The sequence below is a fragment of the Aquitalea pelogenes genome, from assembly GCF_041914625.1.
In the GTDB taxonomy this organism is placed as follows: Bacteria; Pseudomonadota; Gammaproteobacteria; order Burkholderiales; family Chromobacteriaceae; genus Aquitalea; species Aquitalea pelogenes.
This window is the reverse complement of the sequence record NZ_JAYSDA010000001.1, coordinates 177,838-230,985: the sequence shown is the minus strand read 5'-3', so window position 1 is coordinate 230,985 and position 53,148 is coordinate 177,838. Positions and strand designations below refer to the sequence as shown.

The 53,148-nt window shown below is 33.8% G+C and carries 75 protein-coding genes (1 of these 75 only partly in view); 11 read left to right on the top strand and 64 right to left on the bottom strand.

Annotation, left to right across the window (positions count from 1 at the left end; genetic code table 11):
• From ACE3SE_RS01145 to ACE3SE_RS01100, 10 genes are all read right to left on the bottom strand, one after another.
• Positions 1–2,067, bottom strand: partial view of a type IV secretory system conjugative DNA transfer family protein gene (locus tag ACE3SE_RS01145; protein WP_374553412.1) — the 5' portion only. It extends 405 nt beyond the left edge of the window; the window shows 2,067 of its 2,472 coding nt (coding positions 1–2,067); it begins with the start codon at positions 2,065–2,067; its stop codon lies off the left edge, out of view.
• A 43-nt stretch (positions 2,068–2,110) separates the two neighbouring features.
• Positions 2,111–2,356 (bottom strand): hypothetical protein, encoded by a 246-nt coding sequence (locus ACE3SE_RS01140; protein WP_374553410.1) that lies wholly within the window; start codon positions 2,354–2,356, stop codon positions 2,111–2,113.
• Positions 2,357–2,464: 108 nt separating this feature from the next.
• Entirely contained in the window at positions 2,465–2,866 is a 402-nt protein-coding gene (locus ACE3SE_RS01135; RefSeq protein WP_374553408.1) for a hypothetical protein, read from the bottom strand.
• On the bottom strand, positions 2,856–3,080 hold the full coding sequence (locus tag ACE3SE_RS01130; protein WP_374553407.1) for a hypothetical protein: 225 nt from the start codon (positions 3,078–3,080) through the stop codon (positions 2,856–2,858). Before ACE3SE_RS01130 ends, ACE3SE_RS01135 begins: the two co-directional genes overlap by 11 nt.
• A gap of 2 nt (positions 3,081–3,082) precedes the next feature.
• Positions 3,083–3,373 (bottom strand): hypothetical protein, encoded by a 291-nt coding sequence (locus tag ACE3SE_RS01125; RefSeq protein WP_374553405.1) that lies wholly within the window; start codon positions 3,371–3,373, stop codon positions 3,083–3,085.
• 476 nt (positions 3,374–3,849) lie between these two features.
• A complete protein-coding gene (locus ACE3SE_RS01120; RefSeq protein ID WP_374553403.1) occupies positions 3,850–4,176 on the bottom strand; it encodes a type II toxin-antitoxin system RelE/ParE family toxin in 327 nt (108 codons plus the stop codon).
• Complete coding sequence (locus ACE3SE_RS01115; protein ID WP_374553401.1) at positions 4,176–4,439, bottom strand: type II toxin-antitoxin system Phd/YefM family antitoxin; 264 nt, start codon at positions 4,437–4,439, stop codon at positions 4,176–4,178. The genes ACE3SE_RS01120 and ACE3SE_RS01115 overlap by 1 nt, the downstream gene beginning before the upstream one ends.
• A 298-nt stretch (positions 4,440–4,737) precedes the next feature.
• Complete coding sequence (locus tag ACE3SE_RS01110) at positions 4,738–5,082, bottom strand: hypothetical protein (protein WP_374553399.1); 345 nt, start codon at positions 5,080–5,082, stop codon at positions 4,738–4,740.
• 179 nt (positions 5,083–5,261) lie between these two features.
• Complete coding sequence (locus ACE3SE_RS01105; RefSeq protein WP_374553398.1) at positions 5,262–9,086, bottom strand: ATP-dependent DNA helicase; 3,825 nt, start codon at positions 9,084–9,086, stop codon at positions 5,262–5,264.
• A gap of 14 nt (positions 9,087–9,100) precedes the next feature.
• Positions 9,101–9,412, bottom strand: a complete 312-nt coding sequence (locus tag ACE3SE_RS01100) for a hypothetical protein (RefSeq protein ID WP_374553397.1) — start codon at positions 9,410–9,412, stop codon at positions 9,101–9,103.
• A gap of 353 nt (positions 9,413–9,765) precedes the next feature.
• Here ACE3SE_RS01100 and ACE3SE_RS01095 point away from each other — a divergent pair, with 353 nt between their 5' ends.
• Together ACE3SE_RS01095 and ACE3SE_RS01090 are read left to right on the top strand one after the other, a co-directional pair.
• Entirely contained in the window at positions 9,766–10,323 is a 558-nt protein-coding gene (locus tag ACE3SE_RS01095) for a hypothetical protein (protein ID WP_374553395.1), read from the top strand.
• 1 nt (position 10,324) lies between these two features.
• Positions 10,325–11,092: a hypothetical protein gene (locus ACE3SE_RS01090; RefSeq protein WP_374553393.1), complete on the top strand. Its 768-nt coding sequence runs from the start codon at positions 10,325–10,327 to the stop codon at positions 11,090–11,092.
• 25 nt (positions 11,093–11,117) lie between these two features.
• Here the strand turns inward: ACE3SE_RS01090 and ACE3SE_RS01085 are convergent, their stop codons facing one another.
• The 12 genes from ACE3SE_RS01085 to ACE3SE_RS01030 all read right to left on the bottom strand — a co-directional run bounded on the left by ACE3SE_RS01085 (position 11,118) and on the right by ACE3SE_RS01030 (position 16,253).
• Entirely contained in the window at positions 11,118–11,954 is an 837-nt protein-coding gene (locus ACE3SE_RS01085) for a nucleotide-binding protein (RefSeq protein ID WP_374553391.1), read from the bottom strand.
• Positions 11,947–12,126: a hypothetical protein gene (locus ACE3SE_RS01080; RefSeq protein WP_374553389.1), complete on the bottom strand. Its 180-nt coding sequence runs from the start codon at positions 12,124–12,126 to the stop codon at positions 11,947–11,949. The genes ACE3SE_RS01085 and ACE3SE_RS01080 overlap by 8 nt, the downstream gene beginning before the upstream one ends.
• A gap of 63 nt (positions 12,127–12,189) precedes the next feature.
• Positions 12,190–12,537: a hypothetical protein gene (locus ACE3SE_RS01075; RefSeq protein ID WP_374553387.1), complete on the bottom strand. Its 348-nt coding sequence runs from the start codon at positions 12,535–12,537 to the stop codon at positions 12,190–12,192.
• Between the two features lie 316 nt (positions 12,538–12,853).
• On the bottom strand, positions 12,854–13,081 hold the full coding sequence (locus ACE3SE_RS01070) for a hypothetical protein (RefSeq protein WP_374553385.1): 228 nt from the start codon (positions 13,079–13,081) through the stop codon (positions 12,854–12,856).
• Between the two features lie 14 nt (positions 13,082–13,095).
• Positions 13,096–13,377, bottom strand: coding sequence for a hypothetical protein (locus tag ACE3SE_RS01065; RefSeq protein ID WP_374553383.1), 282 nt, complete (start codon positions 13,375–13,377; stop codon positions 13,096–13,098).
• Complete coding sequence (locus ACE3SE_RS01060) at positions 13,370–13,699, bottom strand: hypothetical protein (RefSeq protein ID WP_374553382.1); 330 nt, start codon at positions 13,697–13,699, stop codon at positions 13,370–13,372. Before ACE3SE_RS01060 ends, ACE3SE_RS01065 begins: the two co-directional genes overlap by 8 nt.
• Positions 13,700–13,711: 12 nt before the next feature.
• Complete coding sequence (locus tag ACE3SE_RS01055; protein ID WP_374553380.1) at positions 13,712–13,999, bottom strand: hypothetical protein; 288 nt, start codon at positions 13,997–13,999, stop codon at positions 13,712–13,714.
• A gap of 130 nt (positions 14,000–14,129) precedes the next feature.
• Positions 14,130–14,444, bottom strand: coding sequence for a hypothetical protein (locus ACE3SE_RS01050; RefSeq protein WP_374553379.1), 315 nt, complete (start codon positions 14,442–14,444; stop codon positions 14,130–14,132).
• 58 nt (positions 14,445–14,502) lie between these two features.
• Positions 14,503–14,724 (bottom strand): hypothetical protein, encoded by a 222-nt coding sequence (locus ACE3SE_RS01045; RefSeq protein WP_374553377.1) that lies wholly within the window; start codon positions 14,722–14,724, stop codon positions 14,503–14,505.
• Between the two features lie 51 nt (positions 14,725–14,775).
• Entirely contained in the window at positions 14,776–15,030 is a 255-nt protein-coding gene (locus ACE3SE_RS01040; RefSeq protein WP_374553375.1) for a hypothetical protein, read from the bottom strand.
• A gap of 125 nt (positions 15,031–15,155) precedes the next feature.
• Positions 15,156–15,602, bottom strand: coding sequence for a hypothetical protein (locus ACE3SE_RS01035; protein ID WP_374553374.1), 447 nt, complete (start codon positions 15,600–15,602; stop codon positions 15,156–15,158).
• 264 nt (positions 15,603–15,866) lie between these two features.
• A complete protein-coding gene (locus ACE3SE_RS01030; protein WP_374553372.1) occupies positions 15,867–16,253 on the bottom strand; it encodes a hypothetical protein in 387 nt (128 codons plus the stop codon).
• A gap of 143 nt (positions 16,254–16,396) precedes the next feature.
• Here ACE3SE_RS01030 and ACE3SE_RS01025 point away from each other — a divergent pair, with 143 nt between their 5' ends.
• Positions 16,397–16,810: a hypothetical protein gene (locus tag ACE3SE_RS01025; RefSeq protein WP_374553371.1), complete on the top strand. Its 414-nt coding sequence runs from the start codon at positions 16,397–16,399 to the stop codon at positions 16,808–16,810.
• Between the two features lie 26 nt (positions 16,811–16,836).
• Here ACE3SE_RS01025 and ACE3SE_RS01020 read toward each other — a convergent pair whose 3' ends face one another.
• The 5 genes from ACE3SE_RS01020 to ACE3SE_RS01000 form a co-directional block, all read right to left on the bottom strand.
• Positions 16,837–17,385 carry a hypothetical protein gene (locus tag ACE3SE_RS01020; protein ID WP_374553369.1) on the bottom strand — a complete coding sequence of 183 codons (549 nt, stop codon included), beginning with the start codon at positions 17,383–17,385 and terminating at the stop codon, positions 16,837–16,839.
• A 9-nt stretch (positions 17,386–17,394) separates the two neighbouring features.
• Positions 17,395–17,910 (bottom strand): hypothetical protein, encoded by a 516-nt coding sequence (locus tag ACE3SE_RS01015; protein ID WP_374553367.1) that lies wholly within the window; start codon positions 17,908–17,910, stop codon positions 17,395–17,397.
• 9 nt (positions 17,911–17,919) lie between these two features.
• Positions 17,920–18,354: a hypothetical protein gene (locus tag ACE3SE_RS01010; RefSeq protein WP_374553366.1), complete on the bottom strand. Its 435-nt coding sequence runs from the start codon at positions 18,352–18,354 to the stop codon at positions 17,920–17,922.
• 118 nt (positions 18,355–18,472) lie between these two features.
• Complete coding sequence (locus ACE3SE_RS01005) at positions 18,473–18,697, bottom strand: hypothetical protein (RefSeq protein ID WP_374553365.1); 225 nt, start codon at positions 18,695–18,697, stop codon at positions 18,473–18,475.
• Positions 18,698–18,710: 13 nt separating this feature from the next.
• Positions 18,711–18,893 carry a hypothetical protein gene (locus ACE3SE_RS01000; RefSeq protein WP_374553363.1) on the bottom strand — a complete coding sequence of 61 codons (183 nt, stop codon included), beginning with the start codon at positions 18,891–18,893 and terminating at the stop codon, positions 18,711–18,713.
• Between the two features lie 794 nt (positions 18,894–19,687).
• Here ACE3SE_RS01000 and ACE3SE_RS00995 point away from each other — a divergent pair.
• The gene (locus tag ACE3SE_RS00995; protein WP_374553361.1) at positions 19,688–19,942 is read left to right on the top strand and encodes a hypothetical protein; all 255 of its coding nucleotides are present in this window, start codon (positions 19,688–19,690) and stop codon (positions 19,940–19,942) included.
• Positions 19,943–19,964: 22 nt separating this feature from the next.
• Here ACE3SE_RS00995 and ACE3SE_RS00990 read toward each other — a convergent pair whose 3' ends face one another.
• The 4 genes from ACE3SE_RS00990 to ACE3SE_RS00975 form a co-directional block, all read right to left on the bottom strand.
• Entirely contained in the window at positions 19,965–20,471 is a 507-nt protein-coding gene (locus ACE3SE_RS00990) for a hypothetical protein (RefSeq protein WP_374553359.1), read from the bottom strand.
• A gap of 2 nt (positions 20,472–20,473) precedes the next feature.
• Positions 20,474–21,082 carry a hypothetical protein gene (locus ACE3SE_RS00985; RefSeq protein ID WP_374553357.1) on the bottom strand — a complete coding sequence of 203 codons (609 nt, stop codon included), beginning with the start codon at positions 21,080–21,082 and terminating at the stop codon, positions 20,474–20,476.
• A 126-nt stretch (positions 21,083–21,208) separates the two neighbouring features.
• Positions 21,209–21,760 (bottom strand): hypothetical protein, encoded by a 552-nt coding sequence (locus ACE3SE_RS00980; protein ID WP_374553355.1) that lies wholly within the window; start codon positions 21,758–21,760, stop codon positions 21,209–21,211.
• Positions 21,761–21,873: 113 nt separating this feature from the next.
• Complete coding sequence (locus tag ACE3SE_RS00975; RefSeq protein WP_374553354.1) at positions 21,874–22,476, bottom strand: hypothetical protein; 603 nt, start codon at positions 22,474–22,476, stop codon at positions 21,874–21,876.
• 179 nt (positions 22,477–22,655) lie between these two features.
• Here ACE3SE_RS00975 and ACE3SE_RS00970 point away from each other — a divergent pair, with 179 nt between their 5' ends.
• Positions 22,656–23,078, top strand: coding sequence for an outer membrane lipoprotein (locus ACE3SE_RS00970; protein ID WP_374553352.1), 423 nt, complete (start codon positions 22,656–22,658; stop codon positions 23,076–23,078).
• Positions 23,079–23,161: 83 nt separating this feature from the next.
• Here ACE3SE_RS00970 and ACE3SE_RS00965 read toward each other — a convergent pair whose 3' ends face one another.
• From ACE3SE_RS00965 to ACE3SE_RS00955, 3 genes are all read right to left on the bottom strand, one after another.
• Entirely contained in the window at positions 23,162–24,391 is a 1,230-nt protein-coding gene (locus ACE3SE_RS00965) for a hypothetical protein (protein ID WP_374553351.1), read from the bottom strand.
• 84 nt (positions 24,392–24,475) lie between these two features.
• Positions 24,476–26,536 carry a hypothetical protein gene (locus ACE3SE_RS00960; RefSeq protein ID WP_374553349.1) on the bottom strand — a complete coding sequence of 687 codons (2,061 nt, stop codon included), beginning with the start codon at positions 26,534–26,536 and terminating at the stop codon, positions 24,476–24,478.
• 17 nt (positions 26,537–26,553) lie between these two features.
• A complete protein-coding gene (locus ACE3SE_RS00955) occupies positions 26,554–26,916 on the bottom strand; it encodes a zinc-ribbon domain-containing protein (protein WP_374553348.1) in 363 nt (120 codons plus the stop codon).
• Positions 26,917–27,285: 369 nt separating this feature from the next.
• Here ACE3SE_RS00955 and ACE3SE_RS00950 point away from each other — a divergent pair, with 369 nt between their 5' ends.
• Positions 27,286–27,843 (top strand): hypothetical protein, encoded by a 558-nt coding sequence (locus ACE3SE_RS00950; protein WP_374553346.1) that lies wholly within the window; start codon positions 27,286–27,288, stop codon positions 27,841–27,843.
• 43 nt (positions 27,844–27,886) lie between these two features.
• Here ACE3SE_RS00950 and ACE3SE_RS00945 read toward each other — a convergent pair whose 3' ends face one another.
• The 18 genes from ACE3SE_RS00945 to ACE3SE_RS00860 all read right to left on the bottom strand — a co-directional run bounded on the left by ACE3SE_RS00945 (position 27,887) and on the right by ACE3SE_RS00860 (position 35,917).
• Positions 27,887–28,207, bottom strand: coding sequence for a hypothetical protein (locus ACE3SE_RS00945; protein ID WP_374553344.1), 321 nt, complete (start codon positions 28,205–28,207; stop codon positions 27,887–27,889).
• A 489-nt stretch (positions 28,208–28,696) separates the two neighbouring features.
• Positions 28,697–29,053: a hypothetical protein gene (locus tag ACE3SE_RS00940; protein WP_374553342.1), complete on the bottom strand. Its 357-nt coding sequence runs from the start codon at positions 29,051–29,053 to the stop codon at positions 28,697–28,699.
• Positions 29,054–29,166: 113 nt separating this feature from the next.
• Complete coding sequence (locus ACE3SE_RS00935) at positions 29,167–30,918, bottom strand: DNA primase family protein (protein ID WP_374553341.1); 1,752 nt, start codon at positions 30,916–30,918, stop codon at positions 29,167–29,169.
• Positions 30,919–30,981: 63 nt separating this feature from the next.
• Entirely contained in the window at positions 30,982–31,170 is a 189-nt protein-coding gene (locus ACE3SE_RS00930; RefSeq protein WP_374553339.1) for a hypothetical protein, read from the bottom strand.
• A gap of 67 nt (positions 31,171–31,237) precedes the next feature.
• Positions 31,238–31,591 (bottom strand): hypothetical protein, encoded by a 354-nt coding sequence (locus ACE3SE_RS00925; RefSeq protein WP_374553337.1) that lies wholly within the window; start codon positions 31,589–31,591, stop codon positions 31,238–31,240.
• On the bottom strand, positions 31,588–32,424 hold the full coding sequence (locus ACE3SE_RS00920; protein ID WP_374553335.1) for an N-6 DNA methylase: 837 nt from the start codon (positions 32,422–32,424) through the stop codon (positions 31,588–31,590). The genes ACE3SE_RS00925 and ACE3SE_RS00920 overlap by 4 nt, the downstream gene beginning before the upstream one ends.
• The gene (locus tag ACE3SE_RS00915) at positions 32,421–32,630 is read right to left on the bottom strand and encodes a hypothetical protein (protein WP_374553333.1); all 210 of its coding nucleotides are present in this window, start codon (positions 32,628–32,630) and stop codon (positions 32,421–32,423) included. The genes ACE3SE_RS00920 and ACE3SE_RS00915 overlap by 4 nt, the downstream gene beginning before the upstream one ends.
• Positions 32,627–33,016 carry a hypothetical protein gene (locus ACE3SE_RS00910; protein ID WP_374553331.1) on the bottom strand — a complete coding sequence of 130 codons (390 nt, stop codon included), beginning with the start codon at positions 33,014–33,016 and terminating at the stop codon, positions 32,627–32,629. The genes ACE3SE_RS00915 and ACE3SE_RS00910 overlap by 4 nt, the downstream gene beginning before the upstream one ends.
• Before the next feature lie 11 nt (positions 33,017–33,027).
• A complete protein-coding gene (locus ACE3SE_RS00905) occupies positions 33,028–33,372 on the bottom strand; it encodes a hypothetical protein (RefSeq protein ID WP_374553329.1) in 345 nt (114 codons plus the stop codon).
• Complete coding sequence (locus tag ACE3SE_RS00900) at positions 33,359–33,613, bottom strand: hypothetical protein (RefSeq protein WP_374553327.1); 255 nt, start codon at positions 33,611–33,613, stop codon at positions 33,359–33,361. Before ACE3SE_RS00900 ends, ACE3SE_RS00905 begins: the two co-directional genes overlap by 14 nt.
• A gap of 14 nt (positions 33,614–33,627) precedes the next feature.
• A complete protein-coding gene (locus tag ACE3SE_RS00895) occupies positions 33,628–33,906 on the bottom strand; it encodes a hypothetical protein (protein ID WP_374553325.1) in 279 nt (92 codons plus the stop codon).
• A gap of 3 nt (positions 33,907–33,909) precedes the next feature.
• A complete protein-coding gene (locus ACE3SE_RS00890; RefSeq protein WP_374553324.1) occupies positions 33,910–34,098 on the bottom strand; it encodes a hypothetical protein in 189 nt (62 codons plus the stop codon).
• The gene (locus tag ACE3SE_RS00885; protein WP_374553323.1) at positions 34,095–34,286 is read right to left on the bottom strand and encodes a hypothetical protein; all 192 of its coding nucleotides are present in this window, start codon (positions 34,284–34,286) and stop codon (positions 34,095–34,097) included. Before ACE3SE_RS00885 ends, ACE3SE_RS00890 begins: the two co-directional genes overlap by 4 nt.
• Positions 34,286–34,510: a hypothetical protein gene (locus ACE3SE_RS00880; protein WP_374553321.1), complete on the bottom strand. Its 225-nt coding sequence runs from the start codon at positions 34,508–34,510 to the stop codon at positions 34,286–34,288. Before ACE3SE_RS00880 ends, ACE3SE_RS00885 begins: the two co-directional genes overlap by 1 nt.
• 9 nt (positions 34,511–34,519) lie before the next feature.
• Complete coding sequence (locus ACE3SE_RS00875) at positions 34,520–34,696, bottom strand: hypothetical protein (RefSeq protein WP_374553319.1); 177 nt, start codon at positions 34,694–34,696, stop codon at positions 34,520–34,522.
• A gap of 111 nt (positions 34,697–34,807) precedes the next feature.
• Positions 34,808–35,149, bottom strand: coding sequence for a hypothetical protein (locus ACE3SE_RS00870; protein WP_374553318.1), 342 nt, complete (start codon positions 35,147–35,149; stop codon positions 34,808–34,810).
• A gap of 2 nt (positions 35,150–35,151) precedes the next feature.
• Positions 35,152–35,376, bottom strand: coding sequence for a hypothetical protein (locus ACE3SE_RS00865; protein ID WP_374553316.1), 225 nt, complete (start codon positions 35,374–35,376; stop codon positions 35,152–35,154).
• A 13-nt stretch (positions 35,377–35,389) separates the two neighbouring features.
• Positions 35,390–35,917, bottom strand: coding sequence for a hypothetical protein (locus ACE3SE_RS00860; RefSeq protein ID WP_374553314.1), 528 nt, complete (start codon positions 35,915–35,917; stop codon positions 35,390–35,392).
• Positions 35,918–36,030: 113 nt separating this feature from the next.
• Here ACE3SE_RS00860 and ACE3SE_RS00855 point away from each other — a divergent pair, with 113 nt between their 5' ends.
• Both ACE3SE_RS00855 and ACE3SE_RS00850 read left to right on the top strand, forming a co-directional pair.
• Positions 36,031–36,909, top strand: coding sequence for a hypothetical protein (locus ACE3SE_RS00855; protein ID WP_374553312.1), 879 nt, complete (start codon positions 36,031–36,033; stop codon positions 36,907–36,909).
• Positions 36,910–37,129: 220 nt separating this feature from the next.
• On the top strand, positions 37,130–37,480 hold the full coding sequence (locus ACE3SE_RS00850) for a hypothetical protein (protein WP_374553311.1): 351 nt from the start codon (positions 37,130–37,132) through the stop codon (positions 37,478–37,480).
• Between the two features lie 65 nt (positions 37,481–37,545).
• On the opposite strand, the gene ACE3SE_RS00845 is transcribed toward ACE3SE_RS00850, so the two are convergent.
• From ACE3SE_RS00845 to ACE3SE_RS00830, 4 genes are all read right to left on the bottom strand, one after another.
• Complete coding sequence (locus ACE3SE_RS00845; RefSeq protein ID WP_374553310.1) at positions 37,546–38,046, bottom strand: hypothetical protein; 501 nt, start codon at positions 38,044–38,046, stop codon at positions 37,546–37,548.
• Between the two features lie 125 nt (positions 38,047–38,171).
• Positions 38,172–39,074, bottom strand: a complete 903-nt coding sequence (locus ACE3SE_RS00840) for a hypothetical protein (RefSeq protein ID WP_374553308.1) — start codon at positions 39,072–39,074, stop codon at positions 38,172–38,174.
• A complete protein-coding gene (locus ACE3SE_RS00835) occupies positions 39,071–39,271 on the bottom strand; it encodes a hypothetical protein (protein ID WP_374553306.1) in 201 nt (66 codons plus the stop codon). Before ACE3SE_RS00835 ends, ACE3SE_RS00840 begins: the two co-directional genes overlap by 4 nt.
• Positions 39,272–39,375: 104 nt before the next feature.
• Complete coding sequence (locus tag ACE3SE_RS00830) at positions 39,376–39,744, bottom strand: hypothetical protein (protein WP_374553305.1); 369 nt, start codon at positions 39,742–39,744, stop codon at positions 39,376–39,378.
• Between the two features lie 158 nt (positions 39,745–39,902).
• Between ACE3SE_RS00830 and ACE3SE_RS00825 the strand changes: the two genes are divergently transcribed.
• Positions 39,903–40,202 carry a hypothetical protein gene (locus ACE3SE_RS00825; protein ID WP_374553303.1) on the top strand — a complete coding sequence of 100 codons (300 nt, stop codon included), beginning with the start codon at positions 39,903–39,905 and terminating at the stop codon, positions 40,200–40,202.
• A gap of 33 nt (positions 40,203–40,235) precedes the next feature.
• Here the strand turns inward: ACE3SE_RS00825 and ACE3SE_RS00820 are convergent, their stop codons facing one another.
• Positions 40,236–40,532 carry a hypothetical protein gene (locus ACE3SE_RS00820; protein ID WP_374553301.1) on the bottom strand — a complete coding sequence of 99 codons (297 nt, stop codon included), beginning with the start codon at positions 40,530–40,532 and terminating at the stop codon, positions 40,236–40,238.
• A gap of 160 nt (positions 40,533–40,692) precedes the next feature.
• Between ACE3SE_RS00820 and ACE3SE_RS00815 the strand changes: the two genes are divergently transcribed.
• Complete coding sequence (locus ACE3SE_RS00815; RefSeq protein WP_374553299.1) at positions 40,693–41,088, top strand: hypothetical protein; 396 nt, start codon at positions 40,693–40,695, stop codon at positions 41,086–41,088.
• Positions 41,089–41,120: 32 nt separating this feature from the next.
• Here ACE3SE_RS00815 and ACE3SE_RS00810 read toward each other — a convergent pair whose 3' ends face one another.
• Positions 41,121–41,723 carry a hypothetical protein gene (locus ACE3SE_RS00810; protein WP_374553298.1) on the bottom strand — a complete coding sequence of 201 codons (603 nt, stop codon included), beginning with the start codon at positions 41,721–41,723 and terminating at the stop codon, positions 41,121–41,123.
• Positions 41,724–41,891: 168 nt separating this feature from the next.
• Between ACE3SE_RS00810 and ACE3SE_RS00805 the strand changes: the two genes are divergently transcribed.
• Positions 41,892–44,723, top strand: a complete 2,832-nt coding sequence (locus ACE3SE_RS00805) for a DotA/TraY family protein (protein ID WP_374553297.1) — start codon at positions 41,892–41,894, stop codon at positions 44,721–44,723.
• A 48-nt stretch (positions 44,724–44,771) separates the two neighbouring features.
• Here ACE3SE_RS00805 and ACE3SE_RS00800 read toward each other — a convergent pair whose 3' ends face one another.
• The 6 genes from ACE3SE_RS00800 to ACE3SE_RS00775 all read right to left on the bottom strand — a co-directional run bounded on the left by ACE3SE_RS00800 (position 44,772) and on the right by ACE3SE_RS00775 (position 52,658).
• On the bottom strand, positions 44,772–45,182 hold the full coding sequence (locus ACE3SE_RS00800; RefSeq protein WP_374553295.1) for a hypothetical protein: 411 nt from the start codon (positions 45,180–45,182) through the stop codon (positions 44,772–44,774).
• Between the two features lie 179 nt (positions 45,183–45,361).
• On the bottom strand, positions 45,362–45,775 hold the full coding sequence (locus ACE3SE_RS00795) for a hypothetical protein (protein WP_374553293.1): 414 nt from the start codon (positions 45,773–45,775) through the stop codon (positions 45,362–45,364).
• A gap of 269 nt (positions 45,776–46,044) precedes the next feature.
• Positions 46,045–47,247 carry a HEPN/Toprim-associated domain-containing protein gene (locus tag ACE3SE_RS00790; protein WP_374553291.1) on the bottom strand — a complete coding sequence of 401 codons (1,203 nt, stop codon included), beginning with the start codon at positions 47,245–47,247 and terminating at the stop codon, positions 46,045–46,047.
• An 18-nt stretch (positions 47,248–47,265) separates the two neighbouring features.
• The gene (locus ACE3SE_RS00785) at positions 47,266–49,881 is read right to left on the bottom strand and encodes a DEAD/DEAH box helicase family protein (RefSeq protein WP_374553290.1); all 2,616 of its coding nucleotides are present in this window, start codon (positions 49,879–49,881) and stop codon (positions 47,266–47,268) included.
• A 9-nt stretch (positions 49,882–49,890) separates the two neighbouring features.
• Positions 49,891–51,738, bottom strand: a complete 1,848-nt coding sequence (locus ACE3SE_RS00780) for a DNA methyltransferase (protein ID WP_374553288.1) — start codon at positions 51,736–51,738, stop codon at positions 49,891–49,893.
• Between the two features lie 146 nt (positions 51,739–51,884).
• Positions 51,885–52,658, bottom strand: coding sequence for a hypothetical protein (locus ACE3SE_RS00775; protein WP_374553286.1), 774 nt, complete (start codon positions 52,656–52,658; stop codon positions 51,885–51,887).
• Between the last annotated feature and the right edge of the window lie 490 nt (positions 52,659–53,148).

The following is a 53,148-nucleotide window of genomic DNA, read 5'->3' as shown; positions in this document are numbered from 1 at the left end:
TTGTTCAAGAATTTTCTTTTCTCTTGTAGCATTCATTTCTGCAAGCTTTAAAGCAATACGGCTCTTTTCATCATATTTGAATATATTTGAAGGTCTGATAAAGATTGGATGATTATCACTTCTTTCCTTTAATTCAGCCCAAGGTTTTTCAAGTATGAATGCATCAGGATGCCAAGATGGTTTGTAGAAATAACGAATACCAACCTTCTCATTTCTTTCCATCATTGCGGTGAGTTGTGCAGGGATAACGACCTTTTCAGTGTGTGTTTGCCAATTGCCTGACTTGTTGACTCCGTCTGCCTGGTAGCTGATGGACTCATGCCACTTATCTACATCTCTATCACCTAGACGGTCACATATGGTCTGAAGTGTTTCACCTGTCGCACCACAACAGACAAAGTTACATGTAGTACCAAGCCATCCATTCACATCTTCTTTTGTGTAGTGCTTCCACAATTGGTTGATGTCCTGAACTGCAATGTATCCTGCCCATCCTGAAGAACGGCCACGGTCAATCAATTTGTCAAAAATTGGCATGTTGTTCTGATTCACTAATTTTCCTGGTTGATGTGCTTCATCCATGATGAATGTTCCAACAGGTTTTTTTGCATCAGATAGTTTTCTTGGACTATCAATAAATGTAATTAAGTATGAAAGTATTAAACTAATAAATGGCTTAGAAATTGTTTCAACTTCAGCGTTTGGATAAAGAAAAAGAACTTTCACTTCATAATCAGGATCAGTCATGAAACGTTCCAATGATATTTTTCTAGCATTAGTATTTTTTGCAAGATATTTTGCTACACCATTAAACATTTCTGATTTAGCAAACATGTTTATCATGATACCTGCTGTTGTCACATTTTGTTCTAATGAACCATCTTCATTTAATTCACCAACTAATCTTCTTGCTTCTGGATAAACTTCAAAAATTGCATAAGCAATGTCTTTATTACTTGCAAGTAAAAGTTGAGCCATATCTACAAAACCTGCATCAGTTTTTCCATCTGGTCTTCTGAATGCTTCTTGTAGATAAACAATCAATCCTCTAGCTACTGCTTGTGCCGCATCAGTCCACATTGAGCCATTGCCAGATCCATCAGGTGGTATCAATCCTGAAACTACTGCTGAAAGCAATCCTGGGCCATCTATGTCATTGAAAATATCAGGAACACTAGACAACATGTCAGTGAAGTCAATCAAGGCATGTGCAGGATTGTTTGGGTCAAAGAATGCATTAGCAAATTCACGTTTAGGGTCAAGAATGACTGTTCTCATGCAATTTGCCATTGATGCTCTAATGTGAGATTCAAGCCACTGAGATTTACCTGAACCTGTAGTTCCAAAAATTAATGTATGTGTTCTTCTATCGTTTTCACCATAACTTAGATGGTGAGATATGCGAGCAAACTTTGCATATTCACCATGCTTTGATGATCTTCTTTCAATAGCTTCACCAAGAATTCTTTCTGCTTCCGCAAGTTGATGAACCTTTGCACCACGTCTATGAATAATCTGTTCAGGATTAACCTTTTGATTCATTCCTGCTTTAAAGCCCTTGTAGCTTGCCCACGGTGCAACAACAACACCAACAACCAAACTTATAATTGCTCTAATAACAACTGCATTACTATAGTTTGTTCCTGCTTGTGTTTTTAATTTATCAAGGTAAATCAAATAATTTGGTATTGTGTAATTGTATCTTTCAGGCATTGCCCAATGTAATGCAACATCAAACCAATTATATAAATGCTGAAAATAATTTCCAGTAATTCCACCCTCAATCCAGGGTATAGGTCTAGGAAAAATAGGAACATCAATCATCCATAATAATGCTGTAATTCCAAAGAAAGTTGCTATTCCCATTCCTGCTGTATAGTAAATAACATCATCTATATAGACTACAAGTTTTGAACCATCAGGTAATGGTGCTTTACTTGAACGTGTTCTATATAAAATTTGCTTTGGTTCTCCATTTTCTTGATTGATTTCAACACCTTTTTGGTTCTTACCAAGTATTGAATCAATGAACAAAGCTGTTTTAGTTAGCTTAAATTCTTTCGCCATAAATTCATCCTTTTATTATTGTTATTGTTTGGATGAACCATGATTAAATTAATTGTGTAGCAACAAAATAAACAACACCTAAAGCACCTGCTGCAACAACTCCACCAAAGTTATCAACTAATTTTCCAAATAATTTTGATAATTTGGATTTAACAGGAACAATGTGTTCAACTTCTTCATATCCATCTAACAATAAGCCATTGTTTTCTTCTAAATTTTTTATGTATGCTGCAAGTGCAACTGCTGCTTCTTCGTCTGTAACGATTTTTTTGATTTCTTGTGTGTTCATGATTTTCTCCATTTAGTTAGTTTATATAATAATGTTATGATATTGATTTATGTTGTCAATAATACTTTTTTTAATTAGATATCTTATACAAATAAAAAAAGTCACTTCTCAGTGACTTTTTATTTTCTTCCTCATGAACCTGCCCATGTTGTTTCTGTTTGCATTTCTTATTTTTTCAAATCTTCTTGGCTTCATTGCTAGGAATTTACTTTTCACATAATAAAATACTTCTGATTTGAAACACTTATTAAATCTACTGAATTCATCAACTGAATGAGTGTCAAACACAAAATTAAATATCACATCGCCTTCATCAAAAACTCTTACTGAATACAAGGGAAAGACTTCATCTATCACTCGTAAATCATCATCATTAAATACTTCTATTTTTTCTAAAGTTGCTTTTATCTTCAACAGTCTAGTTTTTTTATTGAAATACCTGATGTATTTTTTGAATGTATCTTCTTCTAACTCCGCCTTCATCTTTTCATATGGTGTATTAATCCTCATTCCCTTTCTCCTGGTCGTGAAAGATTTTTGCTAAGAATGCTGCCAACACGATTAAGCAACATCCTAAACCAATCATAAATTTGAATATAACCATCAAGAATCCAACAATAGACATCCCAACAACCAATTTGTGATTGAAATAATCTTCTTTTACTTTTTTAACTTCTTTAACACCAATAACTTCTACGGTCATTTCTTTTTTTCCCTGTTTCATTATTATTCTCCTATGTAAATAAAATCACCTTCAACTCTTGAATTGATGATTTGTCTGTTTTCTTCAAGTATTTTAAAAACATCTACTGCTAATCCATCCAAACTTGCTGCTGATTTAATAACAGTAAAATTCAATCTTGGAAAAATCTTTGCAAGTCCTGAAATGAAAAAATTATTGCTTGGCTCATACTTCATCAAGTTGTATGTGGTTTGAACTTCAGTGTTGATAACAACAATTGCATAGCCTGTTTTTTCCAAAAGTTTATTGTGTTTTTCAAAATCCAATTCTTTCATAAATCTTCCTTTTATTTAATTTTTGTATATATAAGTTATACGAAATTTTTATTAAAAACACAATAGGCAAAAAGATTTTGGATATCTTAAAAATGAAAAGAAAAATCTTTATCTAAACTTGTCTAGGGTGACTAGGGTTGTCAAGGGTGGAAAAAAGTTCACCCTTGACACTGGAAAGCCTTGTTAATTAAGACTTTATAAATAGTTGTCAAGGGTGACTAGGGTAAAAAGAGAAAAATAATGTGTACGAGAATTGTTTTTATATATTCTTTGTTTTTTGTGTTTAATACATATATGCACATTTATATATATAAAGTTGGTTAGTTCACCCTAGTCACCCTTGACACTTCTCTTTCAGGTCAAGTAAATCAATTGTTTCCGCTGTCAAGGGTGGAAAAAATTCACCCTAGACAACCCTAGACAGACAAGTTCACCCTAGACACTTTGAAATAAAAAAAGCTCCTTTCGGAGCTTTTTCATGATTTCAGTATTCTTTTTTCTAAATGTGTTCTGAAATCTTGCCTAGTGTGAATGAACATATGAACTATAACTTTTTCATCATCAAACTCATAAATTACTCTTGATTGTCTGACTAATGTTTTTCTGAATTCATTCAAACCTAGATTTTCAAGTTCTTCAATAAAACTTCCAATCTCAGGATTGTTGCCTATTTCTTGGATTGTGTTCTTGAATTCCTGATTTACTTCTTCCCAAACATTATCACCAAATTCTCTTTTTACATACTTTCTTATTTCTCTGAAATCTGCCTTGGCAATATCAAGGATAATAACTTTTCTTGTCATTATTCTTTATCCATTTCAGAGAAAAAAGCATCAGCTTCTTGATACTTACCTTCTTCAAATTCTTTTCTTCCAATGGAAATCAGCTTGAGAAGTGCCATTGTTTCTTGTTGCTTCTCATACTCATGGATGTCCATCACAACCATTTTTGCTTCACCATTCTGAGTGATGATTAACGGCTCAGGATTGGTTGCAAAGTCCTTGATGATTTCAGCAGCATTAGACTTCAGGTAAGAGATTGGCTTGATTTGTGCAGCTAGTGACATGGTGGACTCCTTTCGTAGCAACAGACTAAATATAGTCCAAATTTGTACTTGCGTCTACTGTTTTGCTCTCTTCCAGGTTGTTCTACCTGGTGCGGATTTGCTCAAAAAAGTAGCACACCTTCAGGAAGGCACTTTCTAGGCTCTACAGCAACACGGAACACTTTTTGTACCATTACCATGTCCGAGTGTGAGAACGTCGCTTGTAGGTGGGTTCTAGCGGGTCGTTTTTTGGTGGAAAACTCAATTTAATATGTTTTGAAATGCAAAATAGAAAAAAGCCCTAATGGGCTTAATTTCTTTATTTATCTTCATCAGGTTCATCATACATTCCATCACAATCAAGCATGATGTCTTCTTCTAGTGTGTTCATTAAACTGTATGACTCATAGAACTTCATCTTGCACCAACAAGACACATCTGCTGCTGTCTTCTGAAACTTCGCGTAGGTGCAGTTCAAACAAGCTAATCTCTGTGGTGGTTGTGGTTCATCTATTGGTATATTGTTGATGACTCTGCTTGTAGAAACCACTCTGATAACTTTACCTTCTTCATCCTTCAAGACTTCAGGTTTTTTCTTTTCTTCTTCGTTGGCTAATTCTTCAATTATTTGTGAATCATTTTTATTTTGTTTAATTTTTGGCATATTTTCTCCTTTAGTTTTAATTATTATATGAAAATATGATTTATAATCAATAGTTGTTATTGACTTTATTAAATAATTATCTTAATATCTAATTACTGTTCATGATTATTCCTATCATAATCTGTAGAAATACAGATAAAGAAAAAAGCCACTGAAAAGTGGCTTTTCTTTTTTCATCATCACATTGATAAACCATCGTCTTTTTGAATTTGTCTTTTCTTTTTAAGTTCTTCAAATGATTTTGGTTTTTCAACTTCAACTTTCTTGACTTGCTCAGTTGTTTTATTAACTTCAGCAACTTTCTGCACTTGTTGAGTTTTCTTATCATGTTTACCATGCAATTCTTGGTTAGCAACTTGTTTTTTGATTTCTTCAGGAACTTCAACATCAGTTGAAACTTTCTTGATTTTATCAGATAACATTGCTGCAATACCTGATTGTAAGAATGCACTGTTTTTCTCTAATCCTCTGCATTTTGCAGTTAAGTCTTCAGCTACTTCAATGGCTCTATTCAATGAGTCAAGTTCAGGATTTATTTCTTTGGTGACATATCTTTTATGCATATCAATCAAATCTTCTTTTCCATTCTCTCTCATGAATTCACTTTTTATTAGTGAGTAGTCACTTTGAACTCCAAATAGTTTGCACAGTAATTTATTTCTAGTAACAAGCACATTAAATATTTCCTGACAATTTATGCTTGAACTTTCTAAGTTGCCATACACTGAGTTGATAGACATGCCTTGCGATTTATTAATTGACATTGCATAACCTAATCTTGTATTTGTTAAATCATCAATGATTTTCTCTTTACCATTATCAAAAGAAACAACAAGAGAACCATTAACAATTCCTTTTACTGTGCCAATATCACCATTTGAATATTGTTCAATATTATTATTTGCTTCAAGAATAATTCTGTCACCAACATAAAATCTTTCTTTGTCGTTTTCTAAGTATTCACCTGAGATTTCACCACGGATCAATCTCTTGTCCTGGGCGATGTTGTTCAAGCGGTCAATGGTGCTGTTCAAGGAAGTAAGCATTACTTTTTCTTTGAATGAGTTCATATCATCAAGATATTCAGTAACCATTGCTTCATACTTTTCTGCTGAGGTTACAAACTTTTGGACTCGTCCTTCTGCCTCCATGATGTCAAGTCCACCTGTTCCTTGCTCATTAGATATGTGTGAACCTTCTCTCTTGATGGCATTCACTACTTCATCACCATCACGATATACATCAGCAAGTGCTGTTGCTCTTGCAACTTTCAAACCTACTTCATCATTTTTCTGTCTTCTGATTTCTGTTAAATATTTGATGTTAGGTTGAATTCTTTCATCCTTGGCAAATGCTTTTAATGTGTTACCTGCTGCAACTGAAGCAATTTGATTGTGATCGCCTAAAGCAACAATTTTTGCTCCGTTTAGATTGGTTAAAAGGTCATTCCAATGGCGAGTGCCAACCATAGAACTTTCATCTAAGAAAATAACATCATTTGGTGTAAGTTTTGTTTTTCCATCTTTAATATCAATAAGAAGCTTGTCTAAAGTGTATGCATGATTAACTGATGTTTCATCATTTAATGCACCTTTTACTTTACCCATTATTGCAACACCAAAGGTTCTATAACCGTAGGCATTGGCTATTTCAGTGGCTTTTGAAACTGCAAAAGTTTTACCGGCTCCAGGTACACCAATCGCAATTGTTGCTTGTTTTGGGTCAAAGATAGCTCTGATGAAATCAAGCTGTTCTGCTTCTGGTTTTCTTCCTTCAGGTGAGTTATCAAGGATTTTCTGTATCTCAAAGTCCATACGGTTATGAACTCTTGACTTCCAAACACTGTTAGATGCAGTAGCCATCATCTGAACATTTTCATATTCTTTCTTCATCAACTCAAATGTTGTGAATTTCTCTTGTCCTTTTTCATCTGCACCTGTTGAAACAATAAGACCTTTATCTTTCCATTCTTGAATTTTTTGTTTTGTTAAATTTTGAGCATTAACACCATGCCCAATACGTGAAAGTTCAATATCTAACTGAGCTTCAGAAAAGAATGGTGAAGTATTGGTTAATTTATTGATTAAAGTTTTGTCTGATTTATTGATGAAAAGAACACCAATTTTGTCATTCTTCATCTTCAATCCAAATTCTTTAGCAGTCTTATTTATCTCCAAATCCTTGAATGATTTAGCTTTCTTTTCTTTAGGTGCTTTAATCATTTCCCAAACATATTTTCTATGTTTATTTGATTCCAAATCCTTAATTTGAACTGAATAATCTTTGTTCAATTGGAATGCCTCAGATTGTTTGTCTTTAATTTGATTGCTTACTTCTTTTTTCTTTTCAATAATGGCTAATCTTTCAGCAACAATATCATCTCTATTTTGTTCACTTTTATTGCATTCCCATTTATTTTTAAGAACTTCTCTTTCTTCCCATCTAGTTTTTCCTGTTTGTTCATCTTTTATAGGAACTTTGACTATAACAGGCACTTTTCCAAGGTGAGTAAGTTCAATCTTTTCACCTGGTTGAGCCTTGCTTGTAGCGATTGCTTCATTAAGTGCTTTACTCCAAATGGTGTGTTCAGTGCCATAGTCATCTTTACAGGTAACAAAATATGAATTTCTGTTTTCACCTTCTTTTTTAACTTCACCTTCTTTTAATGGTAATTCACCTGAACCATGCTTAACTAAAATTCCCCATTTTGTATTTTCAGGAAGTTGTGATTTTAAGTTTTGAAGAATTTCTTTTTTCTCATCAATTTGAACATCAAGTGATTTGATTTCTAATTTTAATTTTTCAATATCAGCATCCAAAGCCTGTCTTTTTATTTCTACTTTTTGGAATAATGTAAGTTTTTCTTGAGAAATATGATCATCAATCATTTCTTTTGCTTTTGTGGATAGCTTGATTTTTTTCAATGACTCATCATCATAAGCAATTCTCCAATCTGCAATTTCTGCATTCTCATCACCTTCCATGATTGATTTACCTTTTTTGTCATAGGCTTCAATTGGATAGGTATCACCAAAAGCTTCTTGCCATTTCTGAACAAGACTACTTTTTCTCATCATGTCTAATTTTTTATGAAAATCTCTTTCTTTGATTTCAGGAATTTCAATAGCTTTAATTTCACCATTTGGCAATTTAACTAAATTTGGCACACATAAGTGAATGTGTGAAAATGGTAAATTTTGACGTGAGTCGTTGTGGTAAAACATGTAGTAACCTGTTTTGCCTTCATTTCCTGCATAGTCACTAAGATACTGCTTAAACATTTTTTCATATGCTTCTTTTGCACTATCCATCATGATTTGTTCTGCAACTTTTCTTTGTTCTTCAGTCATAAGTGCAATTGCAAAACTGAATGTATGGTCTTGAGTCAATACAAACTCAATACCTGTTTTTCTTTTTTGTTGAACCACTTCTTTTACATCTTCAGGTTTGAACTCAACCTTTTTGCCTGATTTACTAATGTAATAACCACGTCCTGCATCCTTCTTCGTGATGTTGATGTAGTAGTTCTGTTTATCAGCAACACACTGAACACCATCCCTTGTTTTGATGTCTGTTGGCTTGAAGGTTATCTTTTCATCATCATTCATGTAGTAGCCATTCTTGATGTCTTCCTGGGTGAGTTCGTGGAACTTGGCATCAGGATTTGGCACTGAATAGATGGTTCTGTTGACTGGTTTCACATGTGGCTTGGTTCTCTTGTCTATACCAAGTTCAAGGTTTGAAATGGTCACAAGATTGTCTTCTGATAAAGCTCCTGTTAAACCATACTCATCAAACAATTCTCCACCTGCATATGTGTATCTCTGTAATGCATTTTCAGGAACATAAAGTTCAGAGTCTGCATTTGCTTCAGCCATGATGTCAGCAGAGTTGTATTTTTGTGCTTGACTCATGCCGTTCTCTTTAATTTCTGCAAGTTGATCAAGAAGATATTTCTTGTTATCAAAACCTACCATCCAATATTTATTTATTATTCCTAACATATCTCTACCTCTTATTATCTTCTTGTTATTGCTTTTGTTAAAACATCAGTAAGTTTTTCTATTGCATCTGTTTGAGCATTTATTTTTTGCTCTTGTAGCTTGACTGTTTTAAAAAGACTATCAACAAGTAATCTATCTTGTTTTCTTTGCTCAGTCATGGCTTGAACTAAAACCTGCAACTCTTTAATTTTTTCCAATTCTCTTTCTGCAATCTTCAATTCACCATTCTTATTATTTCGTTTTAAATCTGCATGATGTTGATTAAATGTTTTTCCTGCTAACTTTGCATCCATGAAGAATTCATCTTCTACTTTGACTACTTTCATATTATTTTCCTTTTATTTTAGTTTTTTCTTCTGTCTACTTATAACAAAATAAAAAGAAAATGCAAGAGTTACCTTGCAAAACCATTAATAAACACGAGATAAGCCCACGGCAACCCAGAACATGTTCGATTAGTTCTTTATCTAATTTTTAAATGAAAAACATTAAAAAAATTACACAAGGAGACAAAAAAGTACAGGTTCTTAATAGGTTATTAATATGCTCTTAGTCAATCATTAATTGACTCTTATACATTCATTAATAAGTCATTAGTCATCTATTATGTTATTCATTACAATATATTGACTTTATTGTATTATTTTCGTATTGTTTAATAACAATATGGAGAAATAATATGAATGAAAATGAAGTTGATGATTTTTACAAGAAAATATGTGAAAGGAAGTTATTGGTTGCAAAACAAAAGGGTGTGACAAATGTTTCTTTTGTTTTGGAATTGATTTTCAATGAACTGATGGGTGAGTTTATTACTGCATGTCGTTTAAGGAAGTTATCGTTTTATAGGGAAGTTGCAAATCTTCTTTGTAGTAATGGTTATGAAGTTAATGAATCAACTGTTGGTTTGTATATTCGTAGAATTAAGAAAAAAAAGAATTATATTGATGAGTTTAAAACTGAAGACTTGGATGATGATTTGTGCAAAACATTAGAAGGTAATGTTCAAAACATCTTGCAAGAAAACATAAATCAGTCAATAGACTCTGCTATCGACTTAAAACTTACTAAATATTTAAAGAAATACATCAATCAATGGGATAGAGAAGTTCAGCCATTGTGCAAGATGTATGGCATCAACTATATAAACTTGATTTGTGATGCATTAAGTAGAAGTGGATTTGATGTTTCTGATAGAGCAAAGGTTATTACATACATAAGTCGTGCAAGGGGTTAATATGGTTTCATTTGAAGACAAGATAAATAATAAAAAGAGTCAATTGGTTGCAATTGGCGATAAGAACTTGTATTTCTTTCTTGAAAAGAACTACCAAAGCCTTGTCTCTGAATTGAAGCCTATAACTCGTTCATCAAAAACATCGTTCTATAAGTTGGTGTGTGAAATGTTGCATGAAGAAGGGTTTAGTAATGCAACTGTGAATATGGTTAGTGTCTATATGAGTGCCATCAAGAGAAAAACACTTTCCCCTTCTACTGTCATTACCCGTATGGACGACATAACTAGCCATATAGACACAACACACAAGGGCGATAGCTCCCCTGTTCAACCTGGTGGTGATGATGTTCCAGGTTCAGCCGTTACTCCTATGCCTGACAAGGTGGTTAAAGCCCCTGTAGTGCAAGAGAAGAGTCAAGGTGTAGGTTTGGTGGTGTCCTCCCCTGAAAGCTCAGAGAGAGGTGTTTCTAGGGAATGGTGGGATGATGTAGCTCAATCTCTAGGTGTGGAAATCAAGCAAGTTCCATCTGGTTTCAATTGGAATGGTGTTGATGCTAATCTATCTTATCAAAAAGATAGAGAGTATTTAAAAGAATATTCTGATAATGAATTATTATTATTTGGTCATGTTCTATACAATGCAAGAAAAAACAAATTACCAATGAAGAAGATTTTTAAAGCAACAGATTTCATAATAAAAGAACAAGGAAACATTGCTTTTGAATTGATGACTAAAGCTATCAGCATTAAAACAATAAACATAAATTAAAAGCCCCTTACGGGGCCTTTTTTTATTACTCTTCAACAATTGGATTATCTAAGTATTGTTCTATAAGATTTTCTGCGTCAGCATTATGTTTATTTAACATTCTTCTAATATTGGTTGCATGATTATTTAAGTTGCTCATTGCATCGCCAAGATTAGTTACTTCTAATAAATCTTTCATTAAGCCACTATCATCAAAAGAACCTTTCATTTCAACCTCTTTGAAGTTAAATCTTGAGTCATTTTTCATTAATTCAATGAACTGGTCTTTTTCATATAAGTTCATTGTTTTTTCAAGTGATGCTTCATTATCGCCCATGAATCCGGTATTAATGATAGAAACAATTTTTATTGGATGAACCATTTCTTCTTCATCAATTCCTTTAGTCCATGAATAAACTGTGTTAAATGTTCTGACACACTTATCATTTGAAATTGGTATTGAAAACACAACATCTGAGTTACTTAAATCATCTGTGAATGACAATATAAATTCTGAAATACTTTTTAATCCTGATACAGACTCTTCAGCTTTATTTGCAGGAAGATCAATAACAACAAAATCAGCTTCAACATCAGAAGCATTAACAATTTTTGCTGCTTCTTTTTTAAGGTCTAATTTTATGCATCCAGTAAATTGATCATCATCAATGATATTCCCCTTGGCATCTTTAGTTTTATTTTTCTTGTAGTTTGAGTATTTATTTGAAGGATCAGCATCCCAAAATGCAACCTTGAAACCTTTTTGTCTTAATTTTGAAACCAATTTATCAGCACTTGTAGATTTAAGAACTCCACCCTCAAGGCTCACAAAAATAACCACTTGTTTTCTATTTAATGCTTTATTTAATTTGAATTTACTCATTTTCTTCTCCTTTAGTTTTATTTGTAAATTTTTCATATTCATTTTTTAATGCTAGTCTTATGACTGCTGCTTCACTCATTTTGTATGCTTTTGATAATTCATACATTATTGATGCTGAAGTCTTGCTTGTGCGAAAAAAGAATGATTTTCTATTTTCTTTTTCATCTTCCATAATAATTTCTCCTTTTACTTTATATATATACAAAAATTAAAAGAAGAAATCAATATATACAGATTAATTATTTGCTCTTTTTGCTCCCAATACTGAAAAGCAAAAGTTTCTTTCTTTGAATTCAAAGCCAACTAAATCTTTAATGTCATCATCAGACATGTAATCAAAGTCTTCTTCCATTTTTAAGATTTCAGAATTTGAATAACCTTCTTCTTGTAAGAAGATGATGTAGTTAAGCACTTCTTCTCTTTCAACACGTCCAATCATTTGTTCAAATTTTTGATTGACTGATGGTGCTGTTGCTCTTGGTGTGTTCTCAATGATTTCTTTTTTTACCAATTGAATATTTTTTAAACCTTCTAAAACTTCTTGTGATAATTCAACTGTTGCTAAGTATTGTTCTAATTTCATAATTTTCTCCTAGTTATTATTTTATGATTGATTGATTAGTTGTTTTTGATTGCTACATAAACGTCATGGATTGCATCAGCAAAAGCCCAAAATGTTTTTACAATTCTGTCAAAACCTAATAATGTTAAACCGATGATTGCTAAAATTAAAAATATCATTTTCTTCTCCTTGTTTAATTTTTGTATATACTTATATTAAAACAGAAAAAATGCAAAACACAATAGGCAAATACAAAAATATTTAATTATTTTCAAAGACGATATCTTTTGTTAATTACAAAATAAAAAAGACTTCTAGATGAAGTCTTCTTTTGTGCTTAGTTATCAGAGTAATACATAAATCGTAAATGCTCTTGTAGTTCATCAAGTTCTTTCTGAGTGATTGCCTTGTATTCTTTAATTACTTCTTTTCTATCATCTTCAGACATTTCAGAATTTAATAATGGCAAGTAGTATTCATCAATAACTGCTCTTGGATTTCTCCATTCTGAATAATCTCTATATGACAATGAAGGATAGACAAATTCTTTTAATATAATATTCATAGTTTTTCCTTTATTTAGAAGTTAGGGCATAAGCCAAATTGTGCTGCATTTTTAAAATGTCTTTTATCTTCTGATGTATCTCTATTGAACTCAGAAATTGCGATTTCATAGCAATCTTTGATTGACAATTCCCATACTCTTGCAGCTTGAAAAACTGCAATGAATTCATTCAAAAAGCCTTGTTCTGATATTTCTTGTAGCTCATTGCTTGGGTAGATGCAGTGAAGATATTGTTTGATTTCTTTTTCTGCTTTTTTCATTTCAACTACTGAAAATAGTTTTTTAGTTTTACTCATGATTTTCTCCTTTATTATTAGTATGAGTGTTGGTAAGTAAGCTCCAAAGCTTGAGTTCTAGTTCCTGGTCGTTCTTCTTGAACATGAACCTTGTCCTTGGATCGTTGTATGTGATGGTTGGGTATCCATCATCAAAATGAACGGTGTAACCATCGGCGCCGTTGTGCTTCATCTTCCCTTCTGAAGACACATAGGGCTTCAAGAAACGGGATCTGATGGTGTTGTTCCTGGTGGTAGTGGTATGAGTCCAGTCAGTGCCATCTATGGCTGCTGTAGTGAATCTACGGACTACCTGAAGGATGGTGTTGATGTCATGGGTCATGCTCATCATCCTTTAAGCTCTAGTGGATTCTTGGATGATGAAATCTGCTGCCTTTTGTGCAATCTCTTTTTCTGAACCTTGCACAAGGAAAGTGACTGATGTGTCTTTCTTAAAGTAGATGGTAAGTATTGAAACACTTCCAAAATGAACTACTACTTGTCCTTCAAATACTTCTTGGCTGTTTGGTTGATAGTCCCATTCCTTATTAAGTGTGTTTGTTATTCTCAACATTCCTTTGGTGTATTTGCAAGCAAAGATGACTTTCAATAATTCATGGTGATTGATGTTCATGTTTTTCATTTTTATTTTTCCTTAATTTATAATTATATATTACGAAAAATAAAGCAAAACACAATAGATTGATTTATTAATGGATATCCTTATTTGAAAAAAAAGACTTCTCTAGGAAGTCATTTTTATTTGTAGATTTTCATATCTTGTTAGGTTTTTGTTTGGTAGTAGTTTTAACTAGGTTCTTCTCTAGTTTGGCAACAAGGATTGCTTTCTGTAGCACTTGGTAATGCTCATAGTCATCAGTGAGTTTTAACCTGGCGGGCACTCCATTGGTGATAGCTTCAAGGACTGCATCCAGGCTGTACATCTTCATATCTACCTTGAAATTTTCACAACCTACTCTTTCTCTATGGATGAATTCAGGATGTGGAAAATGCTTTTTTATGTGTTTATCAGTGAAGATTTTTTTGAGTGTGCTTAATGTGATGTATTTTTTCTTTGGTTGAGTCATGATTTTTCTCCTTATAGTTATTTCATGATGGATAGCAAAAAAGGGGCAATCCCCTTTCTTATGGTAAATTTTTATACTTTACTTCTGATACTTGGATTCCATAATATCTTTCCCATTTATTAACAATACGTTTTTCTTCCTTGTTAAATTTTTCATAGAATTCTTTTTTATCTGAAAACATCATGTCTTGATATTTTTCTAGATGTTCAGGATGGATTTCTATTGTGATTGTGATTTTCTTGTCTTCTTTAAGCATTTCATGGCATTTAATTATTTTCATTTTCTTATCCTTATTGTTTTAGTTTTTAGTGAAAAGGGGTTCCCCCCTTTTTTATTTGTTTAACCAATCATTCAATCCATTGGTTTTAGCTTCTTCTAAGATGGCTGTGTATTTGTCAATTTTTCCATCTTCTCTTTCCCATCTTGAAACGGTGTACCATTCTCCATCTTCACAAGCATTATCAAATCTAAAGTTTTTTCTTCCCTCTGCTGAGATTTCAACTTCATAGATTGAGAAGCCGGTGTATGCATCAGGATAAATGCTGTTTTGGTTATATACTTTGATTTTTACGATTTCGGTTTTCATTTTACTTTTCCTTTTAGTTATATAATAAGTATAATAAAAATAATGCAAAGCACAATAGCAAAAACAAAAGTCGATATCTTTTGTTTGATAAAATAAAAAAAGACTCTTGCGAGTCTTTTCATTTATTAGGAGTTTTGTTTATTTTTCTCAACAACTCCATTTAGATAGTCATTGATTCCATCTAAAAACACATTAAGAGCATCATCAACTGAAGAAAGGAAGAAGTGTTTTTCATACACATACCCAGATTTGCTAATTAGATCAATTGTTATTTGGTCTTTTTGAAATGATCTATCGTAGTAATATTTGAAGGATAAAGTATAGCAATCAACTTTAGTATCAATAGTGATGTCTAGTGTGAAAAAATCATAGTCATTTTCTTCCATCACTCTATAGTCTCTTACAAAGAACATTACATGCTCTAATTCATCAACATATAATGCATCATGTTCAATTTTGATTAATGTTTTAAGTAATGCGATTTGATAGCTTTTATCTGTAAGAGAAAAGAACTCTGTAGATTTGATGTTGTAGTTTCTATTTGACATATTGATTGTATAGATATTTCTCATTTTATTTTTCCTTTTAGTTATATAATAAGTATAATAGAAATAATGCAAAGCACAATAGAAAAAATAAAAGTCGATATCTTTATGATTGAATAATTATTTATTTTTCTTTTGGATTGATGCGGTAGCAAGAACAAGCTCGTCTTGTTTCTCGGAACATGAGCACCCTTTAGGGGCGGCGCAAGCCAGGGTAATGCAGAAATGAAAAAAGGACTTCTACAAGTCCTCTTCCTGGTTGAACTGAATGCATGGCAAGGCGTGGCTCTATCAGTCGTTATCTATCTCCCATTGAAGCCATGCTAGTTTGTACTCCACTCCACTGATGAAGTTTTCAACTGCTTGGTAGGCATTTACATCATCAAAATAGCTGCTGTAGCTTTCAAGTTGGGAATCCAATGTGTCAATCTTTATTCTTCTTTTAGACAAGTGGTAACTGAACATAAACAAATCCATTGGAATTTCTTCAAAGATGGATAAGTCAAGGAATAAATCTATATATTCTTGGCCTTGGTCATAATGGCTATATTCTATGTTGTAGCTGAAATTGACATCAGGATATATTGTTTTTGCTTGTTCAATAAATGCAATGACTTGCTTGACTGACTCTCTGAATTCTTTTGATGTTTTGTTTAATAATAATTCTTCTTCTTTCATTTATATTTTCCTTATAGCTATATTTTTAATTGTAAGAAAAACAAAGCAAAACACAATAGCAAATTAAAAATAGGATATCTTTATTCATTTACTTATTGTTTTGATTTCATATAATCTAAGAACAGCAACTAAAAAGGAATGATATGAAAGAAATACTTTTAAGAAAAAATGTGATTGAGAGAGTTCTTGAACTTGGTGAAACAGGAATTGTTTATTGTTTTGATGGAAAAAAGCCTGACTACAAGGCAACCAATCTCTACTATGATTTTGAAATTGATGGTTTGGGTGTGGGTGTTACTCTCAATCTCTATACTGACTATGTGAACTACAGTGCTTGCCTGGTTGAAATCAATCGTTGCAAAGTCAATGGCACTACTCCTGACCTAGTGGGCATCTTGGCCACCTACAGCTTCCAGGGTGAAGACTTTGATATTGATGTGGATGATGGGTATGAAATCATCCTTGATGATGGTGTAAGGGATTTACTGCATGATGCAGCCTTACGCTTGGCAATCACTAACAAGGGATATGACTTGAACTTGCTAGAAGCCCAATAAAAAAGGACTCGCTTGAGTCCCTTTTTTTATTCTGCTCTCTCTTTGTTTATGGTGTCCCATACGGTTTTCCTTAGTTGTTCAGCAAATTTTGGCAACTCTTTTTGATAGTCATCTTGGAATTGTTTGATGTTGTTGTTCAATTCTTCTTCAATTTCTTCATCACTCATAAAGCCGTTATACCATCCAAAATCAAATCCATATGATAAATATTGTTTTGCTTCTGCTTGCAAAATAACTAATTGTTTCAAGAACTCATCTGAATCAATAATATCTCTTGTGATGTTAAAGATTGGAACATACATCCAATCATTTTGATGTAGATGTTCAATCATCATCTGAGTATCAGCTAAATATTCATGCTTGATGCATGGTAAAAAATAGTATTTTCCAAGGTTATTAATGACATGTTTAACGGTTTCCTTGTCATGGTTTCCAAGGTCAATAGTGTTATTCAAATCATCAATGTTACTAACTGACTTAGAGAGTTCTTCACTAGGCCAAAATTCATCGGCATAGTTTAATACTTCTTCTTTTGTATGATATTTTATTGTGTCTAAATCTATTCTATTTCTCATGTTATTTCCTTAGTTGTTTTTTGTTATTAGTCTTACAAGTAATGGACTTACTCTGACTGTTTTGTTTTTCTTCTTGTTCATCAAGGACTCTTTAGAAATGATTGCAACATTGGCCCATCTGATGTTGTCTTCAATGGTGATGAATGGGTTGTTTGCTCCTGGTTGCTCGTCCAGGTACAAGGCAAGATTTCTCTGCTTGTAGATGAAGCCTGTTTTTCTGTCTAAGGTAAATCTTACTTTGATTGCTTGTGCTACTTCATCAATGATTACCGCTTCTCTATCGGTAAACATCAAGAATTCTTTTTCAGGGTTGAAGTGTTCATCTTCAAGCTCATTTTTCATGAAGTAAGCAAACTGAGTGTTCAAGATAACTACTTCTTCACCAAAGCATTTACCGTTTTCGTCTGTAAATTCCCTTTGAATTCTTTCGGCAAATTTTTTCAACCAAGGATGTTTTGCGGCATAAACAAATGCTTCAACATAATTTATTTTTCTTGCTTCTTCTTTGAATGATTTTTTACTCATACTATCTCCTTATTTATTTATTACCTGTAAATACTCTTCTTCCAATCCGTTTGTTTTGTATGGCTTCATGTCTGTGTTGTAGAACAACTTACTAAATCCATACTGAAGCAAAACTTTCAAATCTGACTCATTAAAATACTTTGCTTTTCCTTCATATACTTTGGTGCAACCTTTAACTTGATTGAAGAAAATTATCATTGTTCCATCGTTTTCAAAATGAACACTTAAATATGACAAGCAACCATGTTCATGATTAAAATACTTAATTCTTTCTTTTATTGTTGCCTGAGTCTTAATTTCACTTTCTTTTTCTTTTTCTCTTTTTGCAGCAATGATGCCATTTAATAACATTTCCCTTTGTTCTGGAATGTATGGTGTGTCTTTCTCTTGATTTGAAGCAGCTAAAGTTAAAACATTTTCAAATGTAGATTCTTGGTTTTTCATGAAATTCCCTTTTCTTTTAGTTATAAAATAATCTTACGAAAAATAATGCAAAACACAATAGCAAATTTAATAAATTTGAAAATAAAAAAGGCTTCATAGTGAAGCCCTTGTTTTTCCATCAGTATTTTCTTGATTTCAAACTAAAGAATATTAATGACAATGTGAGTATTCCAACAGTGTGATATTTATTTAAGAAATGGAAATATATGCTGTTGTAGCTTGGATTTACCATTGATAAAACAACATATGGAAATGCTACAAAAATCAACCACACTACAAAATACATCATCACCAATTCTTTTACTGCATATAATACATATTTTAATCTATCTACATATTTCATGTTTTTCTCCTTGTTATTGAAATATTGCTCCACCTACAGCCCTTTCTCTTGGTGGATTTTTTACAGCCTGTTCTTCTTTTTGTGTTGTGTTGCTTTTGATTGTATTGTTATCTTCATGTGTGAGAAATAACAAAATGCTCCATACTGCTACCACCAACAAAGACAACTCTATTTTTCTTTTTGTTTTCTCTTTCATATTTTATTTTCCATTTAGTTATACTTTATCTTACGAAAAATAAAGCAAAACACAATAGACAAGAAATAAATAATAAAAATATGTTTTTTTGATTTTTTGGGTTGTTGGCTGAAAAATCGACCTCCACAATCGGCCTGTGTTGCACGATCTCATGGTCGGATGGGCTAAACGATGTCTGAAGACTCCGTGGCCTCGTAGAGCCTAAAAAGTACCTTCCTGAAGGTGTGCCACTTTTTTAAGCAAATCAGGTGTGATTTTTGGGGTGTTTTGGTCGTCCAGGTGGCTACCTGGTCACTTGTGATTGGTTAGAGTCTGTTCAGCAAGGGTGTAGAGTTCCTTGCAGGTATAGGCTTTTAGGTGCTTGGCTGTTAGGTCTACAAACTTGATGGTGATGTTGTGCTTCATGTCTGTAGTCTGAAAGTATTTGACTTGAGCAATATTGTTGTAGTTTGAAAGTAAGATTAATACATGTTCTATGTTATACATTTTATTTTTTCCTGTTCTAATATAATTTTAAGAAATACAATGCAAAACACAACAGGAAAATAAATATTCGATATCTATTGCAAAAAGATTTTTTGTTGCTACACTGATGAATGCTAGTTGTTTTTACAAAATGATTAGTATCATATTCTTTTAGTTTAGTTTGAAGTTCGCCCCTGCTGAAAAGTTGGGGCTTCTTCTTTTGTGCGTCTTTTTGTTGACTCACTAATCTTTTTATTTATTGTTTTGTTGATGAAGTAAAAATAGTACGCAACAATCATCTTATGTAATAAACAAAAAAGGTGATTGTGATGTTAGAACTTCAAGTTGCTAGTCGTGTAGGTCGTCCCTCTTCTGGTGTGGATCGCAAGGTTCAACTTGCTCTTGCTCAGAAGAAGAAGAGAGACAACGATAAGAAGGATGGATTGAAACCTGTGAATGTGTCTGTATCTGGTGAAACCAAGACTTACTTCATGGCACTGTGCCAGGTTCACAATCTTACTCAGAGAGAGTTGCTAGAAGCTCTAGTTGATGCAGCAATCAAAAATGGTTCTCTACTCAAATAAAAAGCCCCTGATGGGGCTTTTCTTATGTGTGGAATTCATTTGTTGCTACTTTCATTACTATCAAATAAGCAATATAACTTATTGTTGCTAGAACTTTTGTTGCATAAAAAGCATCAATTTTAGATAATTCAAGAAGTTCTTTTATATTCAAGTCATAACTCAATCTTTTACCTTCCATTTCTCCTTTGTCACCATATAGAAAACTAACAGTTATTCTTAATGGATTGATTCTTCTTTCAATTAATTCAGCAATTGTTGATGATGTGATTTTCTTCTTTTCAAATTCTGAAAGCAGGAAGTGTGAAACCATTTGAACTTCCATTTTTCTATGCTGAAATGAATTTTGAATTTTAGCTTCAGTCATAGCATGTTCTCTTTCAGTCATATTGTGTTTCCAATAATCCTGAACAACTTTCAAGTCACCTCTGATTGATGGATATTTTAGTGTTAATCTACTGATAACATCCTGAACCATTTCTAATTTTCTATCTTCTTTTATCTCATTCTTTTTGTTTAGCCATGAAAACATGATTATTCCTCCTGTCCTTCTTCTGAATCACCAAATGATTCTTTGTATTTATTTACCTTTGCTTCTATGTTTGCAATAATTAGCAATGCCTCATGAATTCTAATTTTTTTCTTCTCTACTAAAGAATTAACTTTATCTTGTAGTCTTTTTGATGCATAAATAAGTGTCAATCTTTCCTGATGCTCATCACACATGAACATTGCTGAATAAACTACATAAGCATTGTCTCTCATTTTCTTTGAGCAATATTTCAAGTTTTGATAGTCACTTCTGCAAGCAACTTCACAAACAAAATCCACATCCCTGAAATACTGAAATCTAGATTTCTTGAAGTGTTCTCTTCCAACACTGCTATTTCTTTCTAAGTCTTCAATAGCTGAATCAGAATCTTCGTACCAAAAATCATCTAACCTGTCTTCTTTTGTATCACCAAAAGTTTGATAATTGTGTTCAACATCTTCTTCTTGGATTGATGCAATTTCTTGATTTAGTAGTCCTGGGTGATTGTGGTACTTTGCCATTCTTGCTTTGTATTCAAGAACAGTTTCAGGTTCATTTCTTTTGAATAAATCCTCTGGAACATCACAAACTATTATTTTTGTATTTTTCATCTCATTCTCCTTATTATGTTTTAAGTATAAGAAAAATAATGCAAAACACAATAGCAAATAAAAAAGAAGATATCTTTTGTTTGAAAAAATAAAAGACTCAAATTGAGCCTTTATTTTTGTTTGATTTCAATCCAAGTGTGATGATAAAGTTTTTGTTAGTTCTTTATTTAATTGAATTGTAAATTCATCAATTTCAACAACCAATCCACTCTTTATAAGCAATTCTACTAATTCATCATGATGTAAAAGAACTTCATCTGTTTTTACTACTCGCTGAAGACTTTCATTTGATATTTTTCTGTCACCATATTTATCTTTAGCAAAGTGACTTTGTTTTATTAATCCATTTTTTACAAATCCTTCATTCACCAAAGCTTCTAATATTCCAATTTCAATTTCTCTTGGTGAAATCTCACAACTTGTACAACCTGAAACGATGTCATAAATCATGTCTGTGTAAAACTCGTAATCACAATTTAATTCAGAGTTATTACTTTCCCAATCCCATAGATCATAAGTTGTATCTGATTTATCTACTTTATTTGATTTCATAAACTCATTAACAAGTTCAAGAATTCTTTTTTTTAATCCATCCTCATTTATTATGCCAAACTCTTTTGTTTGAATAAGCAATCCTTCGCCGCGTGGTATATTGCCAACTATTCTGTATATATCCATAATTTTCTCCTGTTAGTTATTTTATTGTATTAAATACAATGCAAAACACAATAGCAAATAATAAAATATCTTTTGTTTTACAAAAATAAAAAAGCCCTTATTGGGCTTCTTTTTTAATATGCTTCTTTTCTCACACATTTACTTCTTTCATCAGTAGTCATCTTTCTTAGTTTTGCATCTTTATAAGTTCGTTGGTTCAATAAGGTCAAATCTAGCTTGTATCCACCTGGTCCCTTTTTTGCCAACCTGGTTAAACGTCCTGCTTCTTCCTGGGCATCACTCATCTTGTCCTTGAGTTGGTCTACATCCCATCCATTCACTTTAAGAAGGTGTTTGGTGATTCGTGCTGCATCTGCTCTGTCCTTGCTGTGTATGGTGTGTCCATAATGAATTCCACCGTGGCATTCATGACATAAAGCAACCATTCCTGTGAGTTTTTGAGTGAAGGATGATGTGTCAAAACTCCATAGCTCATGACATTCAAGGCGGCCTTTTTTACTGCAAATCTCACAATGTCCTTTTGCTCTTCTGTAGTGAACTTTTGCTATGGTTTCCCATTCTTCAACACTGACTGCTGAACGAACATTTAAAAAATATTGTGTTGATGGAATGAATTCTAGTTTTATCTTTTCATTGCCAAATGAAATTCTTTTTCCTGAAAACAAAACTTTATAAATTACATAGGCAATTGCTCCATAAATCAAAATATTTATCATAAGTATCCTTTTTTAGTTGTTATAAGATACTTATACGAAAATTAAACTTTAATGCAATGGTATAATAATTAGTTTTGTATAATTGATTGTCTTTCTTTTTAAAATAAAGATTGTTTTTAGGTTGTTGCGTTCTTAAAAAAGTACGCTAAGATGTACTCATCTAAACAAAGGAGTTCATCATGAAATTTATTACTTGCATTGTCGTTTCTCTTTCCATTCTTCTTTCTGCTTGTGCAACTGTTAAACCTGAAGATAAGAATGTGTTCTATGGAAAAGTTGTTTCTGTCCGTCCTTTCCTTGCTCAAGAAACTCAACCTAATGGTGTTGGTGCATTAGTGGGTGCAACTGCTGGTGGTGTTATTGGTCATCAGTTTGGTAAAGGTGATGGAAAAACTGCCATGACTGTTCTTGGTGTGTTGGGTGGTGCTGTTGCAGGTAGTCAATACAACAAGCAAGTAATTAATGTGCCAATGACTGAACTTGTGGTTCAAATGCCTGATGGTTCTACTTTCAATGTGAATGTAAAAGATTCAGGTTTCCAAGTCGGGCAACAAGTAATGATTACTCAAAATGGAAAGAAAGCTGAAATCAAGGGACTTTGAATTTAAGGGGGAATAATCCCCCTTTGTTTTTCATATCCATCCATTGCAGACAGAAAAAAAGCCACTTCATAGTGGCTTTAATTTTATTGAAGTTCAGGTGGTATAACTCCTGGTGGACACTTCCAAACTTGTGCATTTACTTTGACACATCCATTATTTGCAGGTGCTTTTGCTTTTGGTTTTTCTTCCTGCTTTTGTTCTTCAAATGTTGGAATGATTGGTTTGTCATTTACAACAGGTTGATATTCTACTTTCTTACCTTGTGCTTCCATTTCATCAATCAACTTATCTAATTCATCTTGTTCATCAAGTTGTTGGCTGATTGGTTTTGAAGTATCTATTTTCATGTTTCCATAAGAAGCAACTTTTTGAAGAGTCTGACTTGCACTTGCTGATATTGGTTTGTTACTCAACATTGAAGAGAATGCTTCAGGATTCAACCATAAGGAACCAAGTAATGCTGTAGCTCTTTTATCTTGTTTTACTTGCCATGTGTCACCAATTTTTATTCTGTATTTATAAACAAAAGTTTGTGCAACTTTTTGACTGTTTTCATCAGTGGGATTGTTAGCATAATTTCTTACTGCTTTTTGCATGGTTGAGTATTGTTTAGCTCCACCTGCTCCAAGTCTGTAAAAGTGGTCTACAAGCACTGCCTGTTGGTTGGACTTCAACTTGTTCCAGGTAGAAGCTCCTAACCATGCTATAGCTGCTGTTTCGCTAGGTTTCTTCATCTCATCTACTACAACCAATCCTTGCTGTGGGTTGATGCTTATGCCTGGTTGTGGTGTTGCATCAAGATTGGGTTTTCCGCCTTTAGAAATGCCCATAGATGCGATCTTCTCTACGGTGGACTTATCTAGTCCTGCCTTGGTTGCATACCCTCTATTAGCTCCTTGGCCGTTCAAGCTGATGTTCCAGCCATAAGCTAAAGCCCATCCCATGTTGTCTCTGTATGGATGACTCACAAATCCCTCTGATGTCATCACAAGGGCATGGAAGTAATTGCCACTGTTGAACTCTGCAAGGGCTGATGCTGTGGTTGTGCTTCTATCTCTTCTGCTCTTCTGTGTTGATTGTGCGGGTGTAGAAGAAGCTGTTGCAGGTTGCACCTGGTTGGTTGGTGCTATTGGAACTGCTGAAGGTGTGGGTGTTGGTGCTGATGCAGGAACAGAAGGTTTTGATGGTGCAGGTTCAGACTTGGTGAAATCTACTGCATATTTGTTTTTATTATGTTCTGTTTTTTTATCATCATTACATGCTGTTAAAGCAAAACATGTTGATAAAGCCAATACGATTATTTTTATTTTCATATTTTTTCCTTTTAGTTATAATTTTAGTATATACAAAAAAAGAAAAAACACAATATTAAAGCCACTAAAAAGTGGCTCTATATTTTAAATTTTAATCTTCTTCTCTTTTTTAATATCATTTTTTGGCAATAATTTATTTGAATGTTTTAGATATTCCTTTGCCTTATCAAATCCTTTAATGTTTGAATATGTTACTTCTAATACATCAACAGAGAATTTATAATCAATCAATTCTTTTTTAAACAAATAGTCTTGAATTGCAAAATCTGGTATCAATGACTCAATTTTATTTATGCTGTGTTTTGTCAAAGTAAATCCATAATTTTTTGCTGTTGATTTGAATGAACGAATTATTTTTTCACTGCACTCAACAAAGCAATCATGTCTAAATTCTTCATAATTTAAGTTGTCAAAATTATCTACATAGAAATATTGTCCAATGTAGTAGCACACATCATTGTTAATGGAATGTGTCTCTCTAGGTTGAATATATTTTTTTCCTTTTCTAGTCCATGTGACACTTTCGGGTGAAATAAATACTTTATGAGGACTGAAATCAATTGGTTGATTTTTCTTGTGCAAGATTGCACCTGCTTCAATCATGTAGTCTTTTACATAACTTAAATTTTTCAATGGAATAAATAATCTACATTTATCTAAATCATTCCCATCTTCTTTACATTTTGTAGACCATGCATTCAAATAATCTTCAAGTGTAAAAATATCTATGTCATCCATAAATCTGAAATAGGTTCTTGGACTTTTCAAAAATGCTCCTGTAAGTTGTTTAAATGCCAAACCTAAAGGTTGTATTTCTATCGCTCTCTTTAAGTCTTCAAGTGTTACTAGATCAGGGTCTTCATAAAGAACACTTAATGCGTGTGTTGCTCTTGCTTCACTATTTAATCTACCATAAATAAATTCTGCATTTGAAGAATATCTTCTTGTGTAATGCCTACTAAATATAAAATCATCATCATAATTATTTCTAAAAAAAACCTGTGGAACTTCGGAAAGATTGTTTACATCCTTGTGAATCTGTTCAACATCGTATAAAGCCATATAGTATTCAGGATTGATTTGTTTTTCATATGGCAACTTGTTGTAAATTTTTTCAATTTCCACATGTTCACCATGAGTTCTCATATCAAACAAATATTCTCTACCAAACTCAATCAATACTGATGGGATTTCTTCAGCTATTTCCAAAACCTCATCATCACTGAATTTTTCTTTTGTAGAAGAAGGAATGATTGATAAAGGGATGAAACTATTTAATTTTATCAAATCAATCCAATAACTTGTTTCAAGAGAATTCAAATCTAACCATGCAAGAATAGAATAATCAATTGCAATTCTTGGGTAGATTGCATATTTATACATATCTAATCTTAGATTGTAATTTTGCAGTTCTTCATGTAGAACTTCATCATAAGCATCTTCAAGAAATTCACCATCCTCTTCAAATCTTTCTTTTTTAGGCAAATTTAAAGACAATGATATTTTTTGATTGTTATATAATGAATAACATCTATGGTTCCAATCAATGACCTCATCAAATAATTTATCAACAAGAAGTTCTTGACTCCACTCCATCAGTCCAAATTTTGAAAAATAATCAATCACTCTATGGTTTATTCTTGGCTCTCTCCCAAATTTTTCTTTGAATACCTTTTCATATTTTGTGTAGAAATCAGTGTTTGTAATATTTTTCTTATCGTCATGTTGAGATACAAGGTAATCAAACTCTTCAACATCTTCATTTGTGCCTGTAGAGCCAATAAAGTCTCTGATAATTTTAATTTCTGATTTATTTGAACGTCCTCTTGTGCTACCCCTTAATTTGCTTTCAAATAATTTTGATAGCTCATTATTTCTTATGTCTTTATTGGCATTAAACAATCTTCCTTTAGCACATAAAATAACTTGAGGTATAAACGGTTTTGTAATCAATATTTTATCTACAACCTGTTTACTTTCTTTATCGTAGAATTTAATTTTTGCAGTACCTAATCTCAAGTGCCTCATCATTTGGTTCTCAACACTTAAGAATTTTGAATCAACTAAAGACCAATCATTGAAGCTTTTGTTTGCATATTCATTGTCTGCTTTTCTCTTTGCATAAATTTCTTTCCAGTTATTCATAAACTATCCTTTTTGTTTTAGTTGTTTTTCTTTTTGCAGTGTGGGCAAACTGCATTGCTGTATTTCATCTTTCTGATTGAACTGTTGAATGCATGTCCTTCAGCACACTTCCAAGCAATAGGCTGTGTAGTGTTAATGATGTCCTGGTGTTCAGGTGTAAAGCCCTTGGCACTTCCTACCTGGTAAGCAACATCCCAAAGCTCATTACTCTTCTGCTCTTTAATGTAATCAGCAAACATCAAGAACTTGGCTCTTGCTCGTTGCTCTGTTCGGTTCATCACCTTGCCAATACTTGACCATGAAACTTTCAAACCTTGCTGATGCAATTGGTTTAATAAGTCATTTAATTCTTTGAATAATTCTTGTGTTCTTGTTTCCATATTTTTTCCCTTAAAATTTGTTGTCTATTTTTACAAAATGGGAATCATCAATGGTTGAACAAAAACCATGAACAACAAAGTTATTAAGTTTCATTGATTGTGATAATTCTCTGATTGCCTTTAATGTTTTTGTGTTTAAGACATTAACAAAGAAAAATCCAACATTGTCACAGACTGTTATTAGTGAATTTTTATTTTCCATTTTTATTCTCCATTTTAGTTATATTTATATCTTACGAAAAATAATGCAAAACACAATAGAGAAAACAAATCTTTTTAAATAATTGGATATCTTATGTTTTGACTATTGATTTAATTCATATTTTTTCATATATTATTTAGACAACTACTACAACTAAAGGAGAATATATGAAGAAGTTGATTTTATTAAGTATGGTTTTAGGTTCTATTGGTGTTGCTCATGCTGATTCTGATGTTTGGAAAACAGTACCAATCAACAAAGATGATTATCAGAATGTGCAGAAAGAAGAAGTGAATCAACCATCAAATAGTTTTGATGTTTTTGTTGGTGCAACTCACTCAAGAACTTCTATGGGTGATTCAGGTAGTGGCTACAATATTGGTGCTTCTTATACTTCTTATCAGACTAAGAATATTTTCTTGCAACCAAGTATTCAGTTTGTAGATTCAGGCAATAGCTACAATGACAAATATGTTCTTGCAAACTTTGATGTTGGCTACACTTACACTTTAAATAATGGCATTTCATTAAGTCCAAAAGCAGGTTTAGGCTTTTATAAGGCAATGTATGATGAAGGTTCAAATTATGGTGGTTCATATAACTACGGATTAGAAGTTGGATTAAACAAAACAACTTCTGTAGATATTTCAAGAACTCATGCATTTGGACAATCAAGCGGTCATTATGTGGATTTAACTGCTATAAGTTTGAAATACAAATTCTAATGAAACAGGCAAAAGAAAAAGGACTCAAAAGAGTCCTTTGTTTTTACTGCATTGTGAATTCAATTGTTCTATTTTCAGTTTTGAAAAAAATCTTGTTGTTATCCCTTGATAGCTCAACCTTCTCAAATCTTTTTCCTTGAACCTGTTCAGAATTATAAAACACACTTATTTTATTGTTGCTTTCACTCAAAAAGAATTCATTGTTTTTAACTGAATTCAAAACCAAGGCATTTGCATTGATTGAATTATTAGACTCATAGAATTTAATCAGTCCCAATTCTTCATACTCTAAAAGAGTCCATTCATTAGATTCGCCAATGCAAGTTGTACAGTTTTCAATGCCATAATACTTTGTTATTTTCATGTCTTACCTTTTTTATTAGTTGTCTAATAATGATAAGAAAAACAAAGCAAAACACAATAGATAAAATAATTATTTTTTGATTATTGACTTTATGAATTAAATAGATTAAAACTAGATTATCTTCTTCTTGAAACATCTACAATCTCCTGTAGTAATGAAAAAAGCCCACTTGATTGTGGGCTATTTCATTTGTTTCTCAGAATCTTGTTTATTTCACAGTGAAGTGATTGATGCTTCTTGAGAACATATTCAGGCATGAAAACCTTCTTCTTGTGTGCCTGGAAGGACTGACACACTGCATTCATGAACGGATAGCTATCAGTAGGTTCAACCTGGTTGATGTGGCGGTGATACTCTTCTAAAGCCCAAGGGTTCTTGATATACATGTCACACACATAGTTGATGTAGTCGTCTTGTGTTTTAAAGTCATCAAGAAACCTGAAGTCAAAATCTTGCATAAGTCCTGTTAGTTTGTTTGTTATTTTCATTTTAACCTTTCTTTTTATCTATTATTTTATTGAAGAACTTGCAAAATTCTTTTTGCTCTTTCTCTTGTTGTTCAAATATTTCCTTGTCTCTTGCAAAATAAAATCCATTTACTCCATGAACAATGCTTTTATTTTCCATCACATCAAGCTCTGACAGATTATTGTCTTTATCTTTTAGATATTCAAATAGATGAATTGCATATTCTCTAAACAAGTTGTAGTTGTTTAAATAGATTTCTGCTAAATACTTTGAAAACTCTCTTGGGTGCTGAAAATCTGAAGCAATCAAGAAAGTTGCTTCTTGTTTCAATCCTGTTCTTGGGTTGGTCATCCCTATCTTGTCGCCACGTTTTATCATTGCAATTCCCTTTTTTTAACTCCTTTCTAAATTTATACGAAAATCAATGTGATTTAGCAATAGTAAAAACAAAAAGGATATCAATAAAAAAGCCACTTTTTAGTGGCTTTCTTTTATTTTGCTTTTGCATATTTTTCAAATGCTTTCTTCAACATGCTTGCATACTCATTTACTGATATTGTTTTTCTAGCTAAAGATTTATCTAGAATTGCAATCTCTCTTTCTAGCTCTAGCTCAACATGCATTTCATCAATCTCAGGATCATCAGTAGCTTGTGATAAATCAAAGAACAAATTGCAGTAAAGTTTTCTTCCTGAAATTTCTCTTTTTTGTATTGTCTGAAGATTTGGAAATTTCTGTTTCATGATTTTCCAAAATTGGACTTCACCAAAAGCATTCCAAGATTTTTCTTCACAATATACTTTGTATTTAGCATACATATCATCTTTTTTCATCTTGCATTCTTCAGATAATTCAACATACATATCTTCAATAAACACAAGAACATTTTTACTATTTTTTTTCTCTGCTTCTTTGTTTGCTTTAACACTTTCAGGAATTGAAAAATCCCCTTGTTTTAATAAGTCAACTAAACCATTGATTGCCCAATCAACTAGGATATGCATTTCTTCATCAACAATTCTTTTTGATAAATTTTTAATGATTTGGTCGTCAGCAATAACATTATCAAATTTCATCATGATAAGTCTTCTCCATACGCCATTACTTTCATCGTCAATTTTTGGAAAAGAATTACAGTTAATAATCATTTTTGCTGTTGGCTCGTATGTGAAAACATCCTTATGCTTTTGATTGATAACAATCTTGTCACCACTGATGATTTTCTTTAGCTCTTGCTCGTTTATGGAACGTTTTGGAGTTTCAGGAACAATCACAAGTGATGCATCCACAAGTTCAGCCTTACCAAATCCTGTTAAATCATCAAGGTCTAGTGATGCCACTTTCTCATGCATTCCCGCAACCATGTTTGCATACTCGCTCTTGCCGTTTTTACCTGGTCCCTCAATCACAAGAGCTGTTTGCATACGTGCATCAGGTATAAGTGTTGAACCTGTATATTGAGCAAGCAAACGTTGATCTTCTGCTTTAGGAACTGAGTTGTTCAAGAAGTGTGCAAACAATGATTTCTCAGGAACAGACTTTGGAATGTAAATGTTCTTGTTTCCAAAATCATCAGTGCATGGCTCTTGTTTAGCACCTTCAACCACATTACCAAAATCATCAGTAACTACTGACTCTTTACTATTTAATACTTTTCCTTTGATTTGGTATGTCACACCAATAGCTTTATTTGGCTCAACAATGAAAGTCACACCATCTTCATGAACTTCTAACCATGCATCTTCCATTGGAATAATGATAGTTTTTGGTTTTGGTGGAAGAAATCTATCTTCACTAAGCAATGTTGTTAATGCTGTTGCAAAACATTTTTGTGCAAGCATATCAGTTGCTTCATTCTTTTCATTTTCACGCAACCATTTCATAGCACGTCCAATGCCACTTTTTTGATTAATTTTGCTCCAATATGATTGTTTCCACTCATAAAGGTTAATGTTTTCACCAAATGCACAAACCATATAATTTTCATCAGAAAGAATATAGTCTGCATAAACAGGCTCAAGTTTTACCTTCTCAGGTTTTACATATGACTTGAATCCTAAAGACTTACCTTTTGATTTTTTTTGTTCTGCTTTAGCTTTATCAACCTGTTCTAATTGACTATCACCAAAGATTTCTTTTTCTGCTTCATATTTTTCTTTTTGATATGCAGATGGCTTAAATCCAAATACATCTTCCTTTTCTGCTCTACTATTTTTTGTTTTTTCTGTTCCAAACATGTTCATAATTTATTCCTTTTCTAGTTTTCGTATTGGCTTCTCCTTTCAGAAAGTTAGCCATTAAATCATTTACTGAATTTCAATACCTATTAACTTCAATTTTTCATCAAGAATTTTTTCAACACCTTCTCTTGCCAATTTTTGAAAACTAAAACCATGTTTCTCCAAAATTTCTACTTTCTCTTCTTGAGAAAGAAACAATCTCACACCTCTTGTTTTTGAAGCTACATTTTTTTTCTTATTTCTTGTATTGCTCATTTTCTTCTCCATTAATTAAAATGCTTATATGTTAACATTTAAGCAAAATAAAAAATGAAGTCAATAGTTATTCAAAATTTATTTTAGAAATCATTTCAATGAACTTACTTATTGAAAGTGGAAATTTATTTTTTGTTCCATCTTCAACAATGGCAACTGAAATAAGTTCATCATTCTTGACTACTCGTTTTACCTCTTTTGTTTCATCTTCAAAAAATCTAAATTTTTCCACCACTTCAGGAACAGTAGTAGTTAATGGAACTCTTGCACGATATTTTGAAAGAATAAGTTCAAGCTGTTTTTGTTGAAAAATTTCAGTTGCAACGTGCCTATCTTTTTTATTTTTAAACAACTCATGCAATGGCAAAACCTCATTGATGAATCTGATTTTCTTGTTGATGTCTTTAAGTTCGTTGTTCATACAGTCTCCATTTCATTAGATTTATTTTTAATTTTCTCAGTTACTTCACTGAATTCTTTTAATAATGTAATAACTTCATCAAGCTCTCTGTTTCCAACAATGTCTGCATACATATCAAGTGGTGCTTTTGGAATCCACCAATAGCCAATCTTTTCATGGTTGTTGATGGCTGTGTAATCAGTGATTGCATTACCGTAGCTCACTCTGAATGATGCAAGTGGTGCCTGGTGAAGTATTGAGTGCAAAACGATTTGAACGGCTGTCATTCGCACCATATTGATGTCCAGATCCACCGCACTAACATGAACCTTGGCAATAGCTTCTTTACCGTGTGTCTCATGGATGTATCTGAGAGAACCAAGCAACAATGAACCTGCCCCACATCCACAACAATCTGAAATCCCTCGTTCCTGGCTGAAGTCTTCACCCTGTAGATTGATTGCTGCCAACACATAGGCAACATCAGGTGGTGTTAGGAACTGCCCTAGTGTCTGTCCTAGATACTCGTCGTAGAGCATCCCCAAAGTGTCTGTAAATGGCTCAGATTCCTTTATTAGTGTGATGAAGTCCTGCACTAGCTCCTGAACGATTTCATGGGCTCTAGGCTCGTCCTTGTAGTGACTGAAGCTGATTGCACCAAAGGAACTGCTGAACTGGTACAAGGTGCGTGGAAAGGCTTTTGTGATGAAGTCTTTATCAGCAAGAAGAATGCAGCAATAGTTGATGATGTCTTCAATCACTTGCTTTGGGCCAATGTTGCGACGTTGGAAAGCATTGCAAGCACTTTTAACTTTTTTGCTGAAATCCTTACTTCTTTTTTCTGCATTATTCATTTACTACCTCCAAATATTTTTTGATATGTTTCGTTGTATGGTTGTTGCTCATAAGAGAAGTCATTTGAAAAATTACTTTTAAAGGACTTATCAAGTTGTTGTTGTGTTAGCTGAACTTCTTGTGCCTTTTCAAATGACTCTGCTCTTATAACTATGTGTCCATGTGTGATTGTTTTCTTGATTACAGGGAAGATGAAACTCTTCATGCTGTAAGTCCTTCTGGCAATCCATCAGGGTGAACAGAAGTCCATCCTTTTTGTCCATCTTCAAAAATCTTTAACTTCACATGGGACATGGTGTAAATATCTTTTCGGTCAATATGGTAATGAATCATATATTGAGTATATTTTGCTACTACATCTAACGTTTCTGTATTTCCATCAGTCACACCACACATTTCTTTAACCAAAATATCAAGCCATTCCTTACCTGAAAAAAATCTCAAATTGGCTTCAGAAATTTCTTCATTGTGTTCGTTGTGGTATTGCCTCATGTTTTGCAAGAAAGCATTGAAAACTTCACATGCTGCTTCTTGAATACCCATTGGTTTTTTAGTATTGCAACTGCACTTTGCTTTATTGGATTTTTTCATTATTATTCCTTTCAGTTAATTTCAATTTCAAACTTGGCTTGGTTGTAGTAATACATTCCAATTTTTCCAACAGTATTATTCAAAAATTCTTTCAATTCTTTGATGCCCTTTTTTACTGGAAATGTCATGAATACTTCATCATCATCTTCCATACGATAGAAAGAAAACTGATACACATCATCTTTAATTTCAAGCTCACAACCTTCAGCCACTTTTTCTGAAAGAAGCCCATCAATTAGATTGGCTGCATTAATTGTTGTTTTGATGTAATCAGCAAGAGAATCCAAAGAATCATTTTTCAACTCTGTTGTCATCATCATTGATTTAGTAATGTGTTTAACTTTAAATTTCTTCATGGCATTTCCTTTCGTTAATTTGTTTTTCATCAAGTGCAAGTTGAACAATCAACCTCACTCCATTCATCACTGACTCAATTTCTGCTTGTTCAAGAAATGGATAATCACGAATTACGATGAACCTTAAGATTGCATCATCACAATCAAACTCAAAGTTATTGAACTTATGCATTTCTTCAACAAACTTTTTCGCAATTTGATAGCTGTAATTCATCCTTTCCAATGCTGTTCTACTGTTCATAAAAATTTCCTTTCCTAGTTTTTTTCTGTTAATACAAATCTGAATGGTGTTTTTGTTGTCCTAATCAAGTATTTCAAAAAACTTTTTACTGCTTCAATAGTAGGTGCAACATGAGAAACTTGATTTTGAATGGTGACTTTTAAATAATCTTCACCATCAAGTTGTTCCTCTTCTACTGTTCCTTCACCATCAGTCATAAAGCCCATGATGAAACTCATGGCAAAACCAACCTGGCTTGCATTCAAAACTTGGTATTCACCATTTAATGTTACTTTTGCAAAATATCTTTTCATAATTTAATTTCCTTGTTCGTTACAAATAACTTGTTCACAATCCTCAAAATCAACCAATGTCCAATTTGAAAAATCTAACTCACTTGCCTCATAAGAAGCTAATTCATGTGCTTCATCTTCTGAATTAGCTTCAACTTCAAAATAATTTACAAAATATGCTTTACTAGAAATCTTCACTTTGTATTTCATCATTCACTCCCCATCAATCTTGTGTCTTCAATATCAAACTCTTCCCAAATTACATCCCAAGAGAATAAATCGGAATTCAAAGTATGTTTTTCTGCAAGTTTCTTAGCTTCTTCTTCATTTTCAGCTTCAACATGAATATATGTTTGCTCTGCTGAGTGTCTTGTAACCATTACACTGTATGTTTCCTTCATTAACATTCTCCTTGTTCGTTATCTGCTTCATCATCACCGTCATATTCATCCATCTGAACAACATCAAAACTTCGGATGCAATCACTACTGCACAAATCCCAATCAATTTCACAATCTTCTGCCATTTCAATTGCAATATCTTCAGCATCATCTTCATTTTCAGCTTCAATAATTAATACTTTTTGAACTGGCCAAACTGCTTCAATAATAACTTCATATTTCATACATTCTCCTTAGTTAAACAACCACACAAAATCATCTGCCTTTTCTACTTCTGCTTGAATAACTTTTGAGTATTCAAGTTTTCCACTTTCAGCCTGTTTCATTACTTGGCTTTTTGCTTCATCAGAAGTTTTTGCATCTACTTTCATTACAACTTTTGCATTCACTACAACTTCAAACTGTTTCATCTAATTTCCTTTCTTTGTTTTATTCAGTGTTTTAATTTTAAAATTTCTATCGTTTTTTCTCAGTGCAGGCATGAAGTCACGATCTGTATTGACAACTTGCCTTTGTTTGTGCTAGGCAAAAGCAAAACTCTTCTTGATGACGATTTCTGAATAATCAAAAGCATTGTTGTCTTCATATTCAGCATTGCTTTCAACAAAATCAGTGATGTATTTCTGGATTGCTTTCAAGGTGTATGGCAATTCAAATTCACCACAATCATCTTCGTCATCTTCATTCTGATAGTTCACATAAAGAATCCGTCCACAACGATGTGTTTCACAAAGACATTCTGGATAAAGTTCATGCAATACTTCATTAAAAGCATCTTGAAGAGTGTCATGTTCCAAATCTTTGTGATAAACATCTTCATCGTCATACTTATACAAAACAGTAAAAATAGGTTTTTTCTTCATAATTAAATTTCCTCAATTAATTTATCTTGCTCAACAAATTTTTCACTGATGCGGTATTCATAAGAACCACAATCAACCAAATCATCTTCTTTTCCGTTGTAATAGCGATCTTCTCCACGGTAGAAGCCTTGATTGATCTCATTAAGAATTCGCTCAAGCATTGCAACAACACATGCTTCTGATGTATCAGCAATCTTTACTTCAAGTTTGAAAATTGGTTGGTTCATATCGGTTCCTTTCTTATGCTGAGAAAGATGTGAAGTTGCATTCACCTGCTGATTTTTCTTGCTTGCTCCAGGTGAGTGAACCAACTTTTTTACCTTCAACAATTGCCATTCCTGAAAAAATTTCATCTTGTGTTTTCACACTAATATTGAATGAGTCAAAACACTCAGGATGATTTTTTAGTGCTCCGTATTGTTCATAAATCTTGTTGATGTCTTCTTGAGTTTCAAAACCACTTACACAAAAACCTTCATACATTGAAATGATGTATTTTGGTTTCATGGTTTTTTCAAAAAACTCAACCATATTGAAGTATTTGTATTTGTCTTCACCTTCCTGATAGCAATAGGCAAGCTCTAAACTCCCATCACTCTTTTCAAGAACAAATAACGTTTCAGGTTGAACACAACCCATCTTCTTGTGTTCTTTAATGCCTTTTTTATTCATCTTGTCAATGAAGTAGATAAGTTTTTTATCTTTGATAACTTCATTAATTGGTGTCATTTTTTCTTTGATTACTTTAATAGCTTCTTGTTTTTTCATACTGATTTCCTTTCGTTTGTTTTTCAGTATGGGTATAATAAAAAAATGTCTAATTTTTCTCAGTGCAGGTCTTAAGCTACGATCTGTATTGACAAACCATAGAGTTTTGTGATATGCGGGATGAACTGAAGCAACTCAGAATCACAACTTGGCTGAATGCCTGCTTAGAAGCATCAGGTTGTGAATCCTTTGGTTGTCTGTATGAGAAGACTTCAGGTGTGTCTCTCAGTGAATGGAGTAGGTATAAGAACGGCTACAGAGATAGTGCAGACGGTGCAGACGGTGAGAAACGTGTGTACGGTCCCTCTGATGTCACTGTGAAGAATGTTGGTCGTGACTTACCTGGTACAGCACAAGTCTTCTTTCATGGTCCAGGTGCGTTGCCAATATGGGCTGTTCTAGAAGGTGACTTGAAGAAGTGTGATGAAGTCCTGAATGAATGCCTGCTCTCGCATAAAACCTATGCCTGGATGGTTCTATCTAAGAAGGTAGTGCCTAACATGACACTCAAAGAAAAGTGTCAAGCACTACTAGAAATCAGCATTCCTTCATCATGGTTTGAGAAACATACTCAAGATGTTCCTGAAGACTTGCCTGAATTTTGGTGGGCTGATGAAGATAATCCACCAAATAAAATTGATTTGAGATTTGCAAGCTCTACAAAAATAAGAGAAATGTATTCAAATCTTTCTGAAATGATTAAGAAAGATAAAAACATTATTGCACTTGCTTATAGCAAATCAAATAGAAAAAAATCTGTCATACTTGGAAATACAATCATCAAGCATGTTGGTGAATTCAAGGTTGCACTTCCTCAAAACATAGTAGCTTTTCTTGCTGCTGCTGTTCTGTGTGTTACTAATAGCAAACTTGATGGTGATGTTGAACTTGCTGATATTGCTTTCTTCTTTTTTGAAGGATTGCAAGAAGCAATAAAAAATGAATTTGGTGAAGAAATTCTAAATTACATAAATGAATTTTGGAACTTGTAAAAAACAAAGCCACTTTTCAGTGGCTTTTATTTTGTCATATCTCCACCTTTCGGCTTCTCTTGCTAGTATCCTTAAAAATGTTGATTGCATGACTTCTTGGACATTAAGATGTTCTAGCATTAAGAAAATATTACTATATTAAAAATAGAAGTCAACAAAGTATTGATTATTTTTTAGAATTTCGTAATATAGTTCTACAACTAAAAGAAAAGGAACTATCATGATTAGAAAAATAATTTTATTATCAACAGTGTTGTCATTAACTGCTTGTGCATCTGTTCAATCCACACTTGAGAAAGTGCCTGGAAGCTTCACAAAAGCTGTTCAGAACATCACTAAACCAAACACACCTACTGCAACTGCTCCTGCTGTCCAGGGTGAAGCTCAGAATGTCATGTATGGCAAAGTTCTAGCATTGAAGAAGAAATCTCCTGATGCTGTTAGCTTGGTGATTCAGCTAACTAATGGTGCAACCTTCTCTTTACCTGCTGGTGCTGATGCTGGTTTTAAGGTCGGTCAGAAGGTCAAGATTGTTCAAGTTGGGCATGATGTATCTGTAGAAGCAATTTAATGAACCACAAATAAAGAAGCCACTCGTTTGAGTGGCTTTTTTTATATCTTACTTTTTGAAGACTTCTATTTTGGTGCAAGCTTTTGCTCAAGGTCTTTATGCAATTTTTGTTTTTCAAGAATTTCTCTAACTTCACCATTCAACCAATCATTCTCTAATAGATGTGTGCAATCAAAATATTTTAAAAGTATTTTTGATGCATCTGTTTCTTTTTCGTGTTTTTGCCATTCATAGACTTTTTCACAATAAAACATCACATCATCTTGCAAATCTCTTTCTTCAATATAGTTGATAACCGTATCTATCATTTTTTCATTATAGAACTTGTCTGCATAATACAAACACTTCCCTAAATAACACCAATCTTTACCATAGTCCGACATTCGGATAAGTGAAAAAATATGGTGTAACATTTCAACATTTCCATAAGCACAAGTTTCAATTGAAATGTTTGAAAACTCACTTGCATAAAGATTTTTATTGTCCTCTTTTAGAAATGCTTCAGTGTTTTTTTCTTTTATATAGTCACACATTCTGAACATTTTTGTTGTGCTTCGTTCTCTCATCCTATCTCCTTATTTAAAAAAATCTTTTGAATATTGGCATTAAGTGGTAGATGTCATGAAAAAATCTAACTGAACAAATAATGCCAAGAATGTAATAAGTCACTTCCCCATATTGCTTAAGTCTATCAATCATTTTTTCTTCCCTCCCACATTTCAAGGAACTCTTTTTTGAAATCATAATATTTCACTTTTGAACCACTCCAATAAGATTGACAATTTCTTTGATACATTTCTTCAAACTTCGTTCTTTTGCTCCAATAAAAGTCACTTAGTTCATCAAGCATATCTTGCTGATAAGCAAACAAGAATGGTTTTTTTATTTTATAACCAGTTTCTCTATCGTGAAATCCATATGGGTATCTGTGATAGTCATATTCCAATTCTTTACCATGAAAGCAATCTTCATGAAGTGCTGAATACATAGTCAATATTTTGTTGATTTCACAACATCTATTGCCTGAATGCTCATTCCACTTCAAATACAAGTAATCAGTAAAATTTGATAGAAGATGGATTTCCTTTGGTTCAAATCCATCTTTCAAGAACTTCTCTAACCTCTCTTTGCAATGCTCTTGAAACCTGTCCTTGTAGTGCTGTAGTCGCTTGGCAAGTGTTCCAGGTAAGGTATCCACATAGAAGGTGGTCTTGTTCTCAAAAAGCTCCTGGTTGCTGTTCACATAGGTTTCCATGATGTGAAGCTTGGTGCTAAAGGATCGTGGTTGCTCCACCTTGAAAATGCTCAAGGTGAGTGATTCAAGGGTGTTCATGTTCACATGGGTGAAGCTGTAATCAGGTGATAGATTTGTGTCTATCTCCAATCCAACAACTTCATTATTTTTATTTGCCCATTTTTCATCATTATTTTTGTATCTGTAAATAATGCGATAAACAACATCAAGTTTTTTATCTTTCTTGAACTGATGTTCTTCATCTCTTACCCAAAATTGATGAATAGTAGGTTTTTGCCTTGGATATAAATCAATTAATTTTTCTGTATAGCCATAATTCTTTAAAGCATACTCATTCATTGTTGCTCCCTCTTTGAAAAACCTCTTTTGTATGTATCTGAAATAGAATTAAATCTAAAGCCACGTGCCATTTCATCTTCTGCTTCTTCTATGGCATTGATGATTGCTTCTTCTTTTGTGTTTCCATTAATTTCAAACTTAAACCATTTACCATCAATTCTTGCAAATTTAACTGTCCAAACTTTTATTAAATTCATAATCTTCTCCATTTTTCTAAAATAATAAGGAAACTACTAATTTTTTTACATGCAGTTTCCTCATCATCATCTGTATTGACTTTTTTATTTTTTGTGATTGACGATTAATTTAGAAATTTTTTGTCTTTCACAATGAATGTGCATGTGTCGTTCTTGATAGTGACTGTTGCACCTTGGCTGATGTAGTCAGCAATCTTTAGTAAAAGTGCATCCCCTTGAACTCCCATGACTGTAGGTGACTCTGCTTCACCTCTATAAGCTCCTTCTTCATCTAGAAAGAAGCTAGTTGTCTTTCCTGCTTTGTAGTCAGCAACCTGGCTCTTGGTTGGCTTGAAGTATTCACGATAGAAGTAATTCACATACTTGCATTCATTGTTATTCACATAAACACTTCCACCTACTAATGTTGCTGTGTCTTTAGCAAAAGCATTTCCCATTAAAGCCACACATAAAACCAATAATAATTTTTTCATTTTTCTTCTCCGTTGTAGTTATATTTATATATTACGAAAAATAAAGCAAAACACAATAGCAAAAATTAAAATAGATATCATATATTTATTTTCTTTCACCACCTATTGATTTTAATATTTTTATTTCGTATAACTTAATCATAACTAGGAGAATAGATATGAGTAAGTTAAAAGAGAAGATTTTTGAATATTGTTATTTTGTTGCTTATGGAATAGTGATTTTGTTATTTATTCCTGCATACATTTTTTGTGCTGTGTCAACATTGGCTTTGGTAATTGCTTGCATTCCACTAGGCATACATGATTATTGGAAGAATGGTAAATTGGATATGCAAGATTATGCTCCTGTTTCTTTTCTTGGTTTTTTTGCTGGTATAGTTTCTTATGTATATTTTATAATCTATGCAATATTTAATTTTCACTCCATGCAATCCACAATTTTAAATCTTATAAGTTAAAAAAAAAGGACTCATTCTAGAGTCCCTTTTTATTTATGCTATTCTTTTTTTCCACTCTCTTTCATTAATTTCCATTGCTTTTTCAACAAGCAAATCTATGTGGTCTTGTGTGAAGTTGAAGTATTCTTTGGTTTTATAAATACAATCAGAAGAAAAGCAATGTTCAGTGTTTGGGTAGTTATCGTATATGACTTTAACAATGAATTCTTCTTCTCCACGGTATTCAAAAAATACTGCTTCTAAGAAAACAACAACATTTTTACCTTGACTCATTTTTTCGTTAGCTTCAGCTATTGCCTTGATATTTGAATTGATAATTTGTGCTTTCATGACTATTCTCCTTTTTATTTTAATCATGTAATAATTATATTAAAAATAATGCAAAGCACAATAGCAAAAAACAAATTATTTTAAATTGGATATCCTTGCTTGTTGATTATGTTTTTAATTTTCGTATTATTTCCTTATTGCTTAACTAAAAGGAGAAAATATGAAAGCAAAGTATAATGTTTTTAAAGAAAGAATAGAATTTGCAAAACAATCAAACATGGTTGAAGAATTGTTTAACGACACATTAGATACATTCCATTGTTATGTATGCAAGTTTGTAGAAGATGGATTGCCTGTGAATTTGGCATTCTGCAAAGTAGTTTCGGAAGTCACACCTGGATTAGTCAATTCAGATTTAGTTTTTGATAATTGCGATAGAATCGGAATTACTGACGATGAAGAAAAACAATTTATGGTTGAATTATATAATGGAATAAGTTTAGCAATATTTGATAGTTATCTTGAATTCATCAAAACAAAGAATCCAACAAAATACAAAAAACTAAAAGGAACACTAACAATAAGTGGAAGTTTCACAATAACACCTTGCTTGTGAAATAAAAAAAAGCCCCTGATGGGGCTTTTTCTTTATCTGTATTTTCTGTATTCAATGCCTACAAAATCCATTAAATATCTTAGACAAGCATCTGATTTATCAAATTTGATTTTTTCAGATAATTCAGTTGCATTGAAATTTTTAGTGGCTTCACCCATTTCTTTTAGAGCATTGATGAACTCAATGTTTTTTCTCATTGATAGTTGTCTCTTCTTTAATTTGAATGATGCAGGGACAAGTTCTTCTCTTTTTTCCATGTTCTGAATTGCCTTTTCCATTCTTCTTATTTTTGCATCAAGTTTATTTCCTTTGCACAATCCTTGCTCATGATTTTTTACATCTTCTTCTCTTGCAAAATCATTACATAATCTTAATGCCAATCTTGAGAAAACAGAATTCAATGACTCATTGTTTAGAAAAATCTCATTATATATAGATGACTTATAGCCATCTTTTGCAAAAATAATTTCAGTCAATAATGACACTGATTTTTCTTTACCTTCTTCATTATCAATGAACTCCCTAAAGTTATCTCTTATCCATAGCCAATCTTCATTCTCAATTTCAGACATTACCAAATCATTAGTTAAAACGATTTCATTATTTATTTTTAGATGAATTTTGTATTCTCTCATATCATTTCCTTTTTAGTTGTTGTTATAAAATGATATGAAAATATAAAAGCAAATCAAGTATTCATAATATAAATATATAGATATCCTTTATTGTTGACTTGATGCTTTGATTTCGTAACATAGAAGTAAGTCTTTATAAAAGAATAATAATAACTATAGGAGAAGAATATGTTAAGACGAATACTTTTATTTTTATCAATGCTTTTGTTTGCTCAAACTGCATTGGCTAGTGGAGCACCTGATCTTTTCACACCATCATCAAATGATGTGAGTATGAAAATACTTGGTTCAATGTTTGGTGATTTATTTTCAAAATATACATCAGGTGGTGTTGATGTATTGAGTGGCCCAATGGGTGTCTTTAATCAAGCAGTGTTGATTGTTGGTGGAATACTAGCAACATACACTTTATTAGCAGGAACTTTAGGAACTGCACATGATGGTGAAATGCTTGGAAAAGGTTTTTCATCAATATGGGTTCCAATCAGATATGCCTTTGGAACTGCATTAATCATTCCAGTGCAAGGCGGTTACTGTGGGGCTCAGTTGTTGATTGCCTGGTTGGTTGCTCAATCTGTTGGTATGGCTGATGGTGTTTGGAACACATACACATCAACTAGCAACACTGCAAAGATGGTTGTAGTGGGCTACAACGCCCCTGATTTGAAGAATGCAGTATGGAATGCATTCCAAAGCTACTCATGCATTGAAGCATACAAAGCTTCTCTTACTCATGCTGATCCAATCATTGTTGGTAACAATGCTGCTTCAACAATTGGTGTCACTACAGAAGAAACTGCTGACTCATTAATTTATAGTTTTGGTGATAAAACAGGTAATTTGTTTGAAAAAGATGTTTGTGGAACTGTATCTGTTCCAAAATTAAAAGTTCCAACTATTACAACTTCAAAAACTTTTGATCAAGCATTAGAAATTGATTTTTCATCTGCACCTGCATTAAATGAAAAAATACAAGCTGTACAGAAAGCTCAACTTTCTAAAGTATTATCATTACTTGATGCTGAAGCTGTAAAAGTTATTTCTACAAAACAAGCTATTGATCCAGCAGGTGTTAATTCAATTCTTGCTTCATATCAACAAGCTTTATCTGATGCTGCGCAAAGTGCAGTTGCTTCAATAGATGGATTGAACACATTACAAACTAATGCTCAAAAAGGTGGTTGGATTTCTCAGTTCTACTACTTCATGCAGTATTCATACTTGTACGATCAAATCTCTACTTCTCTTTCTGCAACTCCAAGTGCTACAGGTCCAGTGAATGCAGGTAATGGAAAATATTCTAGTGATTTATCAGACTACATTAAGCCAATTGCTGACACTGTAACCCGTGGTGGTGGAACAGTTGTGTTTGGTGGTTCTTCAGATCAAAGCAATTCCAAAACTTCTGATGAAAAAGGTTTCTTTGATAAAGTCAAAGAAATGTGGAATAAATTTAAAGCTGATGAAGTTGCAAAAAGAATTTTCATGGGTGCTGAAACTCACTTCCAGGCATCAAAAGGTGAACATCCAATCTACACAATGAAAAGATTAGGTGACAACTTAACTGCTGTTTCTTCAGGTGGATTGATTGCAGGTGGTGGAATCATGTTCACCTTGGGTGCTCATCCTGGTATCTCTGCATTCGTTCAAACTCTCATGATGATTGTTCTTGTCCCAATGTTAGTGACTGGGTTCATGTTGAAATACTTCCTTCCTTTCATGCCTTTCTTGATGGGTATTGGTGTGATTGGTGGTTGGTTGATGGGTGTTGCCATAGCAATTATTGCGGCGCCATTGTGGGTTGTAGGTCATTTGAATCCACATGCTGATGATATGGTTGGTTCAAGTGGTCAAGGTTATAGACTTGTTTTAAGTATGACTTTAAGACCAACTTTAATCACATTAGGAATGATAGTTGTATTTACTGCAATCATTGTTGTAGGTGGATTTATCAATGAAACATTCTTGCTTGCTTTTAATTTATCACAATCAGGTTCAAGCATTTTTGGTTGGTTAATGGCTATTATTGCTGCTCCATTATTATATTTTGTGACTATGTATAAGTTCATTCAAACAATGTTCGTATACATCCATAAAATTGCTGATGAAGTTCTTGAGTTCATTGGTGGTGGTGGTCATTCTGTTGGTGGTAGTGCTGACAACATGGGCGATCATTCTTCTCACAATGCTGGTGCTGCTGCTGCCGGTGCTGCTGCCGGTAATCTTCTTTCTAGTATGAGAAGAAACCCAACAGGTAATGGTGGTGGTGCAGGTGGTGATGGTGCTACTACTGAACAAGTAAAAGGTGGAAAAGGTAGTGGCAAAGCTTCTATTATGGATAAAATTCTTGATAGAGAAAAACAAAACCCTGGAATGTCACCTGGTCAAAACAAAATCAATTCTTTAGTGTCCGGTGGTCATTTACAAGACACTCAAGAAAACCATCAAATGAAAGCTGAATATGGTTCAATGATGAAAGCTTTAGGTGGTGAAAATAGTAAATTAGGACAAAGACTTTCTGAAACATTGAAAGCAAATGCATCAAGTTATTCACATGCAAACATGACTCCTTCTGAAATATTAAAAGATTCTATGAGTTCAGTGATTTCAGGAAGTTATGGAAGACAAGCACTTGAAGCTATTCAAGCATCTACAGGTGGTGAAATGTCAGGAAATAATTTTGAACATGCTTTAGGTGAATTAACCACTGCTAAAGAACAAATATTTAACAATGCAGATTTAAGCACAAGCGAAAAACAAAAAACTTTCTCTGATGCTGCTCGTTCTTTGAAAAATGATTTGAAAGATAATGCTCAAGCAATGAAAGATGGAACTGTCACAAAACAACAGTTATTTGCTAAAAACTTAGGTCAATTTACAGGTCAAGAAATGCCTGCAAATCCAAAAACTCCTGAAGCTCCTGCTCCACAAGAAAAGGAAGTTCCAAAAGTTGATGATGTTCCAAAAATTGATGACACACCAAAAACACCAAATGAGTGATGAAATAAAAAAAGCCCCATCAGGGGCTTTTTCTTTGGTTGTTCTTTTTTATTCAATGCGAGTGAGAAAACCATTCCACACATCACTAACATTCATCAAATAAATTTCTTGCCACTCATTAATTCTGAAACCATCACCTTTATTCAAGAAAGTGATGTCAAGAATTTCATCAACTTCAGTATGTGAGAATTTCCAAGGGAAGTATTGATTGGATTCAGCATAATCAAAACCATCATTCCATGCTTTATTTACATCATCATCTTCAGTTGCAAGGTCATCAATACTTTCTGCATAACCTAACCAAACAAAAGCTTCTGCAAGAAGCATGTTGTCATCACAAAAATCTCCAGGGCGAAACTCATTGCTTTCACATTTCTTGATTTCTTCATCCTTAAGAACACAACGAACAAGAATAGAATAAACAAAGCCAATAAGTTTTGCATTCATTTCAGTTTTCATTTGATTACTACCTTGTTTGCTGTTTAGATGTGTCTACTATAATAAATAAACAAATTTACGTCTACAAATAAACGTGGATAAAAACAATATTGCGTCTAATAAACAACCAACAAAATATTTATTTTAATTTCATCATCCCATTGCAGACAAAAAGAAAGCCACTATAAAGTGGCTTGTGTTTATCTTGTAAGTTCATTTTTATTTTCCAGCATGAATTTTATTTTTGTTTGATAACCTGAACATGCAGGGTCTAATAATCTTCCAAAATCTACTACCTTCATTGTTTTTTCACCTGCTGCTATTTTTGCACAAATTCTGTGCAATCCATCAACCAAGCAATCACCTGAAACAACTGCATATTTTGTTGGTTCTTGAAGTGTGACTTTATAATATTTCATCAAATCATCTGAAGACATTCTTGATAAGTATCTTTTTGTGACTTCTGAATCAATCTTTGTTAAATCAATTGTCTTTACTTCAACTTGTCTTTTGAAAAAATCTTTTTCAGTCGCCTCATTATCAACAAAACAACTATGAAGATTAAACATTTCTTCTCTTATTGCTCTATCCAAATTTCCAATCATTATTTTCATTATTTTCTCCTGATTACCCAATAAATAATATTGCATAAATTATTTTAGTCAATCCTTTTGATGATCTAATAATATGATTTGCTATTGTAATGATTACTTAGTATGCAAAATTTTCCAGAAGAAGGACGGAGCCTTCCCCATTCGGGATTTTCCTGCTGTTGGTGGTCGTCCAGGTTGCACCTGGCTGAACTCGTTCGTGCATTTTTGGGGAGTCTGAATAGTGATAAAGACCATAAAAAAGGCTCCATATGGAGCCTTTGCTTGTTCATCTACTCATCGCCATCATCAAGAAGTCCTTCCTTGACTTGATAATCAATTCTATCAATCACATCCTTGATGGTGTCAATTAGGCTTGAGACATCAACATTAGAAATCTCAAGTTCTTCACCTCCAATGGTCTTGCCATTTCTATGAACTATGTCATGTCTTTGACTGATTGCCTTCTGTATTACTGACATAGATTCAGTTGGGAAATCTACATCAAGAACACTTTTATAAAGAGAAATTGTTTTACTTAGATTATGGAACAATGTTTCATCAATCAATTGAGAAACCGTGTTCTCAATATCATCCATAATCTTGAACACTTCAGCATAATTACTTTTCTTTTCTTTTAGTTGTTGGCTTGACTCTACAAATCTTCTTAACAGTGCAGGTCTGCCCAACACATTCTTCTTGATGGTATCTGAAAGGTATGACTCCATTGAAGTGATGACATTGGCAAACAAAAGCCTGATAAGAGTTTGATTATCTGCATTGGCAAGCAACCCTTGAATATTCTCTATGGCAGTGGAGAAGTTTCCATAGATGTTTGTGTTTGGTTGCCTGTATTCAATCAGGTCATCAAAGTTGTTTGTCCATCCTCCCAATACCAACTCAGTAGCATCAATTTCACAAATTGCTTCAGGGTCAACAACTTCAGCAACGGCTCTGAAAAATGCTTCAAATGACTCACAAGGAAAAGTCAGGTCAACAGGTGAATCTTCAAAGGCAAAATTCGGCTTATTAATCATGAAATCAATGATAGGGTCTTCATGGGTAACAGGGTCTTTCCACTGGTCGCCTTGGTGCTTCTTCTGAATAATCGCTTTCAACCTTATGAGCCAGTCATTAAGATTGGCATCTTTTAGCAACTCAGAGTGTTTGGCATAATCTAGACCAAATTCTTTTGAATAGTAATCCAACTCTTCAATCATCTTTGCTGAAGATTTCTTGAATTCATGTTGAACTCTATTCATATCATATCCTGCAAGCTCCAATCTTTTTATTAGAGTCTTTGCATTGATACGATAGATATAGCAAGTTTCCTCTTCATCATCATCAGGATTGATAGACCAAATGAGAGGATTTCTTTCAGAGACTTTTCTTTTAAAAATGTCTCTATCCTTCTTCTTGAAGTACCAAGTGTGTAGATGGTTCTTATCCCAAGCAACGGGATAACCATCAATAGTGAAGTGTGCAAAGCTTCCCATGTGGTTATCCTTTAGCAATCAAGAAAGAAGAGTTTCAAAGGCTTCTTCAAACTCAGGTAATCTTTCCGTACTGTTGTAGAAGGGAAGCCCCCAAACAACATATTTTTTATTGGAAAATAGTTGTTCAACTTCAAAATGCTCTTTGATATTGACTAGGAATTTTTCTTTCCACTCATCAGCCTTCAGTAAGTGTGTACCTTTTGGTTCAACAAATACTTGATAGTGCATTGTGTCTGTCTTTTCCTTCCCAATCATGTAAAGGATGAAGTCAGGTTCAAATGGTCTTCCATCTTCAAAAGCATAAATTTTGAAGTGTTTTTCATTTCGAATTAAATAGGCTTCTGAATAGACCTTGGAAAGCTCCTTGTACCTCTTATCAATGTATTGAATCAGAAGTTTTTCTTCAGAAGTTCCAAAGCAGTCATCAAAAGCAAACCATGCTCTTGTTGTCAAATCCAAGTGATATGCCGTTTCAGTAGCATCACTCATTGATTTGCCAAACTCTTTATCTTCACCATCATCAAGCATGAAATTCAAGCTCTTGTCCGTGAATACCTCGCGGATCATCCTTGGTGAGAACTTCTTACTTCCCTTGTATTCAATCTTGTCAGAAGCAATAACACTGCTGATAGCGTTGAGTACCTGGATGCTGGCATCAAGCATTTCTTCAGGCTTGAGATTATTAACCTGGTCTGCCAATCCTGTGATTTCTACCTTGACTCTTCCAAGATAGCTATCTGAAGTGATAAACTCTTGGATTGATTTCAGGTTTGGCAAAAACTTTTTCAATGAAGAGAATTCGTAGAACTCAATTCTTTGAATGGCTTTCCGAATAATTGGTGTACCAAAGTCTTTCAGGTAGTAGTCTTTACCTTCCTTGTTGGCTCCCTTGTCATTGCCTTGAGCATCAAATGCAACAACACTCTTTGTATAACCAGTTCTCAAAGAAACACGATGGGTCTGATTGATGATGCTGCTTTCAAGCCCCTTGATTTCTTCTCTTGTGTACTTGAGTCGGTCGTTCAAAAACAGGTGGCCAGCTTTGAATAGGGCAGTTTCCTTGAAGCTGCTCTTCAGGTGAATCTTTCGTTCCTTGGTTTCCTTTGCCTTCATACCGATTTCTTGAAGTGCGGTATTTAGCTCTTGGATGTACTTAGGGTTGTATGCACTGTGATAGTAAAGCTCTTCACAGATTCGCATTTCATGGTCTAAGTCTGAGTCAAACTTACGGCCAAACAATGGTTGGTCGTTTTGCGTTTGGAATGGGCAATAGCGGGCTCCACGTCCAATCAACTGTGCTTCACTCATCGTTGTCTTACCTATCTTTCCACCCTTACTATCGCGGGTATCGTATAGGCGCACGATGTCAAATAGGTTGAGAACATCCCAACCTTCATTCAATTTATCCACTGCAAAAACTGCTCTGAACTCATTGCTTTCCAATGAATTCACTGCAAGCTGTTTAGCTTCAGAATCTTCTTTACTATTGACGGAAATCAGCTTCTCTTCAGAGAAGTCTTCTTTCAACTCAATAATCAAGTTTTCAAGTGAAATGTTGTTGCTTTCAAGATAATTGAAGACAGTGAGAATAGTTTCTTCACTGCTCCTATTCTTGATAGCCTCAAGTGTTTCAGGTTTCAGTGTTTTAATGCATGTCTTGAACTCTTCAAGAAAAGCTTGACTGTCCTTGATGGTTTTTGACTTCAATAGAATTACAGGCTTGATGTGAAGCTTGTTTTTCTCAAAAATCTTTCTTCTATATTGACTCAAAAGCACTGCTTGAAGTGCTCGGTCAATTGGTGATAGGTCGGCTTGCAAAACCTTCACTTCCTTGGAATAACCATCCTTCCTGAACTCTTTCAGTGGATAGTCAAATAGAAGCTTAGGTTTGTATTTGGCATTCAGGTTTTCATCACTGAAATCAACAGTGGCAGTAAATTCAAGTAAAATATTGGAAGGATTAGCACGGAAAATTCTTTCAACTGTCCCTTCCCAAGACACAATTTCAAAAAGCTCTTCCTGGTCTACTTCCTTACCTTTTTTGGTGTCAGCATTGATGTGATGGGCTTCATCAGAAATCAGAACAATCTTCTGATCTTCAAAATCATCATAGGTCAAGCTGTTTTCTCGTGGAACATTCAAAGCCATGTGCAAACCTTGGATGGTAGAGAAAACAATATTGATGTCATCAGGATTGACACTTTGGAAGTTATCTACTTCACGAATAGCAACCCGTTTTTCACCAAAGCTGATGGTGTCAGCAAACAGATATTTCTTTGAAACTGAATTCAGGAAGTTGTCTCTGGTCTTCTCAATGATGTTGCTGTTATTCACAAAGAACAGGAAGTTCCTGTATCCCTTTTCATAAAGGTAGGCAATCAAGCCTGCCATCATCAAGGTCTTACCACTGCCTGTTGCCATATGAAAGAGTAGTTGATGGTTCTGCCTTGGCTTACCATCAAATGCTTCTTGCCAATAGTTCAGGAAGAACTTGAAAGCTCGTTCCTGGTATGGTCGCATAGGGAAGGAAGGGTTCAAGTTGCCAACAATGGAATCAGGCAGCTTGGTTGCTTCAATCGTTCTCTTACCAAGTTCCTCTATGAGAACTTGGAATAATGTTTTAGTGTCAGCCATTCCACTTCCTTAACCAAAGAATTTTTTGTTCAATGCTTTATCTGCATCAGAAATGGAATATGTTTCATCATCAATTTCTGACAAAGGAACATAGAGCATGTTCTTATCAAGAGTCTCAATGAGAAACTTTCTTTGGTCTTCAATACTCAATTCAATGAATTCACTTTTTGATTCATCAAATGCCTTGGGATTAACACGGTAAGACAAGAAAGCCTTCTCTTGCATGGTCTTCCATGTTTTTAACAAGTCATCTGTTGTCTTTGCTGATTGAATGGCATCAACAAAAACTTGATTAGCTTTCGCAAGCTCACAATAAACAAAATCACCTCCACCAGTCCAATTGACTGATTTGCTGATTCCAAGCTGCTCACCTTTCACAACCTCTGCAAGTCTTGGGCATGTGATTTCATCAATGTAATCAAGCTGCTCAACACCAACCCACTTACGGTTTAATTTATGTGCTGTTGCAAGAGTAGAGCCTGAGCCTGAAAAGAAATCCATTACCCAATCACCTTCATCTGAAGCCAAACGAATCACTTCAGCAAGATACTTTTCATTCTTGGCAGTCTTAAAGCCGTGGTCACTGTTTGCAATGGGTACACCACTCCAAACGGTATCTCCAATTCTTCTTTCTGCTGGTGCTCGCCAGTATTGCGGCTTTCCATCATCAGGCGACTTTCTGATAAAGGATAGGGACTCACCTGTATCTCTCCAATACTCGGCTAGTGTTCTACCGCCACCTTCTTCAAGGAATCGCTCATAGTTGGCAACTGCTTGAAGAGCTCGTTCTTCTCCCCAAACCCATTGACCTTTATTGATTTTGGTACCAAGCAATTCATATTGCATGGTCTTCCGTTCTTCGGTACTCCATGCATGGTGCCAATGACCTTCAACATTGCCAAGGTCATGTTTATCAACCCAATACGGTTTAAAGCTGACTTCAGGGTTCTTGGTGTACCAAAACAATGTGTCGTGTCTGACTTGAAGCTTCTTGATGGTTTTAAATTGCTTCTGAAGTCCCTTAACTGCTCGTCCTGGAAGAATGATTTCATTTCTGAAATTCTCTCTTCCAAAAATCTCATCCAACAACATCTTCACAGGATGATTGTTGTCATGGTCAATGTGAACAAAGATTGAACCATCATTTGCAAGTAAAAGCTTTGCAATCTCTAAACGGTTCTTTAGGAAAGTGAACCATGTTGATTGTGTGAAGGTGTCGTTATACTGAAAACTATCGTTCTCAGTATTAAATGGTGGGTCAATAAAGATGACTTTAAACCTGCCGTGGTGGGTCTTCAACAAGGTGTGCAGTGCCAACAGGTTATTACCCTTAATCAAGAGATTATCTTGAGAAGAGACTGTTGAAGGAACGGATTGACCATCTTTTGTAAACTTCTTCCAATTGGAAAATGCTTTTGGAGCAAGCAATCTATCAATTTGGTCAGGTGCAAGAACCTCATTCCAAAAGACTTCATCCCTTTTGGCTTCAACCCTATCTTGTCCACCTTCAAGAACACAATCTTTGTAGGGCCAAGCAAGAACAACTTCTTTTGAGTCGTTCAAGTATTCCTCATCTGCAACAAGACCAATCTTGTTTTTGAAAGCAGTAAAACTATCGGGCAAGAATTTCTTATTACTAACAAACTTTTGAAATCTAATCTTATCAAATACAGTTATACCTTCAACCTCAACGAAAAAATGCTTTCTCAAAGATTGATTTTTCAGTAGGTGAGAAATAAGAACAGGGTCAAGATTCAAGGCAAGTTCAACTACCTTGTTTTTCATTAACTTACCCTCAGAAACCAAACGGTCATCAATAGAAAGTAAATCAATGAGTTCTTGGAATAGGTTTTGCATGGAATCCTCTTAGCCTTATTTCGCGTTTTGCGATTCAATTAGTGCATCAAAGCACATAAGGAAGAAAACAATCAATCTTCTTCCTTATTGGCTCTGTCAACGAGAAAAGCCCCTTACGGGGCATTTTCTCTTAGTTGGCATGTTGATTAAGCCAAAGCTTCCTCAACTGCAACCTTCTTAGCTTCTTCCAAAGCCTTCTTCTTGGCTTCAACATCCTTTTCAGTCGGATACTTGTCACCGAGTTTTGCAACCCATTCCTTGGTCAGCTTCTTGGTCTTGTCATCCTTGATTCCAAAGATGTCAAGGAAAGCGGTCAGGTTTGCATACTCAGGCTTGTTACCCTTCTTCATCGGTTCCCATTCAAGCAGGCTTGCAACAGCTTCCTTGAATTCAGGCTTGAATTTCTTGCCATCCTCTGTTTTCATTTTCAACAGAACTTTTTCAGCATCCTTGTTGAACAGCTTGATGAAGTCAACTTCCCAACCCTTGGTGTTCAGTCGTGGCAGGTTGCCAACCACTACGGTGTAAGTAGTGACATCAGCAGGCACACCATTAACTTCACCAAAGTCTTTGATGTTGAAGGTGCCGAGTGTGAAAGTGGGCTTGACAGTTGCAGCAGCAGTAACAGTGCCACCAGCAATAAAGCTCTTCAATTCAGCAGGCTTGAAACCCAAAGATTTCATCACTTCAACCATTTTGATGAACTCTTGCTTTTTCGGTTCACGTTCTTTGGTTTTGCGATGTGCAGAGATTTTGCTTTGGAATTCTGCCAATTGCTTTTGCTCGTCCTTATTCAAGGGCATTGCAAAAATAGTGCTCTTTTGAATAAGAGCATTATATTGTGCGAAACCATCAGAACCCAAAGCTTCTTGGTTCAGTTGTTGGGCAGCTTGCATTTGTTCAACAGAAAACATTTCCATTTTAAATCTCCACAAAAGTAAAAAGTTGGTTGCCTGACACTCAACACAACTAACTCTGTTTCGTGTGTTGATGTATGTACTTTAGTTGTTCCCAAGTTCTGCGTCAACAACTTTTGAAGAAAAAAATCATCTTTTTTTGTTACATGGAAGTTCAAAAGAAGTTCATAACAACTATCTCACAATGTAAAACATAAACATCATTCTTATAACTTTAATTTATCAAAGTCATCATCCATTAGCAAAAACGTATCAACCTGGTAGCTCATAACTGCTCTTCCAGGTGCAACCATGCAGTTGACATCACCACTCAGCAAAATTTGACCCTCAGAAACAGCCCTACAAGCCACGTTCTCACACTCGGACATGGTGATGGTACAAAAAGTGTTCCGTGTTGCTGTAGAGCCTTCTAGACCCATTGCTGACGATTGCACAATTTTTAAGCACACACACCAGGTAGAGAACCACACAAAAAAGCCCCATGTAGGGGCGT

Bases quoted from the DNA above. Each gene is read 5' to 3' on its own strand.
- ACE3SE_RS01140 (WP_374553410.1), bottom strand. From the start codon at position 2,356: ATGAACACACAAGAAATCAAAAAAATCGTTACAGACGAAGAAGCAGCA.
- ACE3SE_RS01135 (WP_374553408.1), bottom strand. From the start codon at position 2,866: ATGAGGATTAATACACCATATGAAAAGATGAAGGCGGAGTTAGAAGAA.
- ACE3SE_RS01130 (WP_374553407.1), bottom strand. From the start codon at position 3,080: ATGAAACAGGGAAAAAAAGAAATGACCGTAGAAGTTATTGGTGTTAAA.
- ACE3SE_RS01125 (WP_374553405.1), bottom strand. From the start codon at position 3,373: ATGAAAGAATTGGATTTTGAAAAACACAATAAACTTTTGGAAAAAACA.
- ACE3SE_RS01120 (WP_374553403.1), bottom strand. From the start codon at position 4,176: ATGACAAGAAAAGTTATTATCCTTGATATTGCCAAGGCAGATTTCAGA.
- ACE3SE_RS01115 (WP_374553401.1), bottom strand. From the start codon at position 4,439: ATGTCACTAGCTGCACAAATCAAGCCAATCTCTTACCTGAAGTCTAAT.
- ACE3SE_RS01110 (WP_374553399.1), bottom strand. From the start codon at position 5,082: ATGCCAAAAATTAAACAAAATAAAAATGATTCACAAATAATTGAAGAA.
- ACE3SE_RS01105 (WP_374553398.1), bottom strand. From the start codon at position 9,086: ATGTTAGGAATAATAAATAAATATTGGATGGTAGGTTTTGATAACAAG.
- ACE3SE_RS01100 (WP_374553397.1), bottom strand. From the start codon at position 9,412: ATGAAAGTAGTCAAAGTAGAAGATGAATTCTTCATGGATGCAAAGTTA.
- ACE3SE_RS01095 (WP_374553395.1), top strand. From the start codon at position 9,766: ATGAATGAAAATGAAGTTGATGATTTTTACAAGAAAATATGTGAAAGG.
- ACE3SE_RS01090 (WP_374553393.1), top strand. From the start codon at position 10,325: ATGGTTTCATTTGAAGACAAGATAAATAATAAAAAGAGTCAATTGGTT.
- ACE3SE_RS01085 (WP_374553391.1), bottom strand. From the start codon at position 11,954: ATGAGTAAATTCAAATTAAATAAAGCATTAAATAGAAAACAAGTGGTT.
- ACE3SE_RS01080 (WP_374553389.1), bottom strand. From the start codon at position 12,126: ATGGAAGATGAAAAAGAAAATAGAAAATCATTCTTTTTTCGCACAAGC.
- ACE3SE_RS01075 (WP_374553387.1), bottom strand. From the start codon at position 12,537: ATGAAATTAGAACAATACTTAGCAACAGTTGAATTATCACAAGAAGTT.
- ACE3SE_RS01070 (WP_374553385.1), bottom strand. From the start codon at position 13,081: ATGAATATTATATTAAAAGAATTTGTCTATCCTTCATTGTCATATAGA.
- ACE3SE_RS01065 (WP_374553383.1), bottom strand. From the start codon at position 13,377: ATGAGTAAAACTAAAAAACTATTTTCAGTAGTTGAAATGAAAAAAGCA.
- ACE3SE_RS01060 (WP_374553382.1), bottom strand. From the start codon at position 13,699: ATGACCCATGACATCAACACCATCCTTCAGGTAGTCCGTAGATTCACT.
- ACE3SE_RS01055 (WP_374553380.1), bottom strand. From the start codon at position 13,999: ATGAAAAACATGAACATCAATCACCATGAATTATTGAAAGTCATCTTT.
- ACE3SE_RS01050 (WP_374553379.1), bottom strand. From the start codon at position 14,444: ATGACTCAACCAAAGAAAAAATACATCACATTAAGCACACTCAAAAAA.
- ACE3SE_RS01045 (WP_374553377.1), bottom strand. From the start codon at position 14,724: ATGAAAATAATTAAATGCCATGAAATGCTTAAAGAAGACAAGAAAATC.
- ACE3SE_RS01040 (WP_374553375.1), bottom strand. From the start codon at position 15,030: ATGAAAACCGAAATCGTAAAAATCAAAGTATATAACCAAAACAGCATT.
- ACE3SE_RS01035 (WP_374553374.1), bottom strand. From the start codon at position 15,602: ATGAGAAATATCTATACAATCAATATGTCAAATAGAAACTACAACATC.
- ACE3SE_RS01030 (WP_374553372.1), bottom strand. From the start codon at position 16,253: ATGAAAGAAGAAGAATTATTATTAAACAAAACATCAAAAGAATTCAGA.
- ACE3SE_RS01025 (WP_374553371.1), top strand. From the start codon at position 16,397: ATGAAAGAAATACTTTTAAGAAAAAATGTGATTGAGAGAGTTCTTGAA.
- ACE3SE_RS01020 (WP_374553369.1), bottom strand. From the start codon at position 17,385: ATGAGAAATAGAATAGATTTAGACACAATAAAATATCATACAAAAGAA.
- ACE3SE_RS01015 (WP_374553367.1), bottom strand. From the start codon at position 17,910: ATGAGTAAAAAATCATTCAAAGAAGAAGCAAGAAAAATAAATTATGTT.
- ACE3SE_RS01010 (WP_374553366.1), bottom strand. From the start codon at position 18,354: ATGAAAAACCAAGAATCTACATTTGAAAATGTTTTAACTTTAGCTGCT.
- ACE3SE_RS01005 (WP_374553365.1), bottom strand. From the start codon at position 18,697: ATGAAATATGTAGATAGATTAAAATATGTATTATATGCAGTAAAAGAA.
- ACE3SE_RS01000 (WP_374553363.1), bottom strand. From the start codon at position 18,893: ATGAAAGAGAAAACAAAAAGAAAAATAGAGTTGTCTTTGTTGGTGGTA.
- ACE3SE_RS00995 (WP_374553361.1), top strand. From the start codon at position 19,688: ATGTTAGAACTTCAAGTTGCTAGTCGTGTAGGTCGTCCCTCTTCTGGT.
- ACE3SE_RS00990 (WP_374553359.1), bottom strand. From the start codon at position 20,471: ATGTTTTCATGGCTAAACAAAAAGAATGAGATAAAAGAAGATAGAAAA.
- ACE3SE_RS00985 (WP_374553357.1), bottom strand. From the start codon at position 21,082: ATGAAAAATACAAAAATAATAGTTTGTGATGTTCCAGAGGATTTATTC.
- ACE3SE_RS00980 (WP_374553355.1), bottom strand. From the start codon at position 21,760: ATGGATATATACAGAATAGTTGGCAATATACCACGCGGCGAAGGATTG.
- ACE3SE_RS00975 (WP_374553354.1), bottom strand. From the start codon at position 22,476: ATGATAAATATTTTGATTTATGGAGCAATTGCCTATGTAATTTATAAA.
- ACE3SE_RS00970 (WP_374553352.1), top strand. From the start codon at position 22,656: ATGAAATTTATTACTTGCATTGTCGTTTCTCTTTCCATTCTTCTTTCT.
- ACE3SE_RS00965 (WP_374553351.1), bottom strand. From the start codon at position 24,391: ATGAAAATAAAAATAATCGTATTGGCTTTATCAACATGTTTTGCTTTA.
- ACE3SE_RS00960 (WP_374553349.1), bottom strand. From the start codon at position 26,536: ATGAATAACTGGAAAGAAATTTATGCAAAGAGAAAAGCAGACAATGAA.
- ACE3SE_RS00955 (WP_374553348.1), bottom strand. From the start codon at position 26,916: ATGGAAACAAGAACACAAGAATTATTCAAAGAATTAAATGACTTATTA.
- ACE3SE_RS00950 (WP_374553346.1), top strand. From the start codon at position 27,286: ATGAAGAAGTTGATTTTATTAAGTATGGTTTTAGGTTCTATTGGTGTT.
- ACE3SE_RS00945 (WP_374553344.1), bottom strand. From the start codon at position 28,207: ATGAAAATAACAAAGTATTATGGCATTGAAAACTGTACAACTTGCATT.
- ACE3SE_RS00940 (WP_374553342.1), bottom strand. From the start codon at position 29,053: ATGATAAAACGTGGCGACAAGATAGGGATGACCAACCCAAGAACAGGA.
- ACE3SE_RS00935 (WP_374553341.1), bottom strand. From the start codon at position 30,918: ATGAACATGTTTGGAACAGAAAAAACAAAAAATAGTAGAGCAGAAAAG.
- ACE3SE_RS00930 (WP_374553339.1), bottom strand. From the start codon at position 31,170: ATGAGCAATACAAGAAATAAGAAAAAAAATGTAGCTTCAAAAACAAGA.
- ACE3SE_RS00925 (WP_374553337.1), bottom strand. From the start codon at position 31,591: ATGAACAACGAACTTAAAGACATCAACAAGAAAATCAGATTCATCAAT.
- ACE3SE_RS00920 (WP_374553335.1), bottom strand. From the start codon at position 32,424: ATGAATAATGCAGAAAAAAGAAGTAAGGATTTCAGCAAAAAAGTTAAA.
- ACE3SE_RS00915 (WP_374553333.1), bottom strand. From the start codon at position 32,630: ATGAAGAGTTTCATCTTCCCTGTAATCAAGAAAACAATCACACATGGA.
- ACE3SE_RS00910 (WP_374553331.1), bottom strand. From the start codon at position 33,016: ATGAAAAAATCCAATAAAGCAAAGTGCAGTTGCAATACTAAAAAACCA.
- ACE3SE_RS00905 (WP_374553329.1), bottom strand. From the start codon at position 33,372: ATGAAGAAATTTAAAGTTAAACACATTACTAAATCAATGATGATGACA.
- ACE3SE_RS00900 (WP_374553327.1), bottom strand. From the start codon at position 33,613: ATGAACAGTAGAACAGCATTGGAAAGGATGAATTACAGCTATCAAATT.
- ACE3SE_RS00895 (WP_374553325.1), bottom strand. From the start codon at position 33,906: ATGAAAAGATATTTTGCAAAAGTAACATTAAATGGTGAATACCAAGTT.
- ACE3SE_RS00890 (WP_374553324.1), bottom strand. From the start codon at position 34,098: ATGATGAAATACAAAGTGAAGATTTCTAGTAAAGCATATTTTGTAAAT.
- ACE3SE_RS00885 (WP_374553323.1), bottom strand. From the start codon at position 34,286: ATGAAGGAAACATACAGTGTAATGGTTACAAGACACTCAGCAGAGCAA.
- ACE3SE_RS00880 (WP_374553321.1), bottom strand. From the start codon at position 34,510: ATGAAATATGAAGTTATTATTGAAGCAGTTTGGCCAGTTCAAAAAGTA.
- ACE3SE_RS00875 (WP_374553319.1), bottom strand. From the start codon at position 34,696: ATGAAACAGTTTGAAGTTGTAGTGAATGCAAAAGTTGTAATGAAAGTA.
- ACE3SE_RS00870 (WP_374553318.1), bottom strand. From the start codon at position 35,149: ATGAAGAAAAAACCTATTTTTACTGTTTTGTATAAGTATGACGATGAA.
- ACE3SE_RS00865 (WP_374553316.1), bottom strand. From the start codon at position 35,376: ATGAACCAACCAATTTTCAAACTTGAAGTAAAGATTGCTGATACATCA.
- ACE3SE_RS00860 (WP_374553314.1), bottom strand. From the start codon at position 35,917: ATGAAAAAACAAGAAGCTATTAAAGTAATCAAAGAAAAAATGACACCA.
- ACE3SE_RS00855 (WP_374553312.1), top strand. From the start codon at position 36,031: ATGCGGGATGAACTGAAGCAACTCAGAATCACAACTTGGCTGAATGCC.
- ACE3SE_RS00850 (WP_374553311.1), top strand. From the start codon at position 37,130: ATGATTAGAAAAATAATTTTATTATCAACAGTGTTGTCATTAACTGCT.
- ACE3SE_RS00845 (WP_374553310.1), bottom strand. From the start codon at position 38,046: ATGAGAGAACGAAGCACAACAAAAATGTTCAGAATGTGTGACTATATA.
- ACE3SE_RS00840 (WP_374553308.1), bottom strand. From the start codon at position 39,074: ATGAATGAGTATGCTTTAAAGAATTATGGCTATACAGAAAAATTAATT.
- ACE3SE_RS00835 (WP_374553306.1), bottom strand. From the start codon at position 39,271: ATGAATTTAATAAAAGTTTGGACAGTTAAATTTGCAAGAATTGATGGT.
- ACE3SE_RS00830 (WP_374553305.1), bottom strand. From the start codon at position 39,744: ATGAAAAAATTATTATTGGTTTTATGTGTGGCTTTAATGGGAAATGCT.
- ACE3SE_RS00825 (WP_374553303.1), top strand. From the start codon at position 39,903: ATGAGTAAGTTAAAAGAGAAGATTTTTGAATATTGTTATTTTGTTGCT.
- ACE3SE_RS00820 (WP_374553301.1), bottom strand. From the start codon at position 40,532: ATGAAAGCACAAATTATCAATTCAAATATCAAGGCAATAGCTGAAGCT.
- ACE3SE_RS00815 (WP_374553299.1), top strand. From the start codon at position 40,693: ATGAAAGCAAAGTATAATGTTTTTAAAGAAAGAATAGAATTTGCAAAA.
- ACE3SE_RS00810 (WP_374553298.1), bottom strand. From the start codon at position 41,723: ATGAGAGAATACAAAATTCATCTAAAAATAAATAATGAAATCGTTTTA.
- ACE3SE_RS00805 (WP_374553297.1), top strand. From the start codon at position 41,892: ATGTTAAGACGAATACTTTTATTTTTATCAATGCTTTTGTTTGCTCAA.
- ACE3SE_RS00800 (WP_374553295.1), bottom strand. From the start codon at position 45,182: ATGAAAACTGAAATGAATGCAAAACTTATTGGCTTTGTTTATTCTATT.
- ACE3SE_RS00795 (WP_374553293.1), bottom strand. From the start codon at position 45,775: ATGAAAATAATGATTGGAAATTTGGATAGAGCAATAAGAGAAGAAATG.
- ACE3SE_RS00790 (WP_374553291.1), bottom strand. From the start codon at position 47,247: ATGGGAAGCTTTGCACACTTCACTATTGATGGTTATCCCGTTGCTTGG.
- ACE3SE_RS00785 (WP_374553290.1), bottom strand. From the start codon at position 49,881: ATGGCTGACACTAAAACATTATTCCAAGTTCTCATAGAGGAACTTGGT.
- ACE3SE_RS00780 (WP_374553288.1), bottom strand. From the start codon at position 51,738: ATGCAAAACCTATTCCAAGAACTCATTGATTTACTTTCTATTGATGAC.
- ACE3SE_RS00775 (WP_374553286.1), bottom strand. From the start codon at position 52,658: ATGGAAATGTTTTCTGTTGAACAAATGCAAGCTGCCCAACAACTGAAC.